The sequence below is a fragment of the Ruegeria sp. CL3 genome, from assembly GCF_056536505.1.
Map to the genome: position 1 here is coordinate 1 of NZ_JBQFPT010000003.1, position 57,333 is coordinate 57,333.

Annotated in this window: 55 protein-coding genes, 1 tRNA gene and 1 pseudogene (1 of these 57 only partly in view); 26 read left to right on the plus strand and 31 right to left on the minus strand. The window is 58.4% G+C overall.

Features of this window, described 5'->3' with window-relative positions; genetic code table 11:
* The 3 genes and pseudogenes from ACR0NO_RS04425 to ACR0NO_RS04435 form a co-directional block, all read right to left on the minus strand.
* Positions 1-120 (minus strand): annotated as a pseudogene (locus ACR0NO_RS04425) ((2Fe-2S)-binding protein); the annotation flags it as partial.
* A 148-nt stretch (positions 121-268) separates the two neighbouring features.
* The gene (locus tag ACR0NO_RS04430) at positions 269-1,270 is read right to left on the minus strand and encodes a molybdopterin-binding protein (RefSeq protein ID WP_480723117.1); all 1,002 of its coding nucleotides are present in this window, start codon (positions 1,268-1,270) and stop codon (positions 269-271) included.
* On the minus strand, positions 1,267-2,235 hold the full coding sequence (locus tag ACR0NO_RS04435; RefSeq protein WP_170660313.1) for an XdhC family protein: 969 nt from the start codon (positions 2,233-2,235) through the stop codon (positions 1,267-1,269). Before ACR0NO_RS04435 ends, ACR0NO_RS04430 begins: the two co-directional genes overlap by 4 nt.
* 225 nt (positions 2,236-2,460) lie before the next feature.
* On the opposite strand from ACR0NO_RS04435, the gene ACR0NO_RS04440 reads away from it, so the two are divergent.
* On the plus strand, positions 2,461-2,961 hold the full coding sequence (locus ACR0NO_RS04440; RefSeq protein WP_170376825.1) for a hypothetical protein: 501 nt from the start codon (positions 2,461-2,463) through the stop codon (positions 2,959-2,961).
* A 3-nt stretch (positions 2,962-2,964) separates the two neighbouring features.
* On the opposite strand, the gene ACR0NO_RS04445 is transcribed toward ACR0NO_RS04440, so the two are convergent.
* Positions 2,965-4,224 (minus strand): vWA domain-containing protein, encoded by a 1,260-nt coding sequence (locus ACR0NO_RS04445; protein ID WP_480723118.1) that lies wholly within the window; start codon positions 4,222-4,224, stop codon positions 2,965-2,967.
* 58 nt (positions 4,225-4,282) lie between these two features.
* A complete protein-coding gene (locus tag ACR0NO_RS04450; RefSeq protein WP_170483861.1) occupies positions 4,283-5,191 on the minus strand; it encodes an AAA family ATPase in 909 nt (302 codons plus the stop codon).
* 136 nt (positions 5,192-5,327) lie between these two features.
* On the opposite strand from ACR0NO_RS04450, the gene pyrC reads away from it, so the two are divergent.
* Complete coding sequence (pyrC, locus tag ACR0NO_RS04455; RefSeq protein WP_480723119.1) at positions 5,328-6,365, plus strand: dihydroorotase; 1,038 nt, start codon at positions 5,328-5,330, stop codon at positions 6,363-6,365.
* On the opposite strand, the gene ACR0NO_RS04460 is transcribed toward pyrC, so the two are convergent.
* Together ACR0NO_RS04460 and ACR0NO_RS04465 are read right to left on the minus strand one after the other, a co-directional pair.
* Positions 6,362-7,657, minus strand: a complete 1,296-nt coding sequence (locus ACR0NO_RS04460; protein WP_480723120.1) for an MmgE/PrpD family protein — start codon at positions 7,655-7,657, stop codon at positions 6,362-6,364. The two genes, pyrC and ACR0NO_RS04460, sit on opposite strands and share 4 nt — an antisense overlap.
* A 38-nt stretch (positions 7,658-7,695) precedes the next feature.
* Positions 7,696-8,142, minus strand: coding sequence for a type II toxin-antitoxin system RatA family toxin (locus tag ACR0NO_RS04465; RefSeq protein WP_170765377.1), 447 nt, complete (start codon positions 8,140-8,142; stop codon positions 7,696-7,698).
* Between the two features lie 73 nt (positions 8,143-8,215).
* Here ACR0NO_RS04465 and hpt point away from each other — a divergent pair, with 73 nt between their 5' ends.
* Positions 8,216-8,752, plus strand: coding sequence for a hypoxanthine phosphoribosyltransferase (gene hpt / locus ACR0NO_RS04470; RefSeq protein WP_170376813.1), 537 nt, complete (start codon positions 8,216-8,218; stop codon positions 8,750-8,752).
* Between the two features lie 8 nt (positions 8,753-8,760).
* Here hpt and ACR0NO_RS04475 read toward each other — a convergent pair whose 3' ends face one another.
* Complete coding sequence (locus ACR0NO_RS04475; RefSeq protein ID WP_480723121.1) at positions 8,761-9,903, minus strand: amidohydrolase; 1,143 nt, start codon at positions 9,901-9,903, stop codon at positions 8,761-8,763.
* Entirely contained in the window at positions 9,900-10,850 is a 951-nt protein-coding gene (gene lipA / locus ACR0NO_RS04480; protein ID WP_170469638.1) for a lipoyl synthase, read from the minus strand. Before lipA ends, ACR0NO_RS04475 begins: the two co-directional genes overlap by 4 nt.
* A gap of 262 nt (positions 10,851-11,112) precedes the next feature.
* On the opposite strand from lipA, the gene ACR0NO_RS04485 reads away from it, so the two are divergent.
* Positions 11,113-11,661 carry a redoxin family protein gene (locus ACR0NO_RS04485; protein WP_480723122.1) on the plus strand — a complete coding sequence of 183 codons (549 nt, stop codon included), beginning with the start codon at positions 11,113-11,115 and terminating at the stop codon, positions 11,659-11,661.
* Between the two features lie 47 nt (positions 11,662-11,708).
* Here the strand turns inward: ACR0NO_RS04485 and ACR0NO_RS04490 are convergent, their stop codons facing one another.
* A complete protein-coding gene (locus ACR0NO_RS04490; protein ID WP_480723123.1) occupies positions 11,709-12,632 on the minus strand; it encodes a LysR substrate-binding domain-containing protein in 924 nt (307 codons plus the stop codon).
* A 47-nt stretch (positions 12,633-12,679) separates the two neighbouring features.
* Complete coding sequence (locus ACR0NO_RS04495; protein WP_480723373.1) at positions 12,680-13,762, minus strand: DUF6456 domain-containing protein; 1,083 nt, start codon at positions 13,760-13,762, stop codon at positions 12,680-12,682.
* A 241-nt stretch (positions 13,763-14,003) separates the two neighbouring features.
* Between ACR0NO_RS04495 and ACR0NO_RS04500 the strand changes: the two genes are divergently transcribed.
* Positions 14,004-14,303, plus strand: coding sequence for a DUF6477 family protein (locus tag ACR0NO_RS04500; protein WP_170458051.1), 300 nt, complete (start codon positions 14,004-14,006; stop codon positions 14,301-14,303).
* On the opposite strand, the gene ACR0NO_RS04505 is transcribed toward ACR0NO_RS04500, so the two are convergent.
* Entirely contained in the window at positions 14,304-15,848 is a 1,545-nt protein-coding gene (locus tag ACR0NO_RS04505) for a trimethylamine methyltransferase family protein (protein WP_480723124.1), read from the minus strand.
* 135 nt (positions 15,849-15,983) lie between these two features.
* On the minus strand, positions 15,984-16,688 hold the full coding sequence (locus ACR0NO_RS04510; RefSeq protein WP_170638848.1) for an MgtC/SapB family protein: 705 nt from the start codon (positions 16,686-16,688) through the stop codon (positions 15,984-15,986).
* Between the two features lie 164 nt (positions 16,689-16,852).
* Between ACR0NO_RS04510 and guaA the strand changes: the two genes are divergently transcribed.
* The 9 genes from guaA (at position 16,853) to ACR0NO_RS04555 (ending at position 26,147) form a co-directional block, all read left to right on the plus strand.
* Entirely contained in the window at positions 16,853-18,412 is a 1,560-nt protein-coding gene (gene guaA, locus ACR0NO_RS04515) for a glutamine-hydrolyzing GMP synthase (RefSeq protein WP_480723125.1), read from the plus strand.
* 97 nt (positions 18,413-18,509) lie between these two features.
* The gene (locus tag ACR0NO_RS04520; RefSeq protein WP_480723126.1) at positions 18,510-19,415 is read left to right on the plus strand and encodes a DMT family transporter; all 906 of its coding nucleotides are present in this window, start codon (positions 18,510-18,512) and stop codon (positions 19,413-19,415) included.
* A 127-nt stretch (positions 19,416-19,542) separates the two neighbouring features.
* Positions 19,543-20,679 (plus strand): porin family protein, encoded by a 1,137-nt coding sequence (locus ACR0NO_RS04525; RefSeq protein ID WP_170376791.1) that lies wholly within the window; start codon positions 19,543-19,545, stop codon positions 20,677-20,679.
* A 104-nt stretch (positions 20,680-20,783) separates the two neighbouring features.
* Positions 20,784-21,680, plus strand: coding sequence for a DMT family transporter (locus ACR0NO_RS04530; RefSeq protein WP_480723127.1), 897 nt, complete (start codon positions 20,784-20,786; stop codon positions 21,678-21,680).
* A gap of 50 nt (positions 21,681-21,730) precedes the next feature.
* On the plus strand, positions 21,731-22,603 hold the full coding sequence (locus ACR0NO_RS04535) for an ATPase (protein WP_480723128.1): 873 nt from the start codon (positions 21,731-21,733) through the stop codon (positions 22,601-22,603).
* 35 nt (positions 22,604-22,638) lie between these two features.
* Positions 22,639-23,556: a homoserine O-acetyltransferase MetA gene (gene metA, locus ACR0NO_RS04540; protein ID WP_425083231.1), complete on the plus strand. Its 918-nt coding sequence runs from the start codon at positions 22,639-22,641 to the stop codon at positions 23,554-23,556.
* A complete protein-coding gene (locus tag ACR0NO_RS04545) occupies positions 23,546-24,499 on the plus strand; it encodes an alpha/beta fold hydrolase (protein ID WP_480723129.1) in 954 nt (317 codons plus the stop codon). Before metA ends, ACR0NO_RS04545 begins: the two co-directional genes overlap by 11 nt.
* Positions 24,500-24,548: 49 nt before the next feature.
* The gene (gene ppk2 / locus ACR0NO_RS04550) at positions 24,549-25,418 is read left to right on the plus strand and encodes a polyphosphate kinase 2 (protein ID WP_480723130.1); all 870 of its coding nucleotides are present in this window, start codon (positions 24,549-24,551) and stop codon (positions 25,416-25,418) included.
* A 111-nt stretch (positions 25,419-25,529) separates the two neighbouring features.
* Positions 25,530-26,147 carry a TetR/AcrR family transcriptional regulator gene (locus ACR0NO_RS04555; RefSeq protein WP_170487400.1) on the plus strand — a complete coding sequence of 206 codons (618 nt, stop codon included), beginning with the start codon at positions 25,530-25,532 and terminating at the stop codon, positions 26,145-26,147.
* A 3-nt stretch (positions 26,148-26,150) separates the two neighbouring features.
* Here ACR0NO_RS04555 and ACR0NO_RS04560 read toward each other — a convergent pair whose 3' ends face one another.
* The 15 genes from ACR0NO_RS04560 to pyrH all read right to left on the minus strand — a co-directional run bounded on the left by ACR0NO_RS04560 (position 26,151) and on the right by pyrH (position 40,345).
* Complete coding sequence (locus ACR0NO_RS04560; RefSeq protein ID WP_480723131.1) at positions 26,151-27,209, minus strand: adenylate/guanylate cyclase domain-containing protein; 1,059 nt, start codon at positions 27,207-27,209, stop codon at positions 26,151-26,153.
* Positions 27,206-27,574 carry a group I truncated hemoglobin gene (locus ACR0NO_RS04565; RefSeq protein WP_170376778.1) on the minus strand — a complete coding sequence of 123 codons (369 nt, stop codon included), beginning with the start codon at positions 27,572-27,574 and terminating at the stop codon, positions 27,206-27,208. Before ACR0NO_RS04565 ends, ACR0NO_RS04560 begins: the two co-directional genes overlap by 4 nt.
* Before the next feature lie 125 nt (positions 27,575-27,699).
* Complete coding sequence (locus tag ACR0NO_RS04570; protein WP_480723132.1) at positions 27,700-28,539, minus strand: glycosyltransferase family 25 protein; 840 nt, start codon at positions 28,537-28,539, stop codon at positions 27,700-27,702.
* 21 nt (positions 28,540-28,560) lie between these two features.
* On the minus strand, positions 28,561-29,424 hold the full coding sequence (locus ACR0NO_RS04575; protein WP_480723133.1) for an urea carboxylase-associated family protein: 864 nt from the start codon (positions 29,422-29,424) through the stop codon (positions 28,561-28,563).
* A 102-nt stretch (positions 29,425-29,526) separates the two neighbouring features.
* Positions 29,527-30,117, minus strand: coding sequence for a YrbL family protein (locus tag ACR0NO_RS04580; protein ID WP_480723134.1), 591 nt, complete (start codon positions 30,115-30,117; stop codon positions 29,527-29,529).
* 137 nt (positions 30,118-30,254) lie between these two features.
* Positions 30,255-30,344 (minus strand) — tRNA-Ser (locus ACR0NO_RS04585).
* Positions 30,345-30,452: 108 nt separating this feature from the next.
* Positions 30,453-32,867, minus strand: a complete 2,415-nt coding sequence (locus ACR0NO_RS04590; RefSeq protein ID WP_170665257.1) for a DUF3772 domain-containing protein — start codon at positions 32,865-32,867, stop codon at positions 30,453-30,455.
* On the minus strand, positions 32,867-33,901 hold the full coding sequence (locus ACR0NO_RS04595; protein WP_170665258.1) for a cysteine synthase A: 1,035 nt from the start codon (positions 33,899-33,901) through the stop codon (positions 32,867-32,869). The genes ACR0NO_RS04590 and ACR0NO_RS04595 overlap by 1 nt, the downstream gene beginning before the upstream one ends.
* A 68-nt stretch (positions 33,902-33,969) precedes the next feature.
* A complete protein-coding gene (locus ACR0NO_RS04600; protein WP_480723135.1) occupies positions 33,970-34,911 on the minus strand; it encodes an NUDIX domain-containing protein in 942 nt (313 codons plus the stop codon).
* Between the two features lie 21 nt (positions 34,912-34,932).
* On the minus strand, positions 34,933-35,085 hold the full coding sequence (locus ACR0NO_RS04605; RefSeq protein WP_480723136.1) for a gamma-glutamylcyclotransferase family protein: 153 nt from the start codon (positions 35,083-35,085) through the stop codon (positions 34,933-34,935).
* Between the two features lie 31 nt (positions 35,086-35,116).
* A complete protein-coding gene (locus ACR0NO_RS04610) occupies positions 35,117-35,557 on the minus strand; it encodes a TrgA family protein (protein WP_170718109.1) in 441 nt (146 codons plus the stop codon).
* Positions 35,558-35,573: 16 nt separating this feature from the next.
* Entirely contained in the window at positions 35,574-36,782 is a 1,209-nt protein-coding gene (locus tag ACR0NO_RS04615) for a class I SAM-dependent methyltransferase (protein WP_170469708.1), read from the minus strand.
* 69 nt (positions 36,783-36,851) lie between these two features.
* The gene (locus ACR0NO_RS04620) at positions 36,852-38,276 is read right to left on the minus strand and encodes a cryptochrome/photolyase family protein (protein WP_480723137.1); all 1,425 of its coding nucleotides are present in this window, start codon (positions 38,274-38,276) and stop codon (positions 36,852-36,854) included.
* 48 nt (positions 38,277-38,324) lie between these two features.
* The gene (locus tag ACR0NO_RS04625) at positions 38,325-39,551 is read right to left on the minus strand and encodes an aminotransferase class V-fold PLP-dependent enzyme (RefSeq protein WP_480723138.1); all 1,227 of its coding nucleotides are present in this window, start codon (positions 39,549-39,551) and stop codon (positions 38,325-38,327) included.
* Positions 39,552-39,601: 50 nt separating this feature from the next.
* The gene (pyrH, locus tag ACR0NO_RS04630) at positions 39,602-40,345 is read right to left on the minus strand and encodes a UMP kinase (RefSeq protein WP_170469717.1); all 744 of its coding nucleotides are present in this window, start codon (positions 40,343-40,345) and stop codon (positions 39,602-39,604) included.
* 85 nt (positions 40,346-40,430) lie between these two features.
* Between pyrH and miaA the strand changes: the two genes are divergently transcribed.
* From miaA to ACR0NO_RS04655, 5 genes are all read left to right on the plus strand, one after another.
* A complete protein-coding gene (gene miaA / locus ACR0NO_RS04635) occupies positions 40,431-41,324 on the plus strand; it encodes a tRNA (adenosine(37)-N6)-dimethylallyltransferase MiaA (RefSeq protein ID WP_480723139.1) in 894 nt (297 codons plus the stop codon).
* Positions 41,325-41,675: 351 nt separating this feature from the next.
* A complete protein-coding gene (locus ACR0NO_RS04640) occupies positions 41,676-43,346 on the plus strand; it encodes an ABC transporter substrate-binding protein (protein ID WP_480723140.1) in 1,671 nt (556 codons plus the stop codon).
* A 121-nt stretch (positions 43,347-43,467) separates the two neighbouring features.
* On the plus strand, positions 43,468-44,514 hold the full coding sequence (locus ACR0NO_RS04645) for an ABC transporter permease (RefSeq protein ID WP_170376750.1): 1,047 nt from the start codon (positions 43,468-43,470) through the stop codon (positions 44,512-44,514).
* 14 nt (positions 44,515-44,528) lie between these two features.
* Positions 44,529-45,992, plus strand: a complete 1,464-nt coding sequence (locus ACR0NO_RS04650; RefSeq protein WP_170665264.1) for an ABC transporter permease — start codon at positions 44,529-44,531, stop codon at positions 45,990-45,992.
* 92 nt (positions 45,993-46,084) lie between these two features.
* Positions 46,085-48,172, plus strand: coding sequence for a dipeptide ABC transporter ATP-binding protein (locus tag ACR0NO_RS04655; protein ID WP_170551194.1), 2,088 nt, complete (start codon positions 46,085-46,087; stop codon positions 48,170-48,172).
* A gap of 80 nt (positions 48,173-48,252) precedes the next feature.
* On the opposite strand, the gene ACR0NO_RS04660 is transcribed toward ACR0NO_RS04655, so the two are convergent.
* Positions 48,253-48,831: a lytic transglycosylase domain-containing protein gene (locus tag ACR0NO_RS04660; protein ID WP_170376744.1), complete on the minus strand. Its 579-nt coding sequence runs from the start codon at positions 48,829-48,831 to the stop codon at positions 48,253-48,255.
* A 203-nt stretch (positions 48,832-49,034) separates the two neighbouring features.
* On the opposite strand from ACR0NO_RS04660, the gene ssb reads away from it, so the two are divergent.
* Both ssb and ACR0NO_RS04670 read left to right on the plus strand, forming a co-directional pair.
* Complete coding sequence (gene ssb, locus ACR0NO_RS04665; protein ID WP_170638871.1) at positions 49,035-49,541, plus strand: single-stranded DNA-binding protein; 507 nt, start codon at positions 49,035-49,037, stop codon at positions 49,539-49,541.
* Positions 49,542-49,559: 18 nt separating this feature from the next.
* Positions 49,560-50,630, plus strand: a complete 1,071-nt coding sequence (locus ACR0NO_RS04670) for a site-2 protease family protein (RefSeq protein WP_480723141.1) — start codon at positions 49,560-49,562, stop codon at positions 50,628-50,630.
* Positions 50,631-50,638: 8 nt separating this feature from the next.
* On the opposite strand, the gene aroB is transcribed toward ACR0NO_RS04670, so the two are convergent.
* Together aroB and ACR0NO_RS04680 are read right to left on the minus strand one after the other, a co-directional pair.
* Complete coding sequence (gene aroB / locus ACR0NO_RS04675; protein ID WP_480723142.1) at positions 50,639-51,751, minus strand: 3-dehydroquinate synthase; 1,113 nt, start codon at positions 51,749-51,751, stop codon at positions 50,639-50,641.
* Positions 51,752-52,339: a shikimate kinase gene (locus ACR0NO_RS04680; protein WP_170747501.1), complete on the minus strand. Its 588-nt coding sequence runs from the start codon at positions 52,337-52,339 to the stop codon at positions 51,752-51,754.
* Between the two features lie 79 nt (positions 52,340-52,418).
* Between ACR0NO_RS04680 and ACR0NO_RS04685 the strand changes: the two genes are divergently transcribed.
* From ACR0NO_RS04685 to ACR0NO_RS04705, 5 genes are all read left to right on the plus strand, one after another.
* Positions 52,419-52,568: a hypothetical protein gene (locus tag ACR0NO_RS04685; RefSeq protein WP_170376734.1), complete on the plus strand. Its 150-nt coding sequence runs from the start codon at positions 52,419-52,421 to the stop codon at positions 52,566-52,568.
* A complete protein-coding gene (locus tag ACR0NO_RS04690) occupies positions 52,558-54,081 on the plus strand; it encodes a hypothetical protein (protein ID WP_480723143.1) in 1,524 nt (507 codons plus the stop codon). Before ACR0NO_RS04685 ends, ACR0NO_RS04690 begins: the two co-directional genes overlap by 11 nt.
* Positions 54,081-55,034 carry a tyrosine recombinase gene (locus tag ACR0NO_RS04695; RefSeq protein ID WP_480723144.1) on the plus strand — a complete coding sequence of 318 codons (954 nt, stop codon included), beginning with the start codon at positions 54,081-54,083 and terminating at the stop codon, positions 55,032-55,034. The genes ACR0NO_RS04690 and ACR0NO_RS04695 overlap by 1 nt, the downstream gene beginning before the upstream one ends.
* 63 nt (positions 55,035-55,097) lie before the next feature.
* Positions 55,098-56,405: an HlyC/CorC family transporter gene (locus ACR0NO_RS04700; protein WP_170376728.1), complete on the plus strand. Its 1,308-nt coding sequence runs from the start codon at positions 55,098-55,100 to the stop codon at positions 56,403-56,405.
* Positions 56,406-56,497: 92 nt separating this feature from the next.
* Positions 56,498-57,333, plus strand: partial view of a GcvT family protein gene (locus ACR0NO_RS04705; RefSeq protein WP_480723145.1) — the beginning only. 1,582 nt of this gene lie beyond the right edge of the window; the window shows 836 of its 2,418 coding nt (coding positions 1-836); it begins with the start codon at positions 56,498-56,500; its stop codon lies beyond the right edge, outside the window.

A 57,333-nucleotide genomic window follows, 5' to 3' on the forward strand; every position in this document is an offset into this window, starting at 1 on the left:
ACAGCCAACATGCGTCCCCGTCAAAGACAAATGATCCCGCAAAAAACCAGACAATAACGTCCGACCCTCAACATCACCGCTCACAGACAGACCATTCACAGTCAGCGATATATTTGGCATAAGACCTCCCCTTCTTTAGCTCGTTCGCTTGGGGCGAGTTAAACACGGTAGGTCTGGCTTGAGAACAGGAATTTGTCGCTTATTGACACCAGAGGGACGCAAAAGGCCGATGCAATAAATTTACCGGCGCTGCCTGTGAGCGTCCGACCTACTTCTTCCGTTGCGCGCGAGGTTGCGGCCGGGTCGGGATTTCCTTGAGCAGACCGCCCACACCCATCGCAGCAATATCCGCACCAGTGGTCTCGACCCCACAGGCCACCCGGGACAAAACCCAATCAGCCCCATTCAACGCCGGAGAGCGCGCGCATCCCGGCAGGCCGATCACAGGTCGTGTGTTCAACGCCCCCAGAAACAGCAAATTGCCCGGATCTACCGGCATGCCGAACCGGTCAACATCCCCGCCCGCGGCGCGCACGGCAGACGGGGCCACGTCGTTCACATCCGACGTGGCCGAGGCCGTCAGGATCATCAGCACATCGCCTTCGGCACGATCGATGGCCGATGCAAGTAGGTCGGTTTTATGCGGGACGATTTGCACATCACACAGGTCCATGCCCAGAGCTTCGACACGCCCCCGCATGGCAGCTATGCCCTTCTCATTGGGCGGCCCTCCGGCGATGTCCGTCACGATCAAACCCGCGCTGCGATAGACCGGCGCTACAAGGCGCACCGAGGCCTGCGCCAAACCCGCCGCGCGTTCGACGTCGGCTTTCGGAACGGCGTAAGAGATCACCTTGATCGTCGCGACCATGCCGCCCGCGCTCATCTGCTGATGCTGCGGGACCGTTGCGACGGTGATCATCGGATTGATGCGGTTGAACTGCTCGAGTGCGGCCACATCCAGCACCACCACGCCGGGCCCCTCGGCCAGAAGGTTCACGCGACCGGTGAACGCCTCGGTCAGACGCAAATTGGCGCCGGAGGGGTCAGGGACCAGAGCGCGGGCCAGCATCTCGGCGGCCTCGTCCTCATGACAGTCGCCTGGCTCCAGACGGGCGACGATGACCTCGTCAAACCCCGCGCTGGACAATTGCGAGACATGCTCGGCAGTTAGCATGAGCCCTTTGCGCAGCTTTTGGTCCGAGACTTTGACGGAATGCGCGAGAATGGCTCCGGCGGCTTCGGTCACTGGCACAGGGCCGAATTTCATGCCTTACCTCGCAGAACGGCCGTCATCTGGGCCAGAATAGCCACGGCAATCTCCGATGGGCCTGCGGCACCGATATCAAGACCGATCGGCCCGTGAATGCGCGCGATCTGAGCTTGGGTGAACCCCGCATCGGTCATACGCTCAACCCGTTTGGCATGAGTGCGTGTCGACCCAAGGGCGCCAATGTAGAACACATCCGCATCTAACGCGGCCTGCAGGGCCGGATCATCCAGTTTCGGATCGTGGGTCAACAGGACAATGGCCGTGCGCTGATCCAGACCTAACTTTGCAACCGCTTCATCCGGCCAATCTGTCAAAAGGGTCTCTCCGGGGAAGCGGCTGTCTGAGGCAAATGCCTCACGCGGGTCGATGATGGCCGGGTCGTAACCCGCAATCCGCGCCATCGGCACCAAGGCCTGCGCGATGTGAACCGCACCGACGATGACCAACCGCAAAGGCGGGTTGTGAACGGCGACGAAGGTCTTGCCATCTTCTTCGAACCCAGAGCGGTCCATGCGCAACCGATCCGCATAAGCATTCCGGCGCAAGGCCCTGTGTCCGCTGTCTGTATTCACTTCATAGGCCAGCGGTTCACGGCGCGCGCGGGCGGCGACCAACTCGGCCAGCATCGGCTCAGGCAGGACAGAGCCGACCGGCTCGACCAAAACCCGGATGGTGCCGCCGCAGGCCAGACCGACGGCAAAAGCGTCTTCATCGCTGACACCGAATTCAAGCAGGCGCGCCTCACCCTCGTCAATTGCTTCAATGGCTTCGACGATCACGGCGCCTTCGACGCAACCGCCCGAGACTGACCCTTCAATCCGCCCGTCCCCACCAATCACCAGCTGAGACCCCACACGGCGCGGCGCGCTGCCCCAGGTTTCGACCACAGTGGCCAGCGCGGCACCGCGACCACTGCGATGCCATTCCAAAGCGCGTTCCGGGCTGCTGTCGAATCGATCCATCGAATCCTCCTGGCTTGTTGCAAACCAACATAGGCAGCCTTGGACCAATGAAAAGCGAACGTTAGTCGGAGACGGCAGTCAATTCGCGTTTATGTGGGCAGTAAAAGGCCGATTTGATATTCACACTCTCAAAGGATTGATTGCGAATACCCCACGTCATAAGTTGAAGCTGTGCCTGACTTTGGATTGGGCGCTCTCAATAAATTTCTCAACGGAGACGAAGAGTTGAAACGCATTCTTACACTGGGAACGGCGCTCGGCCTGTTGGCCTCGACCGCTGCATGGGCTGATACATTCGAACGCTACGGTGAGGTCGAAGGCTGGAAAGTCTTCATCGACAATGAAAAGAAATCCTGTCTGATTGAGGCCGTGGATGACGCAGAAAACGTTGTTCAGATGGGCCTGACCGAGGATCGCGGTGTGGGTTACGTTGGCGTTTTCACCAAGGCGGAAACAAATATCAAACGCGGTGAAAAAGAAGCCGTGGCAATCCTGCTGGGTGACAACCTTTATGTGGGTGAGGCCACGGGCATGAAGGGCAATATCACCAAGGGTTATTCCGGTGGCTATGTCCTGTCCGACGACCCACAGTTTGCGGATGATCTGGCCAAGAAACAGGTCATGATCGTCTTCCCCGAAAAGGAATTTGCGTTCACCGTAGATCTGACCGGCACTTATAAGGCCATGGAGATGGCGCGTGAGTGCAACGAAAAACAGCTGGGCTAAATCCTAGCCGGAAAGCGCGGACATGAGCCGCGCTTTCTCTCCGACGTCGTCCTGAGCAGAGATGACCGAGGCGAGGTCTTCCAACGACGCAATTGAATGGCCTGCGCGGAAGCTGTCGACATGGGGCAGCATGGCGGCCACGCCCTGTGCTTTGGGGGCGAACCCATCCCAACGCAGCAGCGGGTTCAGCCAGATCAAACGCCGGGCCGAAAGATGCAGACGCTCGGTCTCTTTCGCCAGGGCTTCGGGTGCGCCGCGATCCAGCCCGTCCGAGATCAGCAAAACCACGGCCCCCTCCCCCATGACGCGCCGCGACCAGTCTCGGTTGAAGGCGTGCAAGCAGTCTCCGATCCGCGTGCCGCCTTCCCAATCCTGCGCCTCGGCCCCGGCGGCAGCTAGGGCGGCATCCACGTCGCGCTGGTGTAGGTGACGGGTGATATTGGTCAGTTGCGTGCCGAAGGTGAAGGCATGGACCTTTGCCCAGCCGGCCCCCTTGGCGTTCGAGACCGTGTGCAGAAAATGCAGGATCAGGCGGCTATATTGGCTCATCGAGCCGGAGATATCGCAGAGCACGACCAGATTGGGCCAGCGCGGCCGGGGTTTTTGTTTCGCGATATCGTGCAGCTCTCCGCCCTGGCGCATGGCGGCGCGCAGGGTTCTCGCCCGGTCGATCCGGTGGCCGATATGGCTGGCCTGGCTGCGGCGGCTTTCGATCGGTTTCACCGGCAGGCTGAGGCGCGACAGGAGGCGCTTGGCCTGAGCGATCTCATCGGTACTCATCTGTTCGAAATCCAGACTGCGCAGGCGTTCCTCGGACGAGGCGGTTTGCGAAGCATCGATCTCAAGCTCGCTCTCGCCCTCCTGCTCCTCCGAGGTTTCGGGCTGATCGTGTTCAACCCCGTCGAGCAACGCCTCAGCCGCGCGTTTTTCCCCGGCGACAGCTTTGCGTTCTTCCTGCACGCCACGAATGGCAGGCAGCATCATGGACATCATATGTTCAAGATACCTAGGGTCGCGCCAATAAAGGCGAAAGACCTGCGCGAAGACGGTGCGATGTTCGGGTCGGTTCACGAAACAGGCGTGCAGGGTCCAGTAGAAATCCTGCTTTTCGGTGAAGCCTGCGGCCTCAACAGCGCGGATGGCATCCACCACACGACCGGTGCCGATCGGCAGCCCGGCTTTTCGAAGGGCGCGGGCGAAATGTGTGATGTTCTGCGCCAGCTTCGGGTTTTCGGGAATGTCGAGCGGGATCTGTTCGGCCATCAGCGCTCATGGGGGCTCTGCCCCCATACCCCCGAGGTATTTTCAAACAGAAGAAGCATCAGGCCGGTTCTAAGTCGGCCTTGGCTTCGTCAAGAATGCGTTTGGCCTCGGACCCCTGCAGTTTCTGGATGTCGTCCTGGTATTTCAGGATCGCGCCAAGGGTATCTCCGATCACTTCGGGGCTGAGGTTGATCACGTCCAGCGCCAGCAGGCATTTGGCCCAGTCGATGGTTTCCGCCACGCCGGGTTTCTTGAACAGATCTTCGGTGCGCAGGCGCTGCACGAAGGCCACGACCTCGCGGCTGAGGGACTGGGCCGCTTCGGGCGCGCGGGCGTTCAGGATTTCAATCTCTCGGTCGAAATCCGGGTAGTCGACCCAGTGGTATAGACAGCGGCGTTTGAGGGCATCATGCACCTCACGCGTGCGGTTTGAGGTGACGATCACAACCGGCGGTTCGGGGGCTTTGACGGTACCGAGTTCCGGGATCGTGACCTGAAAATCGCTAAGCGCTTCCAGCAAGAAGGCCTCGAATGGTTCATCGGTGCGGTCAAGCTCGTCGATCAGCAGCACCGGCGCGCCGTTTTCATCGGGCCTCATGGCTTGTAGCAATGGGCGTTCGACGAGATAGTCATCCGAGAACAGCTCGGTCTGCAGGGCTGAACGGTCTGCGCCACCCGCAGCTTCGGCGGTTCGAATGGCGACCATCTGCGCAGGAAAGTTCCATTCATAGACGGCCGAGGACGCGTCCAGCCCTTCGTAACATTGCAGGCGGATCAGGCGGCGACCAAGTCCTGCGGCCAGTGCCTTGGCGATCTCAGTCTTGCCGACACCAGCCTCGCCTTCCAGAAACAGCGGCCGGCCGAGTTTCAGCGACAGAAAAACGACCGTTGCCAGCGCACGGCCGCAAACATAGCCCTGTGCGCTCAGCATAGTTTGAACCGCGTCTATGGAATCTGGCTGTGTCATGTGCTGAATTCTCCCTTGCCACAAAAGGTCATGGCCGCGCCTGTGCGTCAAGGCCATCGCCCGTTTCTGAGCTACGACGTTCGAACGAGTTGACAAGGGCTTTTCCGACGGCGGCCTCTGTGTTAGCGGAGGCCTCATGACCGATAGCATCACGATCCGCCGACCCGACGATTGGCATCTGCACCTGCGCGATGGCGCGATGTTGCAGGCCGTCCTGCCCGAAACCGCCCGCCATTTTGGCCGTGCGATCATCATGCCCAATCTGGTGCCCCCGGTGGTGACCGGCGCGCATGCTGCCGCCTATCGCGAGCGTATCATGGCTGCGCTGCCCGAAGGGATGACGTTCGAGCCGCTGATGACCCTGTATCTGACCGAAGATACCGATCCTGAGGACCTCGCCGCTGCGCATGCAAGTGGTTTGGTCAAGGCGGTCAAGCTCTACCCGGCAGGTGCGACGACCAATTCGCATTCGGGTGTACGGAATTTCGACAATGTGCGCCCGGTGCTGGAGAAAATGGCCGAGATCGGCCTGCCCCTGTGTGTTCATGGCGAGGTCACCGATTCCGAGATCGACATTTTCGACCGCGAGGCCGTGTTCATCGACCGCATTCTTGATCCGATCCGCAAGGCGACACCCGGCCTGCGCGTTGTGATGGAACATATTACGACCCGAGACGGGGTTCAGTATGTTGCGGCAAATGAGACCGATCTGGGCGCGACGATCACCGCGCATCACCTGATCATCAACCGCAACCACATTCTGGTCGGCGGGATCAAACCGCATTACTACTGCCTGCCCGTCGCCAAACGTGAAGAACACCGGCTGGAGCTGCTGAAGGCCGCGACCTCGGGCGACCCGCGCTATTTCCTGGGCACGGACAGTGCGCCGCATACGGATGACAACAAGGAAATGGCCTGTGGCTGCGCGGGCTGCTTCACCGCGACGAACACCATGTCCTTGGTGGCCGAGATGTTCGACCGCGAAGGTGCCATGGACAAGCTGGAAGGGTTCGTGTCGCTGAATGGTCCGGCCTTTTACGGCCTGCCGGTGAACGAAAGCTCGATCACACTGACCAAGGGTGACCCGGTCGAATACCCGTCGAAGATCGAAAGTGGCGACGGACCCGTCACCGTATTCGACCCCGGCTTCCCACTGCACTGGCGCGTGGTTTAACCCGCCAGTTTTGCAGCCAGATCGCGGGCACGACCTCCGGTGCGCAGCATCGACCAGATCGCGTCCGCCTCATCCCCTCCGATCAGTTTCGACGCTTTGGCGCGGACACGGTCTTCTCGATCCGCCAGAGATATCGGAGCCATCAGATCATGGGTAACCTCGCGTCGCACGCCGTCGCGCCGTAGCAACTCCAGATGGGCCTGGGTCTCGGTGAGGGTCGCATCAGCCTCAACCGTGATGCGGTCTCGCAGAGAGCGAATTCGAGGATCGGCGCAGACTTTTTCGGTGTAACTATTTGGCAAAGCGGTGTCGTAGCCGAGCGCCTGCATGGCGATCACCGTGCGATAGGAAAACTTCGCCCCCAATCCCGTGGTCGGAGACATCTGGTTGCAGACACTCATCCAACGCGGATGGGTTTTGACCTTGATTTCAGCCACTTCAGGTTCCGCAATATCCAGACGCAAAGCAGCCTCAAGCGCGGCGTGCAAACCGTGGCAGCAGGCGTGGAACTTGTGGCTGACCGATTCGAACAGCCAATCCTCGCCCAATCCGTCCAGCGCCGCCGACGTATCCGCCGCGCCCTGATGGGTTGCACCAAAGCCATACTGGCCCTCTAGCGCACTCGCATTGGGCTCAAAGCCCCGCTTGATCAGCAACGCGGCCTCGACCCCGGCTGATGCGGCCAATCCTGCATTGTAGGGTTTGCCCATGGTGCCGAACTGAGCTTTCAGACCGGCCGCGCGCGTGGATGTCAGGCCCAGAACTTGTTGCATCTGGTTCGCATCAAACCCAAGCACCCGACCCGCTGCAACCGCGGCGCCAAAGGCCCCCGCAGTCGCCGTTTGGTGAAACCCGGCCTGATAGTGATCTCGACCGAGCCAGAGGCCGATACGGATCGAAACCTCCATCCCGATCAGGGCCGCTTCCAGCAGATCAACGAGAATGCGATCATCCCATTCCGAAACCGCCAAGGCCGCTGGTAGTATAGCAACCGACGTATGGCCGATATGGGCGAAATGGGTGTCGTCATAGTCCAGCGCGTGAGACACCGTTCCATTGACAAGCGCCGCCGCGCGCAAGGGCGCTGCCCCGCCGCCGAACAGATGGGCCTGCGCTGCGCCGCCCTCCTCCTGCACCATGTCCCGGACGGCGACCGACACGGGTTCGGACACACCGGCACGGCCAACGGCGATCCAGTCGAGAACGGACAGAGACGTAATAGCCCGCGCCTGCGCGGTTGTGTTGACGGGGCTGGCGGCAAAACTCGCAAGCGTTGAAGTGAATCCAGACATAGCGCGCAGTCTAGCGCGCGCCGGTTGTTGGTAAAGCCTTAGCTGTAAAGCTCGGCGGCGCGCGCCTCGAAAGCGCGCACGATGCGCTGCATGGCCTCATTGAAGACAACACCAATGATCCCTTGCAGAATGGCGTTCTTGAACTCGAAATCCACGTGGAAGGAGACGTTGCACCCTCCTTCGGGGGCGTCTTCAAACTGCCAGTCCGATTTCATGTATTTGAACGGGCCGTCCAGATATTCAGTGTCGATCTTTTTTTGACCGGCAAACAAAGTCACCCGGCTTCCAAACCGTTCGCGAAACACCTTGAACGAGATCACCAGGTCCGCCTCCATCATCTCGGCTTCGCCAGCCGCATAGGTCTTGCGGATACGCGCGGCGGCACACCAAGGCAGGAACTTGGGATAGCTCGCCACATCAGCAACCAGATCATACATCTGCTGAGCCGTATAAGGCAGGTGACGCGTTTCCGAGTGGATAGGCATGGCAATCCGGCATTAGAAGGTGACAATGGCGCGTCATGTCGTATGTTGCGCGCCAAAGATCAAGGGGGCTGCGATGACTGACCGCGCTTATGTGATAGATGAGATGATCTCGGCCAAGGCAATTGCAGCCAGAATCGAAGAGCTTTGCCGCGAAATTACCGAGGAATTCGGCAATACCGACAAGCTGGTCGTCGTCGGCCTGCTGCGCGGCTCTTTCGTGTTCATCGCTGATCTTGTGCGCGAGCTGGACCTGCCCATCGAGGTAGATTTCCTTGAGGCCTCCTCTTACGGCGACGCGATGGAGAGCAGCCGGGAAGTGCGTATTCTCAAGGACTTGCGGGGCGCTATTGAAGGTCGCGATGTGCTGGTGGTGGAGGATATCGTCGATACGGGTCATACGCTGAACCACGTCACCAACTTGTTACGCAGTCGTAAGCCGAAGCGGCTAAAGTCCATTGCCCTGCTGGACAAACCCAGCCGGCGCGAGGTTGATTTTCGTTCAGATTGGATCGGGTTCGAGATCCCTGACGAGTTCGTCGTGGGCTACGGAATCGACTACGCGCAGCGCAATCGCAACCTGCCGTTCATCGGCAAGGTTCGGTTTACCTAATCGTGGCCTCAGCCCAGCACCTGCCGGATTGCCGCCAAAAAGACGCCTGTGCCAACTGGAATCAGCGCGTCGGGGAAATCATAGTCGGGATTGTGCAACTGGGGGTGGTCTTGCCCTGCTCCCAACCAGAACATCGCCGATTTTGCGCTTTTGCCGAACTGGCCGAAGTCTTCTGAGAACCTTTGCGGCTCATTGGTCAACTTGCATGGAACGGCTTGATCCGCACAGGATTCGGCCAAAATAGTCACCGCCTCGGAATTGTTGGTGCAGGCCTCGAAGACATCCTCATAGGTGATCTCGGCACTCAGGTTCTCGGACTTGGCGACCTGCTGAACCAAGGCTTCAGCATCGGCAACGAGCTTTGCCATACGGTCGTCTGACACGGTGCGCAATGTCACCCACAGCTCAGCCTGACCGGGGGCGACGCCAAAGGTCTGTGTCCCGAGGCTGGCATGCGTGATCGTAGTCAGCGCATAGTCGGCGTTCAGGGTGCCCGCCGTGCCGAGCCGGGTGAGTTCCGGGATCAACGCGGACAAAGCGCCCGCCGGAGAAACCCCGTCCTGCGGCGCAGCGGCATGAGAGGTCTTTCCGGTCAATGCAATCCGCATACCCCGAGAGGCGCAGTTAGTTGGCCCCTGACACAGCTCAACCTCGCCCAGTTCCAGTCCCGGTAAGTTATGGAGAGAAAGCACGTAATCCGGCGCAAGTTGCGCGAATTGGGCATCGTCGCGGAACGCCTTGGCCCCCTGCCCGGTTTCTTCGGCAGGCTGGAAAATCAGAACCACCCGTCCGCGCGTCGGGCGCTGTTCCTGCAACGCAAGCGCCACGCCGAGAACCATCGACATATGGCCGTCATGCCCACACAGATGCCCATTACCCGGCACGGTCGAAATATACGGCAGGTCCGAGAGTTCCTTGATCGGCAACCCATCCAGCTCGCACCGAATGGCGACGGTGGGACCAGCCGCGCCACCGTCGAAAACCGCCGCAACTCCGTGCCCGCCGAGGTCGGTCAGCACGGTATCCGCCCCTGCGCGACGCAGCTCATCAGCCATGCGCGCGGCGGTTTCACGCTCTTGCCCAGAGAGTTCGGGATGTTGATGCAAACTGTGGCGCAGCGCTGTCAGCTGCGCCAATCTATCAGGCGTCACGCTTGCCCCAGCTTCGCCTGCCTTGCCGCACGCAAACGCGCGAAATCGTCGCCCGCGTGGTAGGACGAACGCGTCAGCGGAGTGGCCGAAACCATCAGGAAGCCCTTGCCATAGGCTGCCTTTTCATAGGAGGCGAACTCCTCCGGCGTCACGAAACGGTCCACCGCGTGGTGCTTGGGCGTCGGTTGCAGATACTGACCAATGGTCAGGAAATCTATGTCAGCGGCGCGCATGTCATCCATGACCTGACCGACCTGCTGCTTGTCCTCACCCAGACCGACCATGATGCCGGACTTGGTGAAGATCGACGGGTCCAGTTCCTTCACCCGCTGCAATAGGCGCAGCGAATGGAAATACCGCGCGCCGGGGCGCACCTCAGGGTAGAGGCCCGGGACGGTTTCGAGATTGTGGTTGAACACATCCGGCTTGGCCTCGACCACGGTCTCAAGCACTTCGGGCTTACATTTTAGGAAGTCCGGCGTCAGAATCTCGATCGTCGTCTTCGGCGAGCGGTGACGGACGGCGCGAATGGTCTGCGCGAAATGATCTGCCCCGCCGTCTTTCAAATCGTCCCGGTCTACCGAGGTGATGACCACGTGGTTCAGGCCCAATTTCTGAACCGCATGCGCCACACGACCCGGCTCAAACGCGTCCAGCGAGTCCGGACGTCCCGTGGCGATGTTGCAGAAGGTACAACCGCGGGTACAAATCTCGCCCATGATCATCATGGTGGCGTGACCCTGGCTCCAGCATTCACCCACGTTGGGGCACCCGGCCTCTTCGCACACCGTCACCAGATTGTTTTCGCGCATGATCTTATGCGTCTCGGCATAGCCCTTGCCGCCGGGCGCCTTGACCCTGATCCATTTCGGCTTTTTAGGCTGGGCGTTGTCCGGGCGATGCGCCTTTTCGGGGTGACGTTGTTCTGGGATTTTCAGATCGCGCACGGGTAGTTTTCCTAACTTTGGGTCAACTTTGTGTACCCATAACATAAAACACTCACGCCTGTTACACCAGCGACGCATAGCCGCTATGCACATATCTCGCGAGCGTCAAATTAGTTTAACCTTAAACTATATTTTTCGCACGCAAAATCAATAGACAAGCCAATCAAACCTATCTTGCAAATGCAGTATTTCATGGATTGCAGGCAATTTAGAACTGATTTAAATCGCCAGAAAGTCACAACTGAATCACAGGAACTTGAACATGAAGACCGGAGCAAAACTGCCCGATGTGACCTTCCACACGCGCGTCCGCGACGAGGCCGTCGAAGGCCCCAACCCGTTCCGCTGGGAAGACAAGACTACCGCCGACTACTTCGCTGGCAAACGGGTGATCCTGTTCTCGCTGCCCGGCGCTTTCACCCCCACATGTTCGACCTACCAGCTGCCTGGATTTGAAAACGGTTACACCGATTTCACTGCCAAGGGTATCGACGAGATCTATTGCATGTCCGTAAATGACAGCTTTGTCATGAACAAATGGGCGCAGGATCAAGGCCTGAAAAACGTAAAAGTCATCCCTGATGGTTCGGGTGAGTTTACCCGCAAGATGGGCATGCTGGTCGACAAGGACAACCTGGGCTTTGGCATGCGCTCGTGGCGCTATGCGGCCGTCATCAATGACGGCATCGTCGAAGCCTGGTTCGAAGAGCCCGGCCTGATGGACAACTGCCCCGAAGACCCATATGGCGTGTCCTCGCCTGAGACTCTGATCCAGCATCTGGAAGCTGCCGCCGAACCTGCTTTGGCGTAAATCCGGTGCTTAGGCGCTGAATACCGGCCCGCCTCTGGCGGGCCTTTTCATGTCCGCGTGGCTGAAACGATCTGTTCCCCCACATCCCGGATCACCTGCGCCAAACGATCCACCCAACCGTCATCCGTTGTTGACGCGCGCCGCACCAGCCCCACCGTACGCGCCGGTTGCGGGGCACCGAAACGCAAAAGCTTCATGCCCGGTACCGCCTCTGATTCCGATTTCGCGGCGAGTTCGGGCATCAGCGTCAGGCCAAACCCCTCGGCAACCAGCCTGGAGAGCGTTGCAAGGGAGGAAGCGCCCATGTTGATCTGCCCACTGCCCCGGTCCTGCCCGCAGACCTCAAGCGCCTGATCCGTCAGGCAATGGCCATCCTCCAACAACATTAACTGCGCCGATTGCAAATCCAGAGGGCGCAGCATCTCAGGGCTGGTTTTCACACGTTGCAGCCGAGCGGCGCTGCCTGCCAGCAGGAAGTGATCCTGGAACAACGGCGTTTCGTGGAATTCCGAGCCGCCCGCCGGCAGGGCCAGAACTGCAGCGTCGATCTCACCTTCGCGGAGCAATGATAGCAACCGTTCGGTCCTCGCCTCGCGGATCTGCACACGCAGCGAAACATCTGCGGCGCGTAGACCACCCAGAACGCCGGGCAGAAGGTACGGTGCGATCGTCGGGATGATCCCGATCGACAGCGATCGATGGCCGCCGGAGTGATCCCGCGCGAACTGGTCCAGCCGCACAGCTGCCCCCAGCACCTGACGCGCATGTTCCAAAACGTCTCGCCCCAACGGTGTTAGCAATATATCCCGCGCCTGACGCTCGAACAGCACGCCGCCCAGCGTTTCTTCAAGCGATTTGATTTGAACAGACAGCGCAGGTTGCGACACATTGCAGACCTGCGCGGCGCGGCCAAAATTGCGCTGCTCGGCCACGGCTTGAAAGTACTGCAACTGTTTAAGTGTGAAATTCATAGCCCTTGATTATCAGCAAGGACTAAAACCACAAGAGGCACTTATACCTAGCCAATCATGCGATCTTGCCCAGAGAGTTCCTCATAGTGTCGCTTCAAGCGCTGCAAGGCGATGCGCAGAACGATCTTACCTGAACGAGCGGACCAACCCATGCGTTTTTCGGCCAGCTCCAGCCCCTCAAGATAGCAACAACAGCGCAGCGCAACGTCGCTCAGCCCTGGCCCAAGGTTCGACAACGCGCGCGCCACACGGTCCTTTGCTTCGGAGGCCCCTCGCCCACCGTGAGATTCACTGTCGAAATTGCCGCGCCCGCCACCGGTCAGAAAGCGATCCCAGTTCTGCGCAACCTGCGGACCGATCTGCGCCAGCTCAAAATCTTCGCGCAGACGCTCCCCGGCACGGACAAGCGTTTCGTCCAGAAAGGGTTTGCCGTCCCGGTCCCGCCGCCGCGCCAAGGCGATCAAAGGACTTTCCGCAGCACCGTAGCGCATACGTCGGGCGCGTTCCGGGGCGTCTCCGTTCGACTTCGGCTGGAACGCCGCCTGTGCCTCGGCCATGCCGAATTCATTGCGCGACCGGGCCTTGTTTTCCGCCTCGGCGACCAACCTGTTGAGCGCCGCGCGCCCCGATGTAGAGATCCGGTACCGGGAAATACGTCCCGGATTGTCGCAGGAAATCCAGTCCTGCAAGGCAAGCGCCTGTGCGATCTTGCAATCAACAACGGCCGTCCTTGTGGTTCCGGCCTCACCGGTGTCACGCACGACTACGGCCTTCTCCATATCCTCGGCCACCGCCAAAACCGATCCCGTCTCACATAGGCGTCTCAGCACACGCAGCGCTTCGCCCTCAAATGAGTCGTCTTCCTGGTTGTCCTGTCCGCTCGCGTCAAAGCGGCGCGTCCGATCAGAGACCGAGAAATGCGTCTCGGCCAGCGATTGCAGGGCCGCATCAACCAAAGGATCATCGCGGCGCATTTCGACCCGTCGGATTTGTCTGAGAATGGTAGAGGCATGGCACCCGGCCGATCTTGCGATATCCCGGATCGACTGACCGGTTTCCGTGTGCGCAAGGTAACGCTTTGCCCCCTCGGGAACCCATGCCGGAATAGAGAATGCCACGTTGTTTTCCATATTCATTTGCCCTCGTCGACAAAACAGACAGCCACTTTTGCCCCTCGAAATTAAAGTTAACCAAATCTAACTAGAGGTGGTTTCGTTACTCGTTCGTTAACCCCGAAGCGCAGCAACCAGATTTGATTCAAAAAGATAAACAGTCATGAAACCAACGTTCGGGGTGATCTTGATGAGCGCAACACCCGCCTAGGTTGTGTGACAAACAGGGCGTCAATTCCCCGAACAAGAGGCACCCGAAATGCAAGACCTGATGACCATGATCACGACCCTGCGCCGCCCCCGTCTACTGGCACGCGCCGCAAAATTCGGGGCGCAGGATTATAACCGTGACCGGCATCTTCAGCGCATCCTGGGCTATGGTCGACTGCCGGGGAACGGGGCCGCTCTGATGCGGCTTATGGATATGGAGAGAGAGCAAAATACGCTGCGAAAAGAGGAAGATGCCGCCTATTCTCTGGTCAGGCACCTTGATCTTCTGATTGCGCTTTTGGGTGAGGCGCAGCTGTATCAAGCCAGCCGCGCCGCACAGTTCGAGTGATCAGGTAAATGCGTCCGGCATCGAGGCTTTCTTGTCGGCAATATAAGCCTCGAGCGCCTCTTTGGCGGCCGGGTCCATCTGCGGCTGCTGGTAGTTGGCCAGCAGATGCTCGACCCGGGCCGAAGCCAGCTGACGCGTATCGCGCGAACCTTCGTCCTGCCAGGTCTCGAACGGTTTGTAGTCCAGCACTTCGGTTTTCCAGAAGGCTTCCTTGAAGTTGGCTTGCGTGTGCTCGCAGCCAAGATAGTGGCCACCCGGCCCCACTTCGCGGATCGCACCCATCGCCTGCGCGTTCTCATCATAGGCGACGCCTTTGGCCAGACCGTGCAGGACACCCAATTGGTCGGCATCCATCACGAACTTTTCAAAGTCGGCAACCAGACCGCCTTCGAGCCAGCCGCACGAGTGCAGCATGAAGTTCACGCCCGACATCAGACCCATGTTCAGCGAGTTCGCGGTCTCATATGCCGCCTGCGCATCAGGCAGTTTCGAGCCACAGAACGACCCCGCAGAGCGGTAGGGCAAGTTGAGGCGGCGGGCCAGCTGACCTGCACCATATGTGATATGCGCTGCCTCAGGTGTACCAAAGGTTGGCGCGCCCGAGTTCATGTCGATCGAAGTCACGAACGCACCAAAGATCACGGGTGCACCCGGACGGATGATCTGGCTATAGGCGATACCCGCCAGGACCTCGGCCAGAACCTGCGTCAGTGTTCCTGCAACCGACACCGGCGCCATCGCACCACCGACGATGAAGGGCGAGACGATACAAGCCTGATTGTTCTTCGCGTAAACCTCTAGCGACCCCATCATCACATCGTCAAAGGTCATCGGCGAGTTGATGTTGGTCAGCGAGGTCATCACGGTGTTGTTCTGAACGAAGTCTTTGCCGAACAGAATCTCGCACATCTCAACCGAATCCTGCGCACGGCTGGGGTCGGTCACAGAACCCATGAAGGGTTTGTCCGACAGCGTCATGTGCGCCATCAGCATATCGAGGTGGCGTTTGTTCACCGGAATATCGGTCGGTTCGCAAACGGTACCGCCCGAGTGGTGCAGCCACTTGGACATGTAGGCCAGCTTCACGAACTTGTTGAAGTCATCCATGGTCGCATAACGACGACCACCCTGCGCATCACGCACAAACGGAGGGCCATAGACAGGCGCCAGAACCAGGTTACGGCCACCGATCACCACCGATTTCTCAGGGTTGCGGGCGTGCTGAGTGAACTGGCTTGGGGCTGTTTTGATCAGCTGACGCGCCAGACCACGCGGGATGCGCACGCGTTCACCATCAACATCTGCACCTGCATTGCGCCAACGCTCCAGCGCGGCGGGATTGTCGACAAAGTTGACGCCAACCTCTTCCAGAATCGTTTCCGCGTTGTACTCGATGATCTCCAACGCTTCTTCGTTGAGGACCTCAAAGTTCGGAATGTTCCGCTCAATGTACTTTGCGGTGTCGATCCGAACCGCAGTGCGTTCTGCCCGGCGGGCGGCTCCGCCACCACCGCGACCTCGACGACGTGCTGATGCTTCAGCCATTTTTCCTCACCATACTTTGGATGTCTTGATTGGGGTTCTATCTAGCCCGCCAACACTCGCTACTATTGGAAGATAACGGCTATTGGCACATAAAAGCGACATTACGCCGCGACGGCGCCCTTTAAAACAAAGGTTTCAGGTCTCGTTCGCGTCTTCCCATTCGACACTCAGAATCCCTGGCTCAAGAATAAGGGGCGCCGCGATTTTGTGTTGCACATTTTCTGGATGATCTTCGGTGGAAACGAGAATTTCCAGTGTTTGCAAACCTTTGTCGTCTGCATCCCCCTTTTGAAACCCGACAATACGCACCCCGTTTTGCGCCAAAGCCTGCAGCGCCGCGGCACGGACCTCTGCCTGCGCATCTGCCGCGCACTGCACGAGGATGCGGAACTCTTGCGTCAAGGGAACCCCGGCACGTGTCGTTTTTTTCAACCATTTCACCAAAGGCCGCAGCCCCAGATTCACAAAAATGACAAAACCCGTCATCATGATCGCAAAGATCCAGGCACCACTGCCAGCCATCATCCCAACAGCCGCTGAACACCACAAGGTCGCCGCCGTGTTCAAGCCGTGAATGGTGAACCCGTGCCGAAAGATGATGCCAGCACCAAGAAACCCGATCCCCGATACGACCTGCGCGGCCACGCGTGTCGGACTCACCTCATCTGGGTAGAGCGCCGAGAACACCACAAAAGCCGCGGCGCTTAGGGCCACCAGCGCATTTGTGCGCAAACCTGCCATACGTTGGCGCACCTGACGCTCGGACCCGATCAACGCCCCGCAGAACATGGCCAAAGCCAGATTCAAAGCGGCAAGTTCAACAGCTATGGGCAAACGCATCTCTCCTATTCGGGTGTCCGCATGACGCAGACGGAAAAATCGTCATATTTTTGTTACAAAACTTTTACAATAGCCGAAACGCAGTTTCCCTGAAATGCGGGTATCCGCCCTTCAGCAAAGACCTTTCTCTTGCGAATTCGTCACGCTTGGCCTATGGCCCGCACATGAGTGATACATCCCACGACCGCCTTCTGATCATCGACTTCGGCAGCCAGGTAACGCAGCTGATTGCACGCCGTCTGCGCGAGCTGAATGTCTATTGCGAAATCCATCCCTACCAGAACGTCACCATGGAATTTGTGCGCGAAATTGCGCCCAAGGCGGTGATCTTTTCGGGTGGGCCGGACAGTGTCACACGCGAGGGCTCTCCGCGCGCGCCGCAAGAGATTTTTGACTATGGCGTTCCGATCCTGGGCATCTGCTATGGCCAGCAGGTGATGATGCACCAACTAGGCGGCAAGGTCGAAAGCGGCCATGGCACCGCCGAGTTTGGACGCGCCTTTGTCACTCCGAAAGGTCAGCTGGATATCCTGAAAGACTGGTTCGCGGATGGTGATGAACAGGTCTGGATGAGCCACGGCGACCATGTTAGCGAAATCGCTCCGGGGTTTGAGGTTTACGGCACCTCCCCCAACGCGCCGTTTGCCATCACGGCAGACAGCAAGCGCCATTTCTACGCGGTGCAGTTCCACCCCGAGGTGCATCACACCCCCAAGGGCGCGAAACTGTACGAGAATTTCGTAAAGCTCGCAGGGTTCAGCGGCGACTGGACGATGGGTGCCTATCGCGAACAGATGATCGAAAAGATCCGCGAGCAGGTTGGCGACAAGAAGGTCATCTGTGGCCTGTCCGGCGGCGTCGACAGCTCGGTCGCGGCGATCCTGATCCACGAGGCAATTGGCGATCAGCTCACTTGTGTCTTTGTTGACCACGGTCTGCTGCGCAAGAACGAGGCGCAGGAAGTCGTCGGCATGTTCCGCGACAACTATAATATTCAACTAATCCACGCGGATGAGAGCGATCTGTTCCTAGGCGAGCTGGACGGTCAAAGCGACCCCGAGACCAAGCGCAAGATCATCGGCAAGCTGTTCATCGACGTCTTCCAGAAACACGCTGATACCATCGACGGGGCCGAGTTCCTGGCCCAGGGCACGCTCTACCCTGACGTCATCGAATCCGTCTCTTTCAGCGGAGGCCCTTCGGTCACGATCAAGTCGCACCACAATGTCGGTGGCCTCCCCGAGAAGATGGGCCTGAAGCTGGTCGAACCCCTGCGTGAGCTGTTCAAGGATGAAGTTCGCGCGCTGGGTCGCGAACTGGGCCTGCCCGACAGCTTCATCGGCCGCCACCCCTTCCCCGGACCAGGCCTTGCCATTCGCTGCCCCGGAGAGATTACCCGGGAAAAGCTCGAAATCCTGCGGGAAGCCGATGCTATCTACATCGACCAGATTCGCAAACACGGGCTCTATGATGAAATCTGGCAGGCCTTTGTAGCGATTCTCCCCGTGCGTACCGTCGGCGTCATGGGAGATGGTCGCACATATGACTACGCCTGTGCGCTTCGTGCCGTAACGTCAGTTGATGGTATGACCGCCGACTATTACCCCTTCAGCCACGAGTTCCTAGGCGAAACCGCCACCCGGATCATTAACGAGGTCAAAGGCATCAACCGATGCACCTATGACATCACCTCGAAACCTCCGGGAACGATTGAGTGGGAATGAGACAAAAGCCGGGTTCTGACCCGGCTTTTTTGTTTCACCAACACTGAGAAAAGTGATTTAAAGTCAGACATCTAAACCAATCGTTAAGAGGCGCAGCGTGCAGGGCGACAAAACGCAGTTTGGTAAGGCCGCTCTGTGGATGACCGGCGCTATTACCTCGTTCTCCTCAATGGCCGTCGCCGGTCGAGAGTTGAGCCTGCATCACGATACTTTCGAGATCATGATGTATCGTAGTTTTGTCGGCGTGATCATCGTAGCGCTAGTACTGACGGCGACCCGTAAATGGCATCAGGTCACGACCGAGCGTCTTGGTTTGCATGCGATCCGCAACACCTTCCATTTCACCGGGCAAAACCTCTGGTTCTACGCGGTCGGAGTGGTCCCTCTGGCACAGGTTTTTGCGCTTGAGTTCACCCAGCCGATCTGGGTGATCCTGCTCTCACCGCTTCTATTGAAAGAGCGCCTGACCGCGATCCGCATGACCTCGTCACTGATTGCGTTTGCTGGCGTTCTGATGGTGACAAGACCAGGAACCTCAAGCCTTTCTCCGGGCATTCTCATGGCTGCTGGAAGCGCGATTTTCTTCGCGTTTACAACAATCACGACAAAACAACTCACCCGACATGCCAGTATCGGATGTATCGTGTTTTGGCTGACTGTGATGCAAGCTCTTCTGGGCACGATAGCGGCAGGGATAGATCAGCAAATCGCTTTGCCAACGCTGCAGACGGCACCCTTTTTGTTACTGGTTGGTCTGGCCGGTCTTTTGGCGCATTTCTGTATCACAAACGCGCTAGCAATCGCCCCCGCGACCGTGGTGGTGCCGTTCGACTTTGCCCGCCTGCCGACGATCGCAGTTGTCGGTATGCTTCTTTATCATGAACCACTGGATCACTGGACGCTGCTCGGAGCAGCCGTGATCTTTTCAGGTATCTTTCTGAATGTTTGGTCCGAAAATCGTAACAGTTTAGCAACAGTTCGTGCCGACACTCATAAGAAGTAACGCACGGTCACTAGTTGACGATAAAATAGACACCGAGACAGTATCGGGCATTCAAATCGAGCGGGTCGGCATCCGTACACTCACACGATGCCATACAGGCCTTCAAGGGACAGTAAGGGAGGAATACATGAGAAAGGCGCTACTATCAGCGTGCGCGCTTTGCGTGGGGGCAACGGCTGGCCACGCTGGCGGCCTCGACCGAAGCGGTCAGGGCATCAATCTGATTTTCGAAGAAGGGTCGGTTGTGCAGTTCCGCCTCGGGTATACAGATCCGAGCGTCAGCGGTACGTTACTTGACGCGAACCCCGCCAGCCCCACAAACGGGCAGGTTATTAACTCTGGAAACGTCTCCAACGACTTCTTCACGCCACATCTTGGCTACAAGACGTCTTTGACTGAAAAGATCGACTTTGCGATCATGTACGACCAGCCCTATGGCGCTGACATCGCATATGCTTCCAACTACCCACTTTCGATCAATCCGGCATCGCCCACAACCACCGGCTCTTTGCGCGCAACGGCTGATACCGATGCAATCACCGCCTTGTTCCGCTACAAGTTCGACAACGGGTTCAGTGCTCTTGGCGGCGTTCGCGCCCAACGCGTGAAAGCCAGCGTAGATGTGCCGGCCGCATTGGGGTATTCAGTTGAAACGGATGCTGATACGGCCTTTGGCTACGTGCTTGGTGTTGCGTGGGAAAAACCAGAAATTGCCGCTCGCGTCTCGCTGACATACAACTCGAAGATCTCGCACGATCTGTCGCAAACAGAGAGCGGCACTCTATTTGGATCGGTCGATACCAGCAGCGAAATCGAAACGCCGCAGTCGGTGAACTTGGATTTCCAAACCGGCGTAGCACCGAAAACGCTGCTATTCGGCTCGATCAGATGGGTTGATTGGCCGCAATTGGAGTACGATCCGCCAAACTACCCGCCGACCACTGCACTGGTTAGCTATGGCAATGCCACCTACACTTACACTCTGGGATTGGGATACCAGTTCTCTGAAGAGTTTTCGGGCGCTGTGACGTTAGGCTATGAAACCGACGAAGGAGAACCGGTGACCAACCTCGGTCCCACAGACGGTTTCTGGAGCATCGGTCTTGGCGGCACCTACTCTCTGGAAAAAGCCAAAATCTCGGCGGGCGTTCGCTACACCGATATTGGTGATGCAACGGCTGACGGTGGGTTTGGTCAAACAGCTGACTTCTCGGGCAACAGCGCTTGGAGTGTCGGGTTCCAGATCACCTACGCTCTGGACTAATCGCCCCACACATAATCTAAGAAGACCCTGCCATTTCGGTGGGGTCTTTTTGTTTCCGCATCTTTCGGGTCGCCGCATGAACTCAAAGCTGCCACAACGTGTTCATGGAACAGCAAAAACACCTATCCCCCCGCGCATGGGCTGAGCTTTCGCTGCTGGGTATCATCTGGGGCGCTTCATTCGTTTCAATTCGGATTGCGCTGGACACGATACCAGTAATGACCTCAGTGCTGCATCGAACATTCTGGGCAATGCTGGCCTTGTGGTTGGTGGTTTGGATCAGGGGTCTAAGCGTCCCGAGCTCACCGCGCCTCTGGTTGGGTTTTCTGGTCATGGGACTGCTTAATAACGTGATTCCGTTCTCGCTGATGGCGTGGGGGCAGTTGTACATTGACACCGGGCTCACGGCGATTTTGAACGCGGCGACGGCTATCTTTGGCGTTCTCGTTGCTGCGCTCTTCTTTTCCGACGAGAGGTTGACACCACCGCGTCTTCTCGGCGCTGGACTGGGCTTTTTTGGCGTCTCAATCGCAATCGGTATCGGTAACCTCACCAGCTTCAGCCTACAAAACACAGCTCAACTTGCCATCCTCGCGGGCACTATCTCCTACGCATTTGCGGGGGTTTGGGCGCGCAAACACCTAAGCTCTCTGCCCCCAATCGTCGCCGCCGCCGGGATGCTGACCGGCTCGACCCTCTTCATGATCCCGATTGCCCTTATGACTGACGGTATCCCAAGTCTCAGCCTGCCTGCGGTCACATGGGCGGCAATCGCGTATTATTCTCTGATCGCGACGGCGGGTGCATATCTTCTCTACTACCGGGTCCTAGCAATGGCGGGCAGTGGCAATCTGTTACTCGTGACCCTGATCATCCCACCTGTCGCGATCGTTTTGGGCGCGTTGCTGCGAGACGAGGCACTGGATCCCCGCGCCTATTTAGGCTTTGCCGTGCTGGCTGCGGGACTATTGATCCTCAACCGAGCCGTCCCTCGCGATTGACGCCGCCGCCTGCCCGATTTAGCAAAGGCAAAAACAAGGGACAGCGCAAGATGATCTACAGCTCGGCAAGAGATTGGCGTGGGGCTGCACGCAAGAAGGTGCTGTTTTTCGGCATGTCGGGGCTGGGCAAGACCTATGTATCCAACATCCTGCGGGACAGCGGCGGCTGGTTTCACTACTCCGTCGACTACCGGATCGGCACCCGCTACATGGGCGAATACATTGCCGATAACGCCAAGGCCGAGGCGATGAAAGTCCCATTTCTGAGGGACCTTCTGTTGTCGGATTCGATCTATATCGGCTCAAACATCTCGTTCGAAAACCTGACCCCCGTTGCATCCTACCTTGGCAAACCCGGCAATCCGGCGCTTGGGGGTTTGGAGATGTCCGAGTACCGGCGCCGACAAGAGCAATTTCGATTGGCCGAAATTCACGCCCTTCTCGACACCGAATACTTCGTGGACCGGGCAGAGCGTCTCTACGGCTATCCGCATTTCATCTGCGACACGGGCGGGTCGATTTGCGAGTGGGTCGACCCGGATGATCCAACGGATCAACTGATGTCCGAGCTGTCAAAACAAGCGCTGATGATCTGGCTGAAAGGTGACGACGACCACACCGCCGAACTAGTCAGACGCTTTGACAAGGCCCCTAAGCCGATGTCCTATCAGGCTGAATTCCTGACCCGAGTCTGGTCCGAATATCTGGATCAAAAAGGCTGCTCCGAGTCTGACGTGGACCCGGACGCGTTCATCCGGTGGACCTACGCTCAGGCGCTTGCCCATCGTCAGCCCCGGTACGAGGCGATGGCGAAGAACTGGGGCGTTACGATAACGGCCAAAGACATCGAAGAAGTGCGCGATGCAGCTGATTTCGATGAGTTGATCGAGCGCACCCTTGAGACCGGGCGCGATCGCGCCTAACTACCTCATCCTAACCGATTCAGAAGTCTGACCCAATGCCGATCAAAATCCCATCCGAATTGCCCGCCTTTGACGTCCTGACCCAGGAAGGCGTCATGGTCATGGCTGCGGATCAGGCAATGCGGCAGGACATTCGCCCTCTGCGGATCGGGCTGCTGAATCTGATGCCCAAGAAGATCCAGACCGAGAACCAGTTCGCGCGTTTGATCGGGGCCACTCCGCTGCAGATTGACCTGTCGTTGATCCGCATGACCGAGCATCGGACCAAGAACACCGCCGCTGCGCATATGGCCGAGTTCTATCAGCCGTTCAAGGACGTGAAGGACCAGAAGTTCGACGGCCTGATCATCACCGGTGCGCCTATCGAGCATCTGGAATTCGATGATGTCACCTATTGGGAAGAACTCCGAGAGGTGTTTGAGTGGACCCAGACCAACGTCCATTCCACATTCGGGGTCTGCTGGGGCGGCATGGCGATGATCAACCATTTCCACGGCGTGAAAAAACACATGCTGGACGCCAAGGCCTTTGGCTGTTTCCGGCATCGGAACCTCCTCCCGTCCTCTCCGTTTTTGCGGGGATTCTCGGATGATTGCGTTATTCCTGTCAGCCGCTGGACCGAGATGAAACAGGCCGAGATCGACGCCGCGGACGGCCTCGTCACATTGCTGGGCAGCGATGAAGCAGGTCCTTGCCTTGTCGAGGACCCGGCGCATCGTGCGCTCTATATTTTCAACCACTTCGAATATGACAGCGATACGTTGAAGCAGGAATATGATCGGGACATTGCCAATGGCACACCGATCAACGTCCCGATGAACTACTATCCGGATGATGATCCGACGCAGGCGCCGCAGAACCGGTGGCGCAGCCATGCGCATCTGCTCTATGGTAACTGGATCAATGAAATATATCAGTCCACACCATTCGATATGAGTGAAATTGGCCGCTAAGATCTGGATACTCCTGACGCTGGGCCTGATCGGCTTTGCAGCGTTTACCTTGTGGCGCGCCGCCCAGAGCGAGGCCCGCGCCGCGCAGGCGTTTCCGCCCGAAGGCCAGATACTCGACGTGGATGGGATTGCCGTGCACGCGGTTGTCATGGGGGATGGCCCTGACGTGGTCTTGATTCATGGCTCCAGCGGCAATACCCGTGACATGACCTTCGCCTTGGCCCCTATTCTGGCCAAAAACTACCGCGTGATCGTGTTTGACCGCCCCGGCCTAGGCTATTCGGACAGTTTCAATCCCGAGGGCGAAACCATCCAGGAGCAGGCGGATATCCTGCAACGCGCCGCTGCTCAACTTGGCGCTGAGAAACCCATCGTCGCGGGACAAAGCCTTGGAGGGTCGGTGGCGCTGGCGTGGGCGGTGACCCGGCCTGACAATCTCTCGGGCCTTGTGCTGATCGCCCCGGCCGCGATCCCGTGGGAGACGCCTCTGGACCATTTCAACCGATTGGCAGCGACTAACCTAGGAAGCGCGCTTGCCCTGCCCCTCATCACCTCTTACGTGCCGGAATCTTATGTCGAAACGGCCCTCGACAAAGTGTTTGCTCCGCAAACTGCACCCGAAGGCTACGCCGAGCATTTCGGCCCCGCCCTAACGATGCGCCGCGCCTCAATGCATGCCAACGCAAAACAACGGGTCCGGCTGCTGGAAGAGATTGAGCGTCTGCAGCCCCGATACGGTGAAATCTCTGTGCCTACCGAAATCATTCACGGCACGGCTGATACGACGGTCAAGCTGGATTGGCACTCAACCCGCTTGATCGAACAAATCCCAGATGCCGAGCTGATCGAACTGCCGGGCATCGGCCATATGCCTCAAGTCGTCGCAGCCGATGAGGTCGCCGCTGCCATCGACCGCGCCGCACAACGGGCGGATTTGCGTTAGGCCAGCACCTAATTCATAGTAAGATATGGATTTTATCGCGAGGTAGCTCATGGCCCGTTCGGAAAAAGGCGCAATCGAGAAGTATTACCGCAAGAAAGCGCCCGGCGACGTGCGCAAAATGATCGAAAAGGCAAACAAGGGCGACATCCTGAATCCGAGCTATCCTTACGCCGAAAAATTGAAAACCAAGGACTACGAACAACAGATCGAGGCGCTACAGATCGAGCTGGTCAAAATGCAATCCTGGGTCAAAGAAACCGGTCAACGGGTCGCGATCATCTTTGAAGGCAGAGATGCGGCGGGAAAAGGCGGCACCATCAAGCGGTTCCGCGAGAACCTGAACCCACGCGGGGCGCGGAATGTTGCGCTCAGTAAGCCCTCGGATTCCGAGCGCAGCCAATGGTATTTTCAACGCTATATCCAGCACCTGCCCTCGGCCGGTGAGATCGTTTTTTTCGACCGCAGTTGGTACAACCGAGGTGTCGTTGAAAACGTCTTTGGGTTCTGCAATCAGGAGGAGCGCGAACGGTTCTTCCGTCAGGTCTTGCCGCTCGAAACCGGGTTCGTGAACGACGGGATCAGCCTGTTCAAATTCTGGCTGAACGTCGGCCGTGCTGAACAGCTGAACCGCTTTCTGGCGCGTGAAACGGATCCGCTGAAACAGTGGAAACTCAGCCCGATTGATATCGCCGGTTTGGAAAAATGGGATGAATACACTCAGTCGATCTCTGAAACTCTGACCAGATCACATTCGGAAAACTGCCCATGGACGATCGTGCGGTCAGACGACAAGAAACGCGCGCGCATCGCGGCGATCCGAACGGTGCTGCTGGCTTTGGACTACGATGAAAAAGACGAAAGAGCCATCGGCGAGAATGATCCGAATATCTGCGGCGGGCCGGATGTTTGGGAGTCCTGACGTAAATAAAGGGCTGGGCAAGAATTGGTCGCTAAGGCGTTGGACCATTGGCTGAAATTGGATTATCTTTTGGCACCCGAACACGTGAAAAACCAATAACCTGAGGCCGGAATGACGAAGCGCGGGTATCACCACGGAAACCTGAAGCAGGCCCTGATTGAGGCCGCGCTGTCGTTGATTGAAGAGAAAGGCCCCACCGGTTTCACCCTGTCCGAGGCCGCCAAGACCGCCGGGGTCACTCCTGCTGCCGTCTACCGGCACTATCACGGGCGTGAGGACCTGATTGCTGAAGCCGCCCGGCAAGGGTTCGAGATGTTCGCCGACCTGATGCAATATGCCTATGACGAGGGCCAGCCATCCGCTCTGGCCGCGTTTGAGGCCACCGGGCGCGCCTATCTGGCCTTTGCCCGAAAGCATCCCGGCCACTACATCGCCATGTTCGAAAGTGGGATTTCCCCGAACCGCACGCCCGAACTGTCTTTGGCGTCAAACCGGGCGAAGACGGTTCTAGAGAAGGCAGCTGCGGACCTGTCTCAACATATCCCACCGGAAAAGAGGCCTCCCGCGTCCATGTTCTCGGCCCATATCTGGGCGATGAGTCACGGTGTGGTCGAACTCTATGCGCGCAACGCGACAGGTGCGACCTCGCCCTTTTCGCCCGAGGACCTTCTGGAAAGCGGGATTGGGATTTACCTGCGCGGGCTGGGTCTGGTGCCGCAGGACGACTGATCCTCAGAACAATCGGCTTCCCTGATTGGCGCTGAGGCCTGACGAGACGTTGATCAGATCCATCTCTCCCATCCCCTTGATCTCGACCCGCCCCAGATCTGAGACCTGAAACTCGTCGATCAACGCGTATTTCATCGCCTCCGGCGCGACGATATTCATCGGGTTTGCAAAGACTTGTAGGCGTGCAGCGATGTTTACCGCTGGGCCAAACACGTCATAGACATATTTCTGAATGCCTACGACCGACCCGACAGCCGGCCCCATGCCCAGGCCGATCCGGGCCTGCCATTTATGCGGGTGGCTTTCGTTACGCCGCTCGAGATACCGCAAGAAGCGCACTGCGCAATGGGCGACAGCCGTGGCATGGTCGGGCGTCGCATCCGGCATGCCAGAGACAGCCAGATAGGCGTCCCCGATCGTTTTGATCCGCTCGCATCCGTATTGGTCGACGATCCGGTCGAAGGCCGTGAAGATATCATTCAACTCGCTCAACGTGACCGTCGGGTCGGTTTTGGCAGCAAAATCCGTGAACCCAACGAAATCCAACATCACCACCGAGACTTCGTCGAACAGCTGAGGGGTCACGACGCCAAACGTCTTGAACTCTTCATAGACAGCGCGGGGCATCACGTTCAGCAGGAGGCGTTCAACCCTCTCCTTCTCGCGCTCTAATTCACGCGTGTTACGCTCGACCATGGTCGAGTAGCTGTCGATCATGCTCTCAAGCTCGCGAATGCGCGTGATGTTCTGGCATTCTACGATTAGCACCTGTTCCGACAACCCACTGGCCAGTGAGACAGTGACCGCGAAGATCAGCGTCCGGCGTTTGGGTTTGATCTGAAGCTCGACCGAATATCGCAGTCCCGATTGTTTGACGTCCTCCAGCTCTCTCGCGTCGAGGTCGGGCAGGATATCCAACAGAGACTGCTTTTTCTCAGGCTTGCCAAACCACTCAGCGAAAGGGCTGTTATGAAAGACGAATTTCAGATCCGAGGCTCGCACAACTGCAACGCCAACGCCGATGGCCCGCAGAAGTTGTTCGTTGATGGCAAGAATGCTCATGCCGCGTCACGGCTAACGATGATCGAGCGTTTGCCTTCAATCGCGCCAAGGGCCGTTTTGATATCGCGCTCGGACATGCCATGCATCTCGAGCGCTTCGCCGAATAGCTCTGCCATGACATCGAAGTGATCATGTGAAATGCCAAGGTGTCGATGCACAGCCTCGATCCTGTCGTCGCTGAACGCCGCAGGCCCCCCAACCAGGGACGAAACGAACTTGGTCTGATGGTCTATCAGGCGCGGCATGTCGATATCTTCGAAGAAATGCCCGATTTCGTCGGACTCCAGCGCTATTTCGTAGAAACTCATCACCACACGGCTGATGGTTTTGAAGCCGCCGTATTTCTCGTAAAGCGTTTGTGACACCCCAACACCCAGTCAATAACTAGAAATAACGTCACAAGCTTATATCAAATTGGTATTTTTGTTAATGCTTTTGAAAACTTGAGGTCTTAGGCGCCGGTTTACCTCTGCGCGGGTCGAAACAGGCGTCAGACCCGAAGGTCCGTGTCAACCGGAATGAACCCAACAAACCCACCCTGGTCGAGCAATTTTTTTTGCCCTCCAAAGCGCCAACCAAGCTTGCGTTTTGCCGCGAATAGCTCGCGCCGAGCCCGGAACCAGAACGGGCCTTTGTCCAAACCGGTATTGGTGGATTGATCACCTTCCCGCTCGCTTGTCTTGACCTGTTCGAGATCTTGCTGCTGCTTCGACCAGATCATCTGCACACCCACAGCCGGGAACACCTGATACATCCGCCAATCTGGCCGGGGGATCGATACGAAATCATCGAGATGGTCGGAATACTGCTGAGACCAGGCCAGCAGTTTGCGACACCCCTCCTGCGACAGAACATAAGCCGCAGCACTTGGGGCCATTTCCAGGAGAGGACGAGCTGTGACGCCGCCTATTTCTACCTCCGCTCCAAAGCGCAGGCTGCGCGGCGAGTAGTCCATCTTTGCGAAATCGAACCTGTCCGCGTTCTCGACGAGGCTGTCGATCAACTGCCCCAGTCGGGACGACATCTCGACATCATCCTCGAAAATCGCAGCCGCCTTCAGGTTTTGATCCACTGCTTGCTGCCAGACGGCGCGATGGCTTTCAAAGCAGGCGATCTCGCTTTGCTTCAAACCCCAGCGAGAGCCAACGCCCGGCACATACCCATTCCCCTCCAGAGCATCCGCCTGACGCGCATCAACCGCGCTGAAACGGATCGGGTCGGTCACGCCAACTTTTGCGAACTGCGCCTCCATAAACACGCGGCGTTCGGGAACCCGGTCAAGGTTTATGTAGAACACAGCCGTCTTTAGCTGCTTGTCCGCTTGCGTCACGCGTTTTCCTTTCGCTGCCTTCTATGCGCCATGCGACCGGTCATAGGCCGAGACACTGGGCTGAACATGCGACTGCCGCGCGACTTCACCCGGATCAAAGACCTCGATCAGCAACGGATAGCATGCAGCGGTGTCCGAGGAATGCTCGGAGGAACAATCCCCGCCCGGACAGGCTGAGAGGCCGACAATCAGGTCAATCTCAGCATGGAATTCAAGGTAGTCACCCGGACGCACCGGGCTGGCCTTCATAAAATACTGGCCGGTATCGCGCGTGAAACCGGTACACATGAAGACGTTCAGAACGTCATGCACATGGGTCTCCGCCTCGTGCAGAGGCAGATCGCAATGCTGCGCCAAAGCCCGGGTCAGGTTCGAATGACAGCAATAGTGGTAGTCATCCCCGGACAGCAACCGCCCGGTATACGGGTCGCAGCGGGTGCCGATCACGTCATGAACGGAGCCCCCAAAGGCGTCAAAGCCGTACCAGTCCAGCGTATCAGCCGTGATCGTCGCCATCGGCCGCATATTTGGGAAACTCGACCACATGCGGTCTCCGGTCGAAAGATGCGTTCCGTGCAGGGCGCGGGTTTTACCGGAGTAGAACCGTTCGGTCAGATCGTGTTTGTTCCACAGGTTCAGATCGCCAACCTGCGCGCCTTCGACGGATGTGATGCGGAAAAAAGCACCGGCTGGAAGGTCGATACAGGCAGCGTCTCGCGGCGCAGCGGTGACTTCGGCAGTTTTCTCGGATGTGTCCCGCAAGCGGGTCAGCCCATCTAGATCAGGGCTGGGCAGAGTTTCAGGCGGGTAGCAAATGACAGGGCGGATAGCCTTGCGATCCTCGGCATCATTTGGGGCCGGGAAATTTGGGGTTGAGACTTTCACTTAGCACCTCCGCCAATTTGGGCTGTCTTGCACCTAACATCGCCAGACATAAAGCAAATACAGGACAGCGGCCAATGCTCAAATTGGTCCATTCTGACGCAACTAGCCCGCCATGCGCGCGCGCCGCCGTGCCATGGATTTGCGAAATGCCCAATCGCTGAACAGTGTCAAAGGCAACAGGACCCTCTCGCCCAACCCGTCAATGACGACAAGTCTGCCACCACGCTCCTGCGCGCGCACGATGTTTCCGATCCCCATGTCACCAACGATGATGCGTCCGCGCTCCAGATCGTCCAGCAACTCCAGCAAGTCGGCCCGCAGCTTCTGAGCCACTTCCGGGTCACCATTTGCAGCCATCATCTCAGCATGCAGGGACGGTGCAAGATCTCCATCAGGGCCGGTCATCTTTTCTACCACGATTGCAGGTCCCCGCGAGGTTGGCGCATAGCCCATGAACTTCGCCAGACGCTCGATCTCGGGGCAGCCACGGTGCAGCGCGGCAAGGTATTCGTTCGCTTCGCGGTTCCACTGTCGCAAATTGCCGTAACGCCATTCCGCATAGCGCGGTATGAGGTGGTTTCGCTTCGGCTCATCCACGCGGACTTTCAACAGGGCGCCATCCATTTCGGGATGCTGGAAAATCTCATAATTCTGGCTTGTACGCAGAGGCACCTGCCCGGTCAGGTCAATCATGTTCGTCCGTCTGTCCTGTGCAGAAAATTCGCGTCGACCGGCACTATATGGCTGTCATGGAACTGATACAATGCAACCAGATCTCGCCACACAGAACGCTCGTATCTAGGTGCGGCATAAACTGATCAGGGGGATTGTGGCGGAGAGACAGGGATTCGAACCCTGGAGACGGTTTCCCGCCTACACACTTTCCAGGCGTGCGCCTTCGACCACTCGGCCACCTCTCCGTGAGCGCGATATGTGACGCAATGCAAAAGGATTTGCAAGGCCCCAATTCCGTGAATTCACACCCGTTTGCACATTAGTTTGCGGACCATTCCCAACGCGAGCAATGGTCAGACTTCGTCCCCTCCGTCGCCGTCCAGATCTCCCTCGGTCATGGCTGCGGGTTCGGTGCTGGGTGCTCGTTGCTCCGGGGCTGGCGAGGTTGGGTCTTGTGATTCAGTGCGCAGGGCTTCGGGGTTGCGAAGCCAAACGTCGCGTTGTGCGAATGGAATCTCGATCCCTTCTTCCACGAACCGGCGATTGATTTCGTGATTCATGTCGGATTTGACCGACAGAACCCAATTCACGTCCCGCAGAATACCCCGGATTTCAAAGTCCAGCGAATCCGCGCCGAACCCCTGAAACACCACGCTGGGGGCTGGGTTCGCCAACACCATAGGATGAGAATTCGCGATCTCGCCCAGAATGGTCTCGACCTTGCGCGTGTCGGTCCCATAGGCCACGCCCACAGGCACGATCACCCGGCCAATCGTGTTGCCACGCGTATAGTTGGTGACCACGCCGCTGATCAGATCCGAGTTCGGAACAATGACATCCGTCCGATCAAACGTCTCAATCCGCGTGGACCGGACCGAGATATCGCGGACATAGCCCATCATCCCGTTCACATCTATCCAATCCCCTTTCGAGATAGGCCTCTCAACCAGCAGGATGATCCCGGAAACGAAGTTTGAAACGATGGTCTGAAGACCGAAACCAATACCGACAGACAAGGCACCGGCGACAATCGCGAGCGATGAGAGATCAAAGCCAGCCACCGTGATTGCAACCAGCGAAGCGAGGAAAATGCCGACGTAGCCCGTGCCCGATACGATCGCATTTTGCCCGCCTGGATCAATGCTTGTCTTGGGCAACAGCGAATTGCGCAAGCCCCCCTGTAGCAGTCGCGTCAGGCCATATCCGATAGCAAACACGGCAACAAAAGTCAGGAAATTGGACGGAGAGATCGTAACCCCGCCCAAGCTGAACCCTTGCAGGATCTGCGACCAGATCTCGCTCAGATCCGCCTCGCGCGCGCCCCAGAAAAGGGCCAGGATAGGGATCGAAACCAAGGCCAGGAAGAAACCCACCAGAACCGCGAACAGAGAATCGCGGGCGTTGTCCCCCTGCCCCGTAAACCAGCCGTATAGCGAGCTGATAAAGCGCTGCACGATCACAAGAATGGCGATCAGGATCAGCGTATTGACTGCAGGAAACACAATCGCTTCGGCTGCGTTGGTGTAGCCCAACAAGGCCAGAACAGGCGCGCTGACACCAAGCATGAGCACAATACGCCGGACAACCTCGACAACCTGCGAAAACCCACTGGCACGTGGGATCTCGCCGCCTTCGGTCGGTGGATCTGACCGTCGGATCTGACGAATGCGCAGCAGAAGAAGTGAGGTGACGACAATGACCGGAAAGATAACAACGGCGCGGGTGGAATCCGCTATGTTCTCAATCCTCTCGAACAGGCCGATCAAGTCATGCAAGATCAGCATCACTGCCAGAATATCCACGTAGATACGAATCTCGGTGATCTGCCCCGCCGAGAATCTTCGGAAATTCTGTGCCGCGGCCATCAGGTAGACCTGCCGTCCGACCCAGTCGAAAACAAGCACGATCGCCGCCCAATACGGTACCTGCTGCAGCAAAAGCGTTCCGCGCAGCCCAAGTACTCCGGTCAGGTCAATCGCAGCTGTAAGAGCCACCACGCCAATCCAGGGAAGGATGATGCGTAGAAGGGAAATCACAAAGGTCCACGCACCGGTTCCGCGCCCACCGAAACGACGCAGATAGTCGCCTCCTCGTTCAGACCAACGGCGTCCGTAAACCAGTAAGATGACGGCTAGTGCCACCAAGGCCAGTATCGCGGGGGCCTGATTCTGAACGCGCTCTTTGGTGACGTCCGAGGTCAGACTGGACGACGTCTCGTTGAACAATCCGAACAGAGCCTCGCGAATATCCGACCAGGCAGCGGGCCATGTCGACAGGTTCAGCGGTGAAGGACCACGTTCCAGGAACTGCTTTCTCTGACGTTCTCGCAGAATACGATCAATTTCACTGATAAGACCGTTGGCACGGCTAAAGGCCTCCTCGGAGATAATCCGTGGAACCCGCAAGGCGTTGAGCTGTTCGTCCAGATGCTCGCGAAGCTGCGCGATATCCTCCGGCTCCGTGACCCCTTCTTCAGGCTTGGGACCCAACGCATTTACCTGGCTTTCCAATGTCTGGATGCGGTCGGCATTGGCATTGCGGGCCGTATTGAACGTATTGCGATAGCCGTCGATCTCGGTACGCAACTGCTCCATCGCGGCGTCCGACGCCCTGTCGGCTTCAACAACGCTTTCGGCACGGTCCGCAGTGCTGAGCCAGCCTTTGTAGAACTCGCTCTGCCGATCAGTCAGTTGCGCCGAGGCTACCCCCGCCAACCCGACTAAGATAAGCGCAGCACTTGACAGAAACAGGCGGACCTGTCGCAGCATCAGACGTCCTCAAACACGCCCGGTATCTTACGCGGGGCGTCTGTCATCCAATCGGGTACCGGCAGTTCTTTTTCGCGCAGGAACTCGGGATTGAACAGTTTGGACTGATAGCGTGTGCCATAGTCACACAGGATGGTCACAATCGTATGCCCCGGACCAAGGTTTTTGGCCAAACGCACCGCACCAGCCATGTTGATCGCGGTCGAACCGCCCATGACCAGACCTTCTTCACGCAGCAGATCAAAGATGTAAGGCAACGCCTCATTGTCGGTCGCCTGATAGGTGTAGTCCGGCTTGAACCCTTCGAGGTTCTTGGTGATCCGCACCTGTCCGATGCCTTCTGCGATCGAGCCGCCCTCCATCGCGATTTCGCCAGTTGTGTAGTAGGAATACAGCCCCGCGCCCATCGGATCGACCAGGCCAATCTTCACGCCCTTGGGCTGCAGCGCATCGGCCACACCCGCCAGTGTTCCGCCTGAGCCGACCGCGCAGACAAAACCATCTACCTTGCCGCCGGTTTGTTCCCAGATTTCGGGGCCAGTGGTTTCCACATGGGCCTGACGGTTGGCAACATTGTCGAACTGGTTAGCCCAGATCGCGCCATTGGGTTCAGTTTGCGCCAGTTCCTCGGCCAGACGGCGCGAGTAGTGAACGAAGTTGTTGGGATTGCGATACGGCGCTGCAGGCACCTGCACCAGCTGCGCGCCTGCCAGGCGCAGCATGTCTTTTTTTTCTTCGGACTGGGTTTCCGGGATCACGATCACCGTTTTAAAGCCCATCGACGCGCCGACTAGAGCCAGGCCGATACCGGTATTACCTGCGGTCCCTTCCACAATGGTGCCACCGGGCTTCAACTCACCCCGCGCAACTGCGTCGCGGATGATGTAGAGAGCAGCACGGTCCTTGACCGACTGGCCAGGGTTCATGAATTCCGCCTTGCCGAGGATCTCGCACCCGGTTTCTTCACTGATGCGCTTCAACCGGATCAGCGGCGTTTTTCCGACTGCGTCGGCAAGATCTCGTGCAATGCGCATGGCACCCTCATTTCATTACGTAACACTGCAGATTTACAGCCGCCGTGCGCCAACCACAAGCGCGATAGTCAACCACGCAGGCGGTCCCTATGGCGCGCCAGCCAATGGGCCAGAGTCAGCAGCGGTAAGTCCTTGAATTCACCGCGATCCACTATGGCGATAAACGTCTCAAACGGTAGAACACGAGAGCGTATATCCTCACCTTCGGTGGCCAGCCCCGCGATTATTGCAGGATCTGTCAAATCGCCAAGCCCGACATAGAGATAGACGTACTCGGTCGACGACCCGCTGGAGGAATAACCTCCGCCTGCGCTGTGCAGAGCATCGAAAGCGATGCCGGCCTCCTCCATCCCTTCACGATGTGCGGCCTGCTCTGGCGTTTCGCCAGGGTCGATCATGCCTGCAACCGGCTCCCACATCCAAGGTTCGGGATCATCGATCAGATGGATTGGGGCGCGGAACTGCTCTACAAGCAACACGGTGTCTCGCACGGGATCATAGGGGAGAACGATTACCGCGCTGCCTTGCAACAACGCGCTTCGGTTCAGCGTCGGCCCCATGGCTCCATCGTATTGACGGTGTTGCAGGTCGATCTCTTCCATTGCGAAGTAGTTGACATATGCGCGGTGATGGCGATGCACGATCACGTCCTTGGACACATCGCGCGCATCGCCCGTTTGCCGCTGCCGCGCGAAGAGTTTTGCCCAGGCCCGAGTCTGAATCGCTGGCATGCTGCGCGCCATATCCGACGGCGCAACCCGCCCGAAATAGCTCATCTCCTCTTCGGCGGCGAGCGCGGTGACGTCACCGAGGCGTTCAACCCACCCGTCCAGAGACCAAGGCCCATCCGGCACCCAGGCCGTAGGTTCGGGAAAAAACACCTGAGCCTGCGCCCAGGTTCCATCCTCTAGCGTCACTGTCAAAGGCCTCAGATCATAGTCGAACCCGCCCTCGTAATAAGCCAGTCGATCCAGATCCGCTTGCGTCAGGCCTTGCACAAACAATCCCACACCCTGCTCACCGCTTGAGGGTTAAATCATTGGGAAGTCCTGCCCCTGAACCGCAGAAACCATGTGTTCTGGCAGAATGGCAGGTTTCAGCGACAGCTCAGACGACGAGCGCCCGAGAACCGCCTCCAACAGCGGCACATGCCGCAGGGTTCCATAGAAGAACAAATCGGACACGAGAGGCTAGACTTTCGCTAAGTGTTCACATTCAACGCCAGCGACGGCTTGCTATTTCAGTCAGCAAGCCGGTGGCAACGGCCCCAACACCCAAGGTGATCAGGATTTCCGGCGCGAGCAACTGTTCACCGAATTCGACGCCGATCTTGAAGATGGCAATCAGCGCCTCGAAAGGGCCGTCATAGCGGTGGCGCATGGCCAGTCGGAACATTTCATAGGTGCCCTGAACGAAAAGGCCCCAAAACACCAGTGAGGCCATGCCGGTCAGGCCGTTGTTGATTCCGGCCGTCCAGCCCCGGCCAGCGCGCTTGCCCATGATTTTCCAACCGCAAATCCAACCCAAGGCGATATTGACCACGGTAAAATACCCGTAGTCCTTCCCCTCTTCTCCGTTTGCGATAACCATGCTGGACACGATGAACGCCAACACCACAAGACAAGCGGCGGCGACAAGGCGACTGGCGGTGGGCATGTATGAATTCCGTTCGTTAACTAGGCTTTGCTATGGTGATCTGTGTCACATCGCAATTGCCCGTGTCAAAGGCTGCGCCGCAGGCCGTCAAATAATAATTCCACATGCGGCGGAAACGCTCATCAAATCCCATTTCCGAGATCTGGTCCCACTTGTCGTTGAACGTATCAAACCAACGACGCAGGGTCAGGTCATAGCTCTTGCCGAACTCCTTCGAGCGCACGACATTCAGCCCCGCCTGATCAATCTGCTGTCGCAAGATCGTAGGCGATGGCAGCATTCCCCCCGGAAAGATGTATTTCTGAATGAAATCAACGCCGTTCTTGTAGTAGTCCCAGCGATGATCGCCCACGGTGATGATCTGCAAGGTGGCTTGTGCACCCGGCTTCAACCGATCCCGCACAGTATCGAAATAGACCGGCCAGTATTTCTGACCCACGGCCTCAAACATCTCGATCGAGGCAATGCCGTCGTATTGCCCTTGTTCGTCGCGATAGTCTTGAAGTTTCAGATCAACCAGATCGGATATACCTGCCTTATCAATGCGTTGTTGTGCGAACTTCAACTGCTCTTGACTGATCGTCAGACCCGTCACACGCAGGCCACGCTCTTTCGCGGCATATTCGGCGAAGCCGCCCCAGCCACAGCCGATCTCAAGCACATGATCGCCTGGTTTGACGCCCATCTCATCGACCATGCTGGCGTATTTGGCGGTCTGCGCCTTCTCGAGGCTCTCCTGCCCTGTCTCGAAAATGGCGCTGGAATAAGTCATCGTATCGTCAAGCCAGAGCGCATAAAAATCGTTCCCCAGATCGTAGTGATACGAGATATTCTTCTTGGCCTGTTTGCGATTGTTCCGATGCAACCAAAACCTCAGACGCTCATAGGCCTGCACGAGAAACTTGCCAGTGAACCCATCGTAGGCCGTTTCACTGCCCATATGGACCAAATCCATAAAGGCGCGCAAATCAGGCGTACTCCAATGGCCCTCCAGATAAGCGTCGGAAAAGCCAAGCTCACCTTCCCGGATCAGGCGGGCGAACACGTCGGGATCGTGAATTTCGACCTCGGCAACCGGTCCGGGCTTTGAGCCCTCAACACGGAAGGTCCGTCCGTCGGACAAAGTAATATCCAAGCGCCCGGCTTCCATTTTGCTCAGCATCTTGAAAACCTGCGCGAAATATCTGGGCAGACCTTTTTGGCCTTCGGTCGTTGTCAAGATCATCCGCTCTCCCCTCTGCGGTGGTTGATGCAGGCTAGGACGCAATTGTGTTTGTGGCAAGTTTTCAGTTCCTTACTGGTTTTTTCGGCGTTCATACGCGGCCAGCGCGCGGGCGCGACCTGTTGGCAGATCGACCACCGGTGGCGGGTAATCCGCCTTGGGGTTCAGTCCCCAGGAACGGGGCGTGGCTTCAAAGTAGGACAAGGCCGTCGCAGACGGGTTTGGCCTGCCTTCGGCGATCCATTGCTTTAGGTAGACACCCTTGGGGTCGAATTTTTCCTGTTGAGTATCGGGATTGAAAATGCGGAAGAACGGAGACGCATCCGGTCCGGACCCCGCGACCCATTGCCAGCCCATCGCATTGCAGGCCGGATCCCAGTCGATCAGGCAATCCTCGAACCACTCCATCCCGATTTTCCAATGGGTCATCAGATGCTTGGTCAGGTAACTTGCCACGATCATCCGGGCGCGGTTGTGCATCCGCCCGGTCACATACATCTGCCGCAGACCCGCATCCACAACCGGGATGCCGGTTCTGGCCTGCAGCCAAGCTTGCACCTCGGGCGCATCTCGCGCCTCGTTCCAAGGAAAACCGTCCCATTCTGGCTTCCAGTTGCCCGAAACCAGCTGAGGCGTGTGGTACATCAGATGATAGGCGAACTCGCGCCAGATAAGCTGTCGTAGAAATGAACCCGTGCCTTGGGTCCCTTCGAAAACCGCACGTTGCACGCAATGCCAGGCGGTACGCGGACCGATTTCACCCAATGAGAGGTACTCGGACAGGTTCGAGGTCCCGTCCAGATCCAGCCTGTCACGGTCAGCGCAATAATTCGCGACCCGTTTCAGGAACCCCTCCAGATGATCAAGCGCCGCTTGCTCACCCGGTTGCACATAGGGTCTGACGACCGCAGCCCCTCGGTTCATCGCCGCGCCAAGGTGCCAGGTCGCCAGATCGTCAGAGGCAGGCCAGTGCGCGGGGGCGGTCAGCCTGGTCGGCGCGGCCTCGGGTGGAGGGACTTCGCGCCCCTGCACAGCGCGCCACATTGGGGTGAAGACGCGAAACGGCTGACCGGCTTTGGTCGCAACCGTCCAAGGTTCGAACAGAAGATGTCCGGCAAAAGACTTTGCCTCGATCCCCTGCTCTTTCAGCGCCGATTTGATCTTCGTATCCCGTACAATCGAGGCGGGATCGTAGGCGCGCGACCAATACACGTCCGTCGCGCCGGTTTCAGCGATCATCCGCTGCAACTGCTCCAACGCATCGCCCCGTCGCAGGATCAGACGGCTGCCAATGTCGTTTAGCGCGCGGGCAAAGACCTCAAGCCCCAGCTCAAGCCGCCATTTCGGGGCCGCGCCAAGGGTTTGCACCAGATCATCGCACAGAAAAACCGGCACCACAGGGCGACCGGTCGCAGCCGCCGCCGCAAGCGCCGGATGATCGCCTAGCCGCAGGTCGCGCCTGAACCACAAAATGATCGGAGGTTGCCCGTCTTCCATATTCGCCCCGCCGTTTTCTTTCCACTACGGAGCATATCGAAAACTGGATCACAAAACCCGGTCAAGTGCATTCAATAACTGATCAATTTCCTGTTGGGACGTGTAGTGCGTGAAACTGACCCGCAACACGCCTTGATCCGGATCGACCCCCATCGCCTGCAAGGCGCGTACAGCATAGAAGTCACCACCGCCGGCCATCACGCCATGCGCCGCCAGCTCAGCCGCCACAGCAGCGGCCGGTCGCCCCAAAGCCAAAGCAACGGTTGGCGCGCGCCGAGTGGCCTCGGACGGGCCAAGCAGTCGTACTGTGTTTCGGTTTTTGACGATATCCAGCACCGGTTGCAGCAGCGCGACCTCGTGATTGCGCATCAGGTCATGGGCGAAAGCGCCTTGCGCGGCGGCACCCTCAGTTGGGCCGCCATGGTGGGTACTGAGCAGCGAGATGTAATCCGCTATCCCCGCGCTGGCGGCGATTTGTGCATGGTCCGGGCCTGCCGGCGTGAACCGTTTGTACAGAGTATCGCCGTTGAAATAATGCGCCTGGTTGGGCAGCAACTCACCCAATGCGCGCCGAATGACCATGCAGCCCTGATGTGGGCCGTAGGTTTTGTAGGCTGAAAACAGATAGATATCCGGTCCCAGATCTCCCACATTCGGAAACCCGTGCGGCGCGTAGGACACGCCATCCACGCATACGAATGCACCTGCGGCATGGGCAATGGCAGTAATCTCGGTCACCGGGTTGATCTCACCCACCACGTTCGAGCAATGCGGGAAGCAGACCAGCCGAACCTTTTCATCCAGTAGGTTTTCCAGATCCTGGGGGTTCAGAGATCCCGTTTCGGGATCAATCTTCCACTCACGCACGTCGATCCCGGCCTCGACAAGTCGCCTCCAAGGACCGGAATTGGCCTCATGATCCTGATTGGTGACAATGATCGCTTCGCCTGGGCTCATCCATTGCCGGAAAGCCTGCGCAAGAACATAGGTGTTCTGGGTGGTCGAGGGACCAAAACTCAGTTCGTCAGTCTCAACCCCCAGAATAGCGGCCATCCGGGCGCGGGCTTCATCCATCTCGGCACCCGCAAGACGGCTGGCCTCGTAGGGCGCGTATGGCTGCACCTTTCGCTGAGTGTAAAACCGCGTCAGCCGGTCGATCACTGGCTGGCAGGTGTAGGAGCCACCTGCGTTCTCGAAAAAGGCCTGCCCCTGAAGGCTGGGTTCGGCAAAGGCGGGGAACTGAGCCCGAACGAAATCAATATCCAACGCAGTCATGGCCAGGCCTTTCGATGAGTGGAGGGAACGGTAATAGCTGAGTGCGCGCCTCAGCCTTCAACCTTGGTATAGGTCCCCTCACCGGCCAGAATGCCCCGGAAGCCGCCCGGCTCATCCAGACCGAACACGATCAGCGGCAGGTTGTTGTCACGCGCCAGCGCAATGGCCGAAGCATCCATGACCCGCAGCCGTTTGGCCAGTACGTCGTCGTAAGAAACCGTGTCATACCGCTTGGCGTCGGCATGTTCTTTCGGGTCCTTGTCATACACCCCGTCCACGCCGTTTTTGCCCATAAATATCGCCTGACAGGCCATCTCATTCGCGCGCAGAGTCGCGGCCGTATCGGTAGTGAAGTACGGGTTGCCGGTGCCAGCAGCAAAGATACAAACCCGTTTCTTTTCAAGGTGGCGCACGGCGCGGCGGCGGATATACGGTTCGCAGACCTCATCCATACGGATGGCCGAGATCACGCGGGTAAACACCCCGATCTCTTCCAGCGCCGACTGCATCCCCAGCGCGTTCATCACGGTCGCCAGCATACCCATATAGTCGGCCGTGGTCCGCTCCATCCCCTGGGCCGAGCCGCTGAGGCCGCGGAAGATATTGCCGCCCCCAATCACCATGCAAATCTCGACGCCCAGATCATGGACCGATTTCACCTCCTGCGCGATGCGCTGGACGGTCGGCGGGTGCAGGCCGAATCCCTGATCACCCATCAACGCCTCACCGGAAATCTTCAGCATCACGCGATCATACTTGGGTTTTTGGGTGTTGGGGGACGAGGTCAGGCTCATATTGCGCTCCGGGCTGGCACGGGTTTATTTTCCGGCGCAAAATGAAGCAAAACGACCGCAGGTTCAATGCGGATACTGAGGGACCATGACCAATCACCCCACCGCATCGATTTGGGACCGGCTCCCAGAGATACCGGATGACAAGCCGGTTCTGATCGCTGGCCCGACAGCCTCGGGCAAGTCCGAGCTGGCGCTGCGCATCGCTGAAAGGTTCGGAGGGGTGATCGTCAACGCCGACGCTAGTCAGGTTTACGACTGCTGGCAGGTGATTTCGGCCCGCCCCTCACCGGACGAGGAAGCGCGCGCGCCGCATCGCCTCTATGGTCACGTCGCATTTGATCAGGAGTATTCCACCGGCCACTGGCTGCGCGAGGTCACGCCGCTGCTGACGGGCAGCCAGCGCCCGATCATCGTCGGTGGAACCGGGCTGTATTTCACCGCTTTGACGGAAGGAATGGCCGAGATACCTCCGACGCCCCTGCATGTACGTCAAGATGCCGATCAGATGGACTTGGACCGGCTGATGTCGGGCTTGGATGCTGAAACCCTGACCCGGCTGGACACCAACAACCGCGCCCGCGTTCAGCGCGCGTGGGAGGTTCAGCAGGCAACCGGACGCAGTCTGGCATCCTGGCAAGACGACACGCCGCCGCCCGTGCTGGCCCTGCAGGACACAGTGCCCATAGTCTTTGACGTCGACAAGTCATGGCTGCTGGACCGCATCACCCGTCGGTTCGATCATATGTTAGAGAGCGGCGCTTTGGACGAAGTTGCGGCTATGCGCGACCGCTATGATCCGTCGCTACCCGCCTGCAAGGCCATCGGCGTGCCGGAACTCATGGCATATCTTGATGGCTCAATGACATTGGAGCAAGCACGCGAACGGGCCACGATCTCGACCCGTCAGTTTGCCAAACGCCAGCGCACATGGTTTCGCGCACGAATGAAGGCGTGGAATCACCTCGACTTATCAATCTGATACGAAACGCGGTTGATTCTCTTTGTCTAATCTGGCTGCCCATCGAAATGAGCCTATATTCCTAGAGTACATGGCGTTTGGTTGCCTTGAGTTGGTGTCAGGCCTCACAAGGGGAATCGATAAGAAACACTGGGCGAGTAGCGTGCAACAACCGCCCAGACATGTCGTTTTTTTGCGCTTCATGACGCATTCGAACGTTGACGTGCTTCGGATTCTGTTGCCGAATACCGACATGGGGAATTCCAATGTTCAAAAAACCGAACCCTCCGACCTTTGCCTTGGCTTGAAAATCGCCAGCTAGGTTCGTCCATTCAGTACAAAAAACAAAATATGTCACAGGGAGAGACATTCATGACAAACCAGACAACAAAAGGAACGTCGGTGCACTGGGCCGCAGAGATGCACGCCCAGGAATACCGCGACGGCAATCTGAACCGCCGCGAGTTTCTGGCCCGCGTTACTGCACTGGGCGTTGCCGCTCCGGTCGCCTACGGCATGATCGGTCTGCAATCACCCGCAGCCGCAGCTGAGCCGCAGCAAGGCGGTACTATTCGTTACCAGATGGAAGTTCGCGCACTCAAAGACCCGCGCACCTACGACTGGACGCAGATCGCGACCTTCACAGCGGGCTGGTTGGAGTATCTTGTCGAGTACAACAACGACGGTACGTTCAAACCGATGTTGCTGGAAAGCTGGGAAGCCAATGACGACGCCACCGAATACACGCTGAACGTCCGCAAAGGCGTCAAGTGGAACAACGGTGACGATTTCACTGCCGAAGATGTGGCGCGCAACATCGAAGGCTGGTGTGACGCAACGATGGAAGGTAACTCGATGGCCTCGCGCATGGCGTCGCTTGTCGATGAAAGCACCCAGAAAGCCTCTGATGGCGCTATTACCGTTGTTGATTCACACACCGTTAAACTGAAGTGCAACACGCCGGACATCACCATCATCCCAGGCATGGCAGACTATCCTGGTGCTATCGTCCACAGCAGCTTTGACCCGAATGACATGCTGTCGAACCCGATTGGCACAGGCTTCATGATCCCCGAAAGCCACGAGGTCGGCGTAAAAGGCGTTCTGGTCCGCAACGAGGGCTTCGACTGGTGGGGCTACGAAGCGGGCAAAGGCGGTTACATCGATCGGATCGAATTCATCGACTACGGCACCGACCCTGCCGCCTTCTTGGCTGCTTATGAGGCCGAAGAGATCGACATGAACTGGGAGTCGGTCGGTGAATTCGTCGACATCTTCGACGGCATCGGTCTTGTCCGCTCGGAAATCCCATCGGGCTTTACCATCGTCATCCGCCCGAACCAACTGGCTGAAGATGCGGACGGCAACAAGATCTACGGCGACAAGCGGGTCCGTCAGGCGCTTGCTATGGCGGTGGACAACGAGGTTTGTCTTGAACTCGGCATGTCCGGTTACGGCATCCCAGCTGAAAACAGCCATGTCGGCCCGATGCATCCGGAATATGACTCGTCGATCACCCGCATCCCCTATGATCCGGCTGGTGCGAAGGCACTGATGGACGAAGCGGGGATGGGTGATTTCGAGCACGAAGTGCAGTCCATCGACGATGACTGGCGCCGGAATACCACTGCTGCCGTTGTGGCCCAGCTGAACGACGCAGGAATCAAGGCCAAGCACACCGTTCTGCCGGGCTCGACCTTCTGGAACGACTGGACCAAGTACCCTTATTCGTCAACCAACTGGAACCACCGCCCGCTGGGTACGCAAATCCTGGCCCTGGCCTACAAATCGGGCGTCGCTTGGAACGAATCCGGTTTCTCCAATGAAGAGTTCGACACGCTGCTGGCCGAGGCAAACTCGCTCGCTGATGTCGACATGCGCCGAGAGGTAATGGCGAAGCTGCAGGCGATCATGATCGAAGAAGGTGTTGTCATTCAGCCGTACTGGCGGACTGCAATGCGCCACCATCGCGACAACATGGTCGGTGTAGAAAAGCACATCGCGGACCTGCCGCAGCTTTACAAGTTCGGCCTGACCTCCTGACCCAAAACAAACAAGGGCCGCGCGACACCGGCGCGGCCCTTCGTCCTCAATACGGCGACCATAAGAATAGCAACGCGTGAGGCGGAATGCCGTCCACGCCAGCCGACCAACAGGGGCTAACATGGGACTTTTCATTTTAAGGCGTGTGGGGATTATGCTGCTGACAGCATTGTGCCTGACATTCCTGGTTTTTTTCCTCACCAATCTCTACCCGAACCTTGAAAAGCTTGCGAAAACGCAGGGCAATTTCCGGATGTCGGATGAGCAGGTTGAGAGCTTTTTGGAAAAAGGCGGATATCTTCAGTCGACGCCCATAAAATACGGCGAATGGCTGGGCGTTCTGCCCTCATACCGGCACACGAATGAGGACGGCACAGTTCAGGGCCGATGCATTCTACCGGGCAAAACCGCCGAAGAGTCTCCTAATTTCTGCGGAATCCTTCAGGGCTACTGGGGGTATTCGACAGTCTTCAAAGAAGAAGTCGGAACCGTCGTCGGCACCCGGCTCGCTTTGACCGGCAGGCTGATGTTCTGGGTGATGCTGCTGATGGTCCCCTCGGCCCTGATCCTTGGCATTCTGGCTGGGATGAAAGAAGGGTCGGCCACGGACCGGACCCTGTCTACCTTTGCTATTACAACCACCGCGACGCCGGAATACGTCTCTGGTGTGATCTTCATCGCGATCTTCACGTCATCCGCTGTGGGCCTGAAATGGTTCAAGGGCACGGCGACGCAAGCGATGGAGAACCCAACGTTCGAGAACTTCTTCTTACCGGTACTGACCATTGCGCTTTATGGGATGGGCTATATCGCCCGCATGACCCGTGCCTCGATGACCGAGGTGATGACGGCGCAATATATCCGCACCGCGCGCCTGAAGGGTGTCTCGTTCCCGAACATCGTCATGAAACACGCGCTACGGAACGCTCTGATCGCGCCGTTCACCGTCATCATGTTGCAGTTCCCATGGCTGCTGAATGGTGTGGTGATCGTCGAGACCCTGTTCAACTACAAGGGCTTTGGCTGGGCGCTGGTGCAGGCGGCGGGGAACAATGACATCCAGCTGTTGTTGGCGATCTCGGTCGTGTCGGTCTTTGTGGTGCTGGTGACGCAGCTGATCTCGGATATCGGCTATGTTTACCTCAACCCGCGTATTCGCATTTCTTAAGGGAGGGTCAGATCATGGAACCACTTACCTGGACCGGCTCTATCGCCTTCCTCAACCCGCTACTCGCGCTGGCACTGGGTGTAATGGCCCTGTCCATCGTCGTCTGGATGCTGGCCAGCATTGTGCTGCCCGAGGATCAGATGACGGTGAACCCTGATGGCACGTTAACTTCAAGCTCGGGCCTGCGGAACATGATACAGGCCGCGCTGCGCTATAGCTTTCTGGCCAGTGTGGCGATCGCTGTTGCCTATGTCGTGCTGGGCATACTAATGGGCACCAGCGCCGGGATCATTGGTGCGATCTCGCAGCAATTCCTGCCCGTCTGGCTGTCACTGATCATCCTGTATGCAATGTCGATCGCGTTCAAACGCAAGCTGGGTCTTTACGGCAAGCTTTTCGACAGCCCCATCGGCATGATCGGTTTTGGCCTTGTGATGTTCTGGGTTTTCACCGGCATCTTTGGCGCGCTTGATTTGATCGTGACCCACGACCCGCTTGCGCAGGTCTCGGGCATGAAGAACAAGGTGCCCGGTACGCCGCTGCCAAATCTGGAGGACGGCCAATACGCCTGGTACCTTCTGGGCGGAGACAATCTGGCCCGCGACGTATTCAGCCGTATGGTCAAGGGCGCGTGGATCGTAGTGCAAATTGCACCGCTGGCCACGATGTTTGCCTTTATGGTTGGGATCACTCTGGGCCTGCCCGCCGGGTACTATGGTGGTCGCCTGGATACGCTGTTGTCGTTCCTGGCAAACCTGATCCTCGCCTTCCCTGTGATCCTGCTGTTCTACCTGTTGGTGACACCCGAGATCGTGGCGACCGGTGTGCCAAACTATATGGCAGCCATCCTGTTTGTCTTCCCGATCATCTTCCTCGGTGTCCTGCTGAACTCACGCTACTACACGCGTCCGAATTTCCGAACACCTCTGCTCATCGGGGTTCTGGGCGTGGCGCTGTGGTTCTACCTGTCGCTGATTTCGACCGGAGGCTACATCATCAGCACCGACAGCTACCGCGTCTGGGGTCTGCCGACCTATCTGGACTTGTTCGACATTCCGGGCGGCATTCTGGTCGTGTTCGTCTCGGTGGTGTTCGTGAACTCTCCCACGGTGTTCCGCATCGTGCGCGGGTTGGCGCTGGATATCAAAACCCGTGACTACGTGGCTGCGGCTCAGACGCGTGGTGAGGGTCCGTGGTACATCATGCTGTGGGAGATCCTGCCCAACGCACGTGGTCCGCTGATCGTCGATTTTTGTCTGCGGATTGGCTACACTACCATCCTTCTGGGGACCTTGGGTTTCTTCGGGTTGGGCTTGCCGCCCGAAAGCCCGGATTGGGGGTCAACGATCAACGAAGGGCGCAAGCTGCTCTCGATCTACCTGCACCCTGCCCTTCCGCCTGCTTTGGCCCTGTTGTCCTTGGTTCTGGGTTTGAACCTGCTGGCAGACGGTCTGCGCGAAGAAAGTCTGAAGGACTGATGTGATCAAGGCCGGGGGCTCTGCCCCCGGACCCCCGAGGTATTTTTAGCCAGATGAAGGGGATCCCCCGGACTCTCGCGAGGAGTAACAAGATGAACAAACTGGCGGACTATGACGGGCCTATTCTGGAGATCGATAAGCTTTCAATTTCGTTTTTCACCCGGCTGAGGGAAATTCCCGCCGTTATGGATTTCTCGGTCAGTGTGCAGCCAGGCGAGGCTGTCGGGCTGGTGGGTGAATCCGGCTGCGGCAAGTCTACGGTGGCGCTGGGTGTCATGCAGGATCTGGGCAAGAACGGGCGCATCGTTGGCGGCTCAATCAAATTCAAAGGGCGTGATCTCGGTGAGATGACTACCGAGGAACTGCGCGACATTCGTGGCAATGAAATCGCAATGATCTATCAGGAGCCGATGGCATCCCTGAACCCGGCGATGAAGATCGGCAAGCAACTGATGGAAGTGCCGATGATCCACGAAGGCGTCGGTCAGGAAGAGGCTTATGCGCGTGCGCTTGAGGTCGTCACGGATGTGCGCCTGCCCGACCCCGAGCGGATGCTGAACTCTTTCCCGCACCAGTTGTCGGGCGGTCAGCAGCAGCGGATCGTCATTGCGATGGCGTTGATGTCGAAGCCTGCCCTGTTGATTTTGGACGAACCCACAACAGCGCTGGACGTGACCGTTGAGGCCGCCGTGGTCGAACTAGTCAAGGATCTGGGCAAGAAATACGGCACCTCGATGCTGTTCATCTCGCACAACCTCGGCCTGGTTCTGGAAACATGCGACCGTCTGTGCGTGATGTATTCGGGCGAAGCGGTCGAGCGCGGATCGATCCACGATGTGTTCGACGAGATGCAGCACCCCTATACGCAGGCGCTGTTCCGGTCGATCCCCCTGCCCGGTGCCGACAAGAACGCGCGTCCGCTGGTGGCCATTCCGGGGAACTTCCCTCTGCCGCATGAACGTCCACCGGGCTGTAATTTCGGCCCGCGTTGCGACTATTTCGAAGAAGGTCGCTGTGACGCTCAGAACATCCTCATGGAAGCGGTGCCCGGCAATGATCGCCACCATACGCGCTGCCTGAAGTTCCAAGAGATCGACTGGAACGCGCCGATCACCGTTGGAGAGCAAAAGGAAAAGGGCGAGATCGGTCGGACCGTTCTTAAGATGGACAACCTCAAGAAATACTATGAGGTGGCGGCCAACGCTCTGTTTGGAGGCGGTACGACCAAAGTGGTCAAAGCCAACGAGACGCTGAGTTTCGAAGCCCATGAGTCTGAGACACTGGCCATCGTGGGTGAATCCGGTTGCGGCAAATCCACCTTCGCCAAGGTTCTGATGGGGCTTGAAACGGCGACCGACGGGCAAATCCTGTTGGACAACCGCAATATCGAAGCCGTGCCGATTGAGGAGCGCGACGCCAAGACCGTGGGTGAAGTACAGATGGTGTTCCAGAACCCATTTGATACTCTGAACCCGTCGATGACTGTCGGGCGTCAGATCATCCGGGCACTTGAGATCTTCGGGGTCGGCAATTCCGAGGCTGAGCGCAAGAAGCGCATGCTGGAGCTCTTGGACCTGGTGAAACTGCCCCGCGCTTTCGCGGACCGGATGCCGCGACAGCTCTCTGGTGGTCAGAAACAGCGTGTTGGTATCGCGCGCGCCTTTGCGGGTGATGCTCGGATTGTGGTTGCGGACGAACCGGTCTCGGCCTTGGATGTGTCGGTGCAGGCGGCGGTGACCGATCTGCTGATGGAGATCCAGCGCGAACACAAGACCACGCTGCTGTTCATCAGCCATGACCTGTCGATCGTGCGCTATCTCAGCGACCGTGTGATGGTAATGTATCTCGGCCACGTGGTCGAACTGGGCACGACCGATCAGGTCTTCTCGCCCCCGTATCACCCTTACACCGAAGCGCTGCTGAGCGCGGTTCCGATTGCAGATACCTCGATCGAGAAACAGCATATCGTGCTGGAGGGCGATATTCCGTCGGCCATGAACCCGCCGCCGGGTTGCCCGTTCCAGACGCGTTGCCGGTGGAAATCCGAGGTGCCGGACGGGCGTTGTGAATCAGATGTACCACCTGTGAAAACTCTGGCCGACGGCCATCAGGTCAAATGTCACCTGGCCGAAGATGTTCTGGCCCGTATGGAGCCTGTGATCAAAATCGCCGCAGAATAGACGCTTGTACGAACTTGAAAGGCCGGTCAGTGACCGGCCTTTTCGTTGAATTCCGCTGTCAAAGCGAGCTGTTCTGCGCCTTAACCGCCCCAGATCACCTTCACGTAATTCTGGGTTTCCGCGTAAGGCGGAATGCCGCCGTGTTTCTCAACGGCCTTTGGACCTGCATTGTAAGCTGCCAGCGCCAAGGGCCACGACTTGAACTTACGGTATTGCCACGACAGATACCGCGCACCTCCTTCAAGATTCTGTTTAGGATCATGCGGGTTGACGCCCAACAACTGGGCCGTCTGCGGCATTAGCTGTGCCAGACCCAAAGCCCCTTTGTGAGATTTCGCTGTGGGGTTCCAGCCGCTTTCCTGCTGCACCAGGCGCAAAAACAACTCTTCGGGGATGTTGTGTTGGCGGGCTGCTTGGCGGGCAAGCTTCAGGTATTCTCCTCGATACTTCCCAGTATAGCGCTTGTCGAACCGGCCCTGCGCCACTTTCGGCTTAAGCCGCTCGGACCCGCGATATTGCGTCGCCGCGCGCGAGTCCAACACTTTGGATTGCTTGAGGAATATGTCTTTTCTATTCTTGGTAGACAGTGTCTGGGCCTGCACCGGGGCCGTGGTCAGCAGCAGACACACACCGACAAAACCTAAAACCAAAGACCGCATAAATGCCTATCCTGCCCGATCCAAAAACAAGCGGAGTATATGGTCCCGCCGCCTGAATTAAAAGCGTGCAGAACGGGGCAAGCAGATTCTTGTCCGACACTGTGTCATCAACGTGTTTTCACCCTGATGCAGGCCGTATAGGGTCTCTGGCATATTCAGCGCCAGATTCGGCGCATTCAAGTGAGAACAAAGCGGGGAACTACATGGCGGGTTCAGTCAATAAGGTCATTCTGGTCGGAAATCTCGGCCGAGATCCCGAGGTTCGGTCGTTTCAGAACGGCGGTAAAGTGTGCAACCTACGGATTGCGACGTCAGAGAACTGGAAAGACCGCAACACGGGCGAACGCCGGGAGCGGACCGAGTGGCACTCGGTCGCGATCTTCTCGGAACCTCTGGCCCGCATTGCCGAGCAATACCTGCGCAAAGGCAGCAAGGTCTACATCGAAGGCCAGTTGGAAACTCGCAAGTGGCAGGACCAGTCCGGCCAAGATCGCTATTCGACCGAGGTTGTTTTGCGCCCTTATCGCGGTGAACTGACTCTGCTGGACAGCCGTGGCGAAGGTGGCGGCGGCGGCGGTTACGGCGGTGGCCAATCGGGCGGTTACGGCGGCGGACAGGCTGGCGGCGGTTACGGCGATCCTTATGGCGCACCGTCCGGCTCACCTGCCCCGGCATCCGGCGGAATCGACGACGACGAGATTCCGTTCTAAACGAAACGGAGACACAATATGGCATGGTCCTTCGCTCTCGGCCGACTTCTCGGGTCCGAACTGAGGGTCCATGTCACCTTTTTCCTGTTGTTGGCCTGGGTCGGATTTGCGGCCTATTCCAGCGGAGGTTGGCCCGCCGCGATCGAGAACCTGATTTTCGTTTTGGCGCTATTCGCCTGCGTTGTGGCGCATGAATTCGGCCACGCCCTGATGGCGCGCCGCTTTGGCATCAAAACTCCTGATATCACCCTGTTGCCCATCGGCGGTTTGGCCCGGTTGGAGCGTATGCCAGAAAAACCGATGCAAGAGGTCTGGGTGGCCCTCGCCGGTCCGGCCGTCAATGTCGCGATCTGGTTGGCTCTGGTGGCGTTTGGCGCCGGGATGCCCTTTGATACGATCAGCCAGATAGAATCCGCAAATATCGGGATGCTGGACCGTCTCGCCTACATCAATCTTCTACTGGCGGCGTTTAACATGATCCCCGCCTTCCCGATGGATGGAGGTCGCGTTTTCCGGGCCCTCCTCTGCCTTCGTCTGGACCGCGTCGCAGCCACGCGCATCGCGGCGCTAAGCGGTCAGATGCTTGCCGTTGGGCTCGGGTTCTATGGGCTCAGCTCGGGCAACCCGATCCTCGTCGTGATTGCTGTTTTCGTGTTCTTCGCAGCCAATGCAGAAAGTCAGGATGTGGCGCTGCGCTCGGCCACGCGGCACGTTTTAGCACGCGATGCGATGATTACAGAATTTCACGCGCTGTCACCTCAGGACACGTTGAATACTGCCGCGCAGGCCGTGATCCATACAACGCAACATGAGTTTCCGGTTCTGGACGACAAAGGCCACCTTCAGGGCTTCGTAACCCGAGATCACTTGTTCAAGGCGCTGGCAAGCGACCACCCACGCTCTGACCCCGCCGTTTCGATCATGGAGCGCAACATCCCGCAGGTCGGCTTGACTGCTGGATTGGCAAAGGTTTTGGACGGGTTGCACAAAGGCGCGCCGGCGGTCGCCGTGATCAATCGCACCGGGCTTATGATCGGCTATATCACCCGTGAAAACATCGGTGAGTTGATGGTGATCCGAGGGCGCTGACCGTCTCGTCAGGCGGTTGCCAACGCATCCTCTAGCACCGACAGGACGGCCTCACGCGGGACATCCGAAGTCACAAAGGCCTGACCGATCCCTCGCGCCAAAATGAAACGCAACTGACCGTCGATCACCTTTTTGTCCTGCGCCATCAGGTCCACCAAGGCCTCGGCTCCGGGAAGATCACCTGGAATATCAGCCAGATCGGTTTTCATCCCCATAGTCTTCAAATGCGCCCGCACTCGGCTTGGGTCTTCCTGCGAACACAGGCCCAGTCGTGCCGACAATTCAAAGGCCAGCGCGCAGCCGATGGCAACGCCTTCGCCATGCAACAGCCGGTCGGAATACCCTGTCGCGGCCTCCAACGCGTGACAGAACGTGTGCCCGAGGTTCAAAAGCGCGCGATCCCCCTGCTCGGTCTCGTCGCGCGCGACGATATCGGCTTTCATCTGGACCGATCGCGTGACAGCACGCACCCGCGCGGCCATATCGCCCGAGGAGACCTTGGTCCCATTCCCTTCAAGCCATTCGAAGAATTCGGCGTCGCCGAGCAGGCCGTATTTGACCACCTCTCCATAGCCCGACAGGAAATCACGCTGGGTCATGGTGCCCAGAACCGAGGTATCGGCCAGCACCAAGGAGGGTTGATGAAACGCGCCGATCAGGTTTTTGCCCTGAGGCGCGTTGATCCCAGTTTTGCCTCCGACCGAACTGTCGACCTGCGCCAGCAACGAGGTCGGGATTTGAACGAAACGCACGCCACGGCGCAGCACAGCGGCAGCGAAACCTGCGAGGTCCCCGATCACTCCGCCGCCAAGGGCGATGACGATGTCCCGACGCTCGACCTTTTCGGCCAGCAGCCACTCCACAGCTCGCTCAAAATGCGGCCAGCTTTTGGTCGCTTCTCCTGCAGGCAAGGCCAGTGAGGACATCTCGATCCCCGCGCTCGCAAGCCCTTCGCGCAGGGCCTCCAGATGAAGGGCGGCGACGTTCTCGTCAGTCAGAACCGCAACTTTCGGACGGCGCAGCAAAGGCGCGATCCGCGCGCCGGATTGCGCCAGCAGGTCCGGGCCAATCTCGACATCATACGAGCGTTCGCCCAATTCCACATGTACGGTTTCATGCATCTATTTTCGTTCCAAAACATCGGGTCGGGCCAGCAGGGCGTCGACCACGCGGTCTACCATATTGTCGATCGAGGTCTCACCATCCGAGGCCACCGTCAGATCGGCCTCGGCATAGACCGGGACACGCGCCTCGTACAGCGCCTTCAACGTCGCATAGGGGTCATCAGTTCTCAGCAACGGGCGTGTATCCTTATGGCGCACCCGGTTCCACAACACATCAAGATCCGCCCGCAACCAGACCGAGGCACCCCGTTCGGTGATCATGTCGCGGTTACCCTCGGACAGAAACGCGCCACCACCCGTCGATAGAATACCTTTCTGCTCATCCAGCAAGCGACCGATAACCTGGGTTTCCTTGGCGCGAAAAAACGGCTCTCCGTCGCGCTGGAAAATCTCGGGGATGGTCATATTGGCGGCTGATTCGATCTCGGCGTCGCTATCGAGGAAAGGAACACCCAGCCTCGCCGCCAATGCGCGGCCCACAGCGGTCTTTCCGGCCCCCATCATGCCCACGAGAACAACGGTTTTGTGCAGGTCAAACCCGCCCTGTGTGCCTGCCGCGTGTGTGTTATGCTTAATTTCGCTCATTTAACCGTGAATGACGTGATCTTAAGAAAAATGCCAGTTATAACTTGGTCAAAACCAAAAATTGAGGCAGCGTGGCGCCATGGGCCGTCTGATCAAGTTCCTGATATATATTGTTTGCCTGGCCTTCATCGGGCTGGTGGCCTACGCCTATGTGGGTCCTTATTTCGGCGCCGATTTCTCGGCCCCGCAAAGCGAAATCCGTGAACCGGTCACGTTGGATGTCGATTAAGCAAGTGTTGGTCGCGCTGTCTCTGGCCGGAGCAGCGCAGGCGCAGCAGCCGCTGACTGCGATTGATTGGCTGAACGACCCGCCTGAGAACCTGCCGGGCACGGTGCTGCTGGAGCCTCCGGTCGCGCAGAACGGAGGCCAGCCTGCGGTTGAGGTCACGCCTCTGGACGCGCTGTCGCAGCCGATCGGTTTGGTGTCGTCGAGTGTAACCGGGTTACCCGTCGACCTCTGGCATGGCAGCGACCCCGAGCGGATTTCAGAACTGATCGCCCGTATCCCGGTCAAGCATAACCCTGCCATGCAACGGCTGCTGTTCACCCTGCTGCTGTCCGAGGCCCGCGCGCCCGGCGGCGCGTCTGGAGAAGAAACACTGTTACTGGCGCGTCTGGACCGGCTGATGCAGCTCGGCGCGGCGGACCCGGCGCAGTCACTGGTGCAACTGGCCGGTCCAACGGACACGCAGGCGCGGTTCGAACGCTGGTTTGATGCAACGCTTCTGACCGGTGACGAGGATCGCAGCTGTACCGCCCTGACCGCCCAGCCCAACCTATCCAAGGACTATGCGGCCCAGATCTTCTGCAAGGCCCGCCGGGGGGATTGGCCCTCTGCTGCTCTGACACTTGAGGCCGCCCACGCGCTGGAGCTGTTGCCGCCTGAGGAACTGGACCTGCTCGACCGTTTCCTCAACCCCGACATTTTTGAGGACGCGCCTTACCTGCCGCAACCCGAGGACCCGGATCCGCTAAGCTTCAGGCTGTTTGAGGCCATTGGGGAGCGTTTGCCCTCGGCCCCTCTGCCGCGGGCCTTCGCCAATGCCGACCTGCGCGACGTGGCCGGCTGGAAGGCGCAGATCGAAGCCGCCGAGCGCCTGACCCGTATTGGCGCGCTGACCCCGAACCAGTTGCTTGGTCTTTACACCGAGCGTTCTCCGGCAGCATCAGGTGCCGTTTGGGATCGGGTGGCCGCTGTACAGCAGTTCGAAACCGCCCTGGAAACCGGCAATGTCGAGGCGATCAGCAAGACCCTCCCCCTCGTCTGGAAACAGATGCGCAGCGTCGGGCTTGAAGTGCCCTTTGCCGATCTCTTCGCCGAACGCCTCTATAGGGTCGAATTGCAGGGGGCCGATGTGGAAGCCCTACGCTGGCGTATCCTGATGCTCTCGGATTTCTATGAACGCGCCGCGATGCAAGCGCCGAACACAGCGGTTGAGACGCAGTTCCTGGCAGCTTTGGCGCAGGGTGATCCTGGTCGCGCTGTTTCGCCATCGCCTTTGGCAGATGCGGTCGCGCAAGGGTTCGCCTGGGCCGCGCCGGTGCCTTCGGACATCGAGGCCCTGCTGGACAATGGTCAACTCGGCGAGGCGATTTTGGAGGCAATGCAGCTGTTTGCCCACGGCGCGCGCGGCAATCTGGTGGACATGACCGCCGCAATCGCCGCCTTCCGCCGTGTCGGGCTGGAGGAAACCGCCCGCCGCGCTGCACTGAACCTACTGATCCTGAACGAGCGCGTCTGATGAGCGGCCCGGCATCAGATGAGCTGTGGATTTCAACCTTCCTGCAGGCGCAGGCCGCCGAATTGGGCGCGGCCACGAATACTCTGCTGGCCTATGGTCGCGACCTGAAGGATTTCGCCGCGTGGCTGGAGCATAGCAAAACCAGTTTCGAGCAAGCGGATCGTGATAGGATCGAAGCCTATCTGATCGATTGCGATGCGCAGGGCCTGTCCCGCGCGACCCGCGCCCGGCGGTTGTCGGCGATCAAACAACTCTACCGGTTCGCGTTCGAAGAAGGCTGGCGCGAGGCGAACCCGGCCATTCAGATCAAAGGCCCGGGCCGCAAGAAGCAGCTGCCCAAAACGCTGGACGTCCCCGAAGTCGACCGCTTGCTCGAGGCTGCCCGCCAGACCGGACGCAGCCCAGCCGACCGTATCCGCAACACCTGCCTGACGGAGCTTCTCTACGCGACCGGTATGCGGGTGACGGAGCTGGTCTCTCTGCCCGTCTCATCCGCGCGCGGCGATCCCCGCATGTTGCTGGTTCTGGGCAAAGGTGGCAAAGAGAGGATGGTTCCCCTGTCCCCCCCGGCCCGCGATGCGCTGGCCGTTTGGCTTGAGGAACGAGACAAGGCCGAGGATGCAAATGTTGAAAAAGGTGGCACCCGATCAAAATTCCTGTTCCCGTCACGGGGCAAATCCGGGCACCTGACCCGGCACAGGTTCTTTTTGCTGGTCAAAGAATTGGCGGTTCAGGGCGGTGTCTCGCCCGAAAAGGTCACGCCGCACACGTTGCGCCATGCCTTCGCCACCCATCTGTTGGCAAACGGGGCCGACCTGAGATCAATCCAGACCCTACTGGGTCACGCAGACATCGCGACGACCGAGATCTACACGCATGTGCTGGATGAACGGCTGTCGGAACTGGTGCTGGAACATCACCCGCTGGCGAAAGACAAGGGTAGCAAGGGCTAACCCCTTGATTGCAAGGGTGCGCATCCCCATAACGGGTGCAGAAACACGAACAACCAAGGACCGATGGAACCCACATCCTCTCTGATCGACGGCGCATTCTGGTTTACCACTGGCGCTATCCTGCTTTTGCTTGTCCTTTCGGGCTTTTTCTCAGGCTCAGAAACAGCGTTGACCGCATCGTCCCGAGGGAAGCTGAGGGCACAGGCCGACAAAGGCTCTCGCGGCGCGCAAAAGGCGCTCGATATCACCGATGACAATGAGAGGCTGATCGGCTCGGTCCTGCTGGGCAACAACCTGGTTAACATCCTCGCGGCCTCGCTGGCGACGGCCCTATTCACCCGACTGTTCGGTGAAAGCGGCGTGGCGTTGGCGACGCTGGTCATGACCCTGCTGGTTCTGATCTTTGCCGAAGTCCTGCCCAAGACCTATGCCATCACTAATTCGGAAAAAGCCGCCTCTGCCGTGGCCCCGATCATCAGCGTTGTCGTCACCGTGTTCTCGCCCATTGTGGCCGCGGTGCGCCTGTTGGTCCGCGGTGTGCTGCGTATTTTCGGAGTCCAGATCGACCCGGACAGCAACATCCTCGCCGTGCGCGAGGAAATCGCCGGTGCTTTGCAGCTAGGTCATTCCGAAGGTGTGGTCGAGAAAGAAGACCGTGACCGCATTCTGGGCGCGCTTGATCTGGGCGACCGTGCGGTTGAAGAGATCATGCTCCACCGCTCGAACATCGAGATGATCGACGCCGATGCAGAGCCGGATGCCATTCTGGAGCAATGCCTGCAAAGCCGCCACACGCGCCTGCCCGTTTTTCGCGACGAGCCCGAGAACATCATCGGCGTGGTCCATGCCAAAGATCTGTTCCGCGCGATGTACGCGCAAGTCGGCGGATCCGAGAGCAACTCGGACCGTTTGGCCGGCTTCGACATCACCAAAGTAGCAAACGATCCCTATTTCGTACCAGAAACCACCACTCTGGACGACCAGATGCGAGAGTTCCTGCGCATTCGTAGCCACTTTGCCCTAGTGGTCGACGAATACGGATCGCTGCGCGGCCTGATCACGCTCGAGGATATTCTCGAAGAAATCGTTGGTGAAATCGCCGACGAGTTCGACATCGAGGAAGAGGTTCCTGTTACCCGCACCGAGGATGGCCAGTTTCTGGTCGAAGGGGCCATGACCATCCGCGACGTCAACCGCGCCCTAGATTGGTCCCTGCCGGATGAAGAAGCCAATACCGTCGCTGGCCTTGTGATACATGAGGCGCAGATGATCCCCGTGGTCGGTCAGGTGTTTTCCTTCCACGGGTTCCGGTTCGAGGTTACCGCGCGCGAGGGCAACCGGGTGACGGAGCTGAAGATCAGACCTCTCTAAGCGCGGGACGACGTGCGCGACATTATTTGTCGTTTTTATACTTGCGCCCCCGGAGCCTCCGGTCAGACTTCCAGAAAATCTGGGAGTCTTTCATGAAACTGCAAACCCGCGTGGCGGTCATTGGGGGCGGCGTTGTCGGCTGCTCGGTTCTGTATCACCTGACCAAACTGGGGTGGTCCGACGTCATGCTTCTGGAACGGTCCGAGCTGACTTCGGGCTCGACCTGGCACGCGGCGGGCGGGTTTCACACTCTAAACGGCGACACCAACATGGCGGCGCTGCAGGGCTATACGATCCGGCTGTATAAAGAGCTGGAAGAGATCACCGGAATGTCCTGCGGGTTGCACCATGTTGGCGGGGTGACGCTGGCGGACAATCAGGATCGGTTCGACATGCTACTGGCCGAACGCGCCAAGCATCGCTTCATGGGGCTGGAAACCGAAATCGTCGGCCCCGATGAGATCAAGAAAATCGCGCCGATCACCAATACCGACGGCATTATCGGTGCGCTCTACGATCCGCTGGATGGGCATCTGGATCCGTCAGGCACCACCCATGCCTACGCCAAGGCCGCCCGGATGGGCGGGGCCACGATCGAGACCCACTGCATGGTGCGCGAAACCAATCAGCGCGCGGACGGCACATGGGATGTGGTCACCGACAAGGGCACGATCCATGCCGAGCATGTGGTCAACGCAGGCGGCCTCTGGGCGCGTGAGGTCGGTGCAATGGCGGGCATCTATTTCCCTCTGCACCCGATGGAGCATCAGTATCTGGTGACAGACTCGATCCCTCAGATCGAAGCGATCATTGATGCGGGCGGTGAACACCCGCATGTCATGGACCCAGCAGGTGAAAGCTATCTGCGGCAGGAAGGTCGGGGCCTGTGCATTGGGTTCTACGAGCAGCCCTGTAAGCCATGGGCTGT

What these genes read in the sequence shown, in the direction of transcription:
- ACR0NO_RS04430 (WP_480723117.1), bottom strand. Translation starts at nt 1,270, where the DNA reads ATGAAATTCGGCCCTGTGCCAGTGACCGAAGCCGCCGGAGCCATTCTC.
- ACR0NO_RS04435 (WP_170660313.1), bottom strand. Translation starts at nt 2,235, where the DNA reads ATGGATCGATTCGACAGCAGCCCGGAACGCGCTTTGGAATGGCATCGC.
- ACR0NO_RS04445 (WP_480723118.1), bottom strand. Translation starts at nt 4,224, where the DNA reads ATGGCCGAACAGATCCCGCTCGACATTCCCGAAAACCCGAAGCTGGCG.
- ACR0NO_RS04450 (WP_170483861.1), bottom strand. Translation starts at nt 5,191, where the DNA reads ATGACACAGCCAGATTCCATAGACGCGGTTCAAACTATGCTGAGCGCA.
- pyrC (WP_480723119.1), top strand. Translation starts at nt 5,328, where the DNA reads ATGACCGATAGCATCACGATCCGCCGACCCGACGATTGGCATCTGCAC.
- ACR0NO_RS04460 (WP_480723120.1), bottom strand. Translation starts at nt 7,657, where the DNA reads ATGTCTGGATTCACTTCAACGCTTGCGAGTTTTGCCGCCAGCCCCGTC.
- ACR0NO_RS04465 (WP_170765377.1), bottom strand. Translation starts at nt 8,142, where the DNA reads ATGCCTATCCACTCGGAAACGCGTCACCTGCCTTATACGGCTCAGCAG.
- hpt (WP_170376813.1), top strand. Translation starts at nt 8,216, where the DNA reads ATGACTGACCGCGCTTATGTGATAGATGAGATGATCTCGGCCAAGGCA.
- ACR0NO_RS04485 (WP_480723122.1), top strand. Translation starts at nt 11,113, where the DNA reads ATGAAGACCGGAGCAAAACTGCCCGATGTGACCTTCCACACGCGCGTC.
- ACR0NO_RS04490 (WP_480723123.1), bottom strand. Translation starts at nt 12,632, where the DNA reads ATGAATTTCACACTTAAACAGTTGCAGTACTTTCAAGCCGTGGCCGAG.
- ACR0NO_RS04495 (WP_480723373.1), bottom strand. Translation starts at nt 13,762, where the DNA reads ATGGAAAACAACGTGGCATTCTCTATTCCGGCATGGGTTCCCGAGGGG.
- ACR0NO_RS04500 (WP_170458051.1), top strand. Translation starts at nt 14,004, where the DNA reads ATGCAAGACCTGATGACCATGATCACGACCCTGCGCCGCCCCCGTCTA.
- ACR0NO_RS04505 (WP_480723124.1), bottom strand. Translation starts at nt 15,848, where the DNA reads ATGGCTGAAGCATCAGCACGTCGTCGAGGTCGCGGTGGTGGCGGAGCC.
- ACR0NO_RS04510 (WP_170638848.1), bottom strand. Translation starts at nt 16,688, where the DNA reads ATGCGTTTGCCCATAGCTGTTGAACTTGCCGCTTTGAATCTGGCTTTG.
- guaA (WP_480723125.1), top strand. Translation starts at nt 16,853, where the DNA reads ATGAGTGATACATCCCACGACCGCCTTCTGATCATCGACTTCGGCAGC.
- ACR0NO_RS04525 (WP_170376791.1), top strand. Translation starts at nt 19,543, where the DNA reads ATGAGAAAGGCGCTACTATCAGCGTGCGCGCTTTGCGTGGGGGCAACG.
- ACR0NO_RS04530 (WP_480723127.1), top strand. Translation starts at nt 20,784, where the DNA reads ATGGAACAGCAAAAACACCTATCCCCCCGCGCATGGGCTGAGCTTTCG.
- ACR0NO_RS04535 (WP_480723128.1), top strand. Translation starts at nt 21,731, where the DNA reads ATGATCTACAGCTCGGCAAGAGATTGGCGTGGGGCTGCACGCAAGAAG.
- metA (WP_425083231.1), top strand. Translation starts at nt 22,639, where the DNA reads ATGCCGATCAAAATCCCATCCGAATTGCCCGCCTTTGACGTCCTGACC.
- ppk2 (WP_480723130.1), top strand. Translation starts at nt 24,549, where the DNA reads ATGGCCCGTTCGGAAAAAGGCGCAATCGAGAAGTATTACCGCAAGAAA.
- ACR0NO_RS04555 (WP_170487400.1), top strand. Translation starts at nt 25,530, where the DNA reads ATGACGAAGCGCGGGTATCACCACGGAAACCTGAAGCAGGCCCTGATT.
- ACR0NO_RS04560 (WP_480723131.1), bottom strand. Translation starts at nt 27,209, where the DNA reads ATGAGCATTCTTGCCATCAACGAACAACTTCTGCGGGCCATCGGCGTT.
- ACR0NO_RS04580 (WP_480723134.1), bottom strand. Translation starts at nt 30,117, where the DNA reads ATGATTGACCTGACCGGGCAGGTGCCTCTGCGTACAAGCCAGAATTAT.
- ACR0NO_RS04590 (WP_170665257.1), bottom strand. Translation starts at nt 32,867, where the DNA reads ATGCTGCGACAGGTCCGCCTGTTTCTGTCAAGTGCTGCGCTTATCTTA.
- ACR0NO_RS04595 (WP_170665258.1), bottom strand. Translation starts at nt 33,901, where the DNA reads ATGCGCATTGCACGAGATCTTGCCGACGCAGTCGGAAAAACGCCGCTG.
- ACR0NO_RS04610 (WP_170718109.1), bottom strand. Translation starts at nt 35,557, where the DNA reads ATGCCCACCGCCAGTCGCCTTGTCGCCGCCGCTTGTCTTGTGGTGTTG.
- ACR0NO_RS04615 (WP_170469708.1), bottom strand. Translation starts at nt 36,782, where the DNA reads ATGATCTTGACAACGACCGAAGGCCAAAAAGGTCTGCCCAGATATTTC.
- ACR0NO_RS04620 (WP_480723137.1), bottom strand. Translation starts at nt 38,276, where the DNA reads ATGGAAGACGGGCAACCTCCGATCATTTTGTGGTTCAGGCGCGACCTG.
- ACR0NO_RS04625 (WP_480723138.1), bottom strand. Translation starts at nt 39,551, where the DNA reads ATGACTGCGTTGGATATTGATTTCGTTCGGGCTCAGTTCCCCGCCTTT.
- pyrH (WP_170469717.1), bottom strand. Translation starts at nt 40,345, where the DNA reads ATGAGCCTGACCTCGTCCCCCAACACCCAAAAACCCAAGTATGATCGC.
- miaA (WP_480723139.1), top strand. Translation starts at nt 40,431, where the DNA reads ATGACCAATCACCCCACCGCATCGATTTGGGACCGGCTCCCAGAGATA.
- ACR0NO_RS04640 (WP_480723140.1), top strand. Translation starts at nt 41,676, where the DNA reads ATGACAAACCAGACAACAAAAGGAACGTCGGTGCACTGGGCCGCAGAG.
- ACR0NO_RS04645 (WP_170376750.1), top strand. Translation starts at nt 43,468, where the DNA reads ATGGGACTTTTCATTTTAAGGCGTGTGGGGATTATGCTGCTGACAGCA.
- ACR0NO_RS04650 (WP_170665264.1), top strand. Translation starts at nt 44,529, where the DNA reads ATGGAACCACTTACCTGGACCGGCTCTATCGCCTTCCTCAACCCGCTA.
- ACR0NO_RS04655 (WP_170551194.1), top strand. Translation starts at nt 46,085, where the DNA reads ATGAACAAACTGGCGGACTATGACGGGCCTATTCTGGAGATCGATAAG.
- ACR0NO_RS04660 (WP_170376744.1), bottom strand. Translation starts at nt 48,831, where the DNA reads ATGCGGTCTTTGGTTTTAGGTTTTGTCGGTGTGTGTCTGCTGCTGACC.
- ssb (WP_170638871.1), top strand. Translation starts at nt 49,035, where the DNA reads ATGGCGGGTTCAGTCAATAAGGTCATTCTGGTCGGAAATCTCGGCCGA.
- ACR0NO_RS04670 (WP_480723141.1), top strand. Translation starts at nt 49,560, where the DNA reads ATGGCATGGTCCTTCGCTCTCGGCCGACTTCTCGGGTCCGAACTGAGG.
- aroB (WP_480723142.1), bottom strand. Translation starts at nt 51,751, where the DNA reads ATGCATGAAACCGTACATGTGGAATTGGGCGAACGCTCGTATGATGTC.
- ACR0NO_RS04680 (WP_170747501.1), bottom strand. Translation starts at nt 52,339, where the DNA reads ATGAGCGAAATTAAGCATAACACACACGCGGCAGGCACACAGGGCGGG.
- ACR0NO_RS04685 (WP_170376734.1), top strand. Translation starts at nt 52,419, where the DNA reads ATGGGCCGTCTGATCAAGTTCCTGATATATATTGTTTGCCTGGCCTTC.
- ACR0NO_RS04690 (WP_480723143.1), top strand. Translation starts at nt 52,558, where the DNA reads ATGTCGATTAAGCAAGTGTTGGTCGCGCTGTCTCTGGCCGGAGCAGCG.
- ACR0NO_RS04695 (WP_480723144.1), top strand. Translation starts at nt 54,081, where the DNA reads ATGAGCGGCCCGGCATCAGATGAGCTGTGGATTTCAACCTTCCTGCAG.
- ACR0NO_RS04700 (WP_170376728.1), top strand. Translation starts at nt 55,098, where the DNA reads ATGGAACCCACATCCTCTCTGATCGACGGCGCATTCTGGTTTACCACT.